Origin of the sequence: Luteimonas mephitis DSM 12574 (assembly GCF_000422305.1) — a bacterium.
GTDB classification, from domain to species: Bacteria; Pseudomonadota; Gammaproteobacteria; order Xanthomonadales; family Xanthomonadaceae; genus Luteimonas; species Luteimonas mephitis.
In genome coordinates, this window is sequence record NZ_AULN01000017.1 from 171,792 (window position 1) to 223,560 (window position 51,769).

At 69.7% G+C, this 51,769-nt stretch carries 55 protein-coding genes and 1 pseudogene (1 of these 56 running past the window's edge); 33 read left to right on the plus strand and 23 right to left on the minus strand.

Translation table 11 applies throughout. The annotated features are described in order from the left end of the window. Both H570_RS0107680 and H570_RS0107685 read left to right on the plus strand, forming a co-directional pair. Nucleotides 1–913, plus strand: the 3' portion of a protein-coding gene (locus H570_RS0107680) for an MFS transporter (protein WP_245559562.1). It extends 380 nt beyond the left edge of the window; the window shows 913 of its 1,293 coding nt (coding positions 381–1,293); the start codon falls outside the window, past its left edge; the stop codon is at nucleotides 911–913. A gap of 119 nt (nucleotides 914–1,032) precedes the next feature. Next, entirely contained in the window at nucleotides 1,033–1,503 is a 471-nt protein-coding gene (locus H570_RS0107685; RefSeq protein ID WP_027080228.1) for a YehS family protein, read from the plus strand. A gap of 27 nt (nucleotides 1,504–1,530) precedes the next feature. Here the strand turns inward: H570_RS0107685 and H570_RS0107690 are convergent, their stop codons facing one another. Both H570_RS0107690 and trmY read right to left on the minus strand, forming a co-directional pair. Next, nucleotides 1,531–2,253 (minus strand): rRNA pseudouridine synthase, encoded by a 723-nt coding sequence (locus tag H570_RS0107690; RefSeq protein ID WP_027080229.1) that lies wholly within the window; start codon nucleotides 2,251–2,253, stop codon nucleotides 1,531–1,533. A gap of 81 nt (nucleotides 2,254–2,334) precedes the next feature. Continuing rightward, nucleotides 2,335–2,928 (minus strand): tRNA (pseudouridine(54)-N(1))-methyltransferase TrmY, encoded by a 594-nt coding sequence (gene trmY, locus H570_RS0107695; protein ID WP_027080230.1) that lies wholly within the window; start codon nucleotides 2,926–2,928, stop codon nucleotides 2,335–2,337. Nucleotides 2,929–3,349: 421 nt separating this feature from the next. Here trmY and H570_RS0107700 point away from each other — a divergent pair, with 421 nt between their 5' ends. The 4 genes from H570_RS0107700 (at nucleotide 3,350) to H570_RS0107720 (ending at nucleotide 8,352) form a co-directional block, all read left to right on the plus strand. Further along, complete coding sequence (locus tag H570_RS0107700) at nucleotides 3,350–4,108, plus strand: outer membrane protein (RefSeq protein ID WP_051176218.1); 759 nt, start codon at nucleotides 3,350–3,352, stop codon at nucleotides 4,106–4,108. Nucleotides 4,109–4,408: 300 nt separating this feature from the next. Next, the gene (locus H570_RS0107705) at nucleotides 4,409–4,627 is read left to right on the plus strand and encodes a hypothetical protein (protein ID WP_027080232.1); all 219 of its coding nucleotides are present in this window, start codon (nucleotides 4,409–4,411) and stop codon (nucleotides 4,625–4,627) included. A gap of 29 nt (nucleotides 4,628–4,656) precedes the next feature. Beyond that, nucleotides 4,657–7,191 carry a diguanylate cyclase gene (locus tag H570_RS18545; protein WP_084499936.1) on the plus strand — a complete coding sequence of 845 codons (2,535 nt, stop codon included), beginning with the start codon at nucleotides 4,657–4,659 and terminating at the stop codon, nucleotides 7,189–7,191. 300 nt (nucleotides 7,192–7,491) lie between these two features. Further along, nucleotides 7,492–8,352 carry a PA4780 family RIO1-like protein kinase gene (locus H570_RS0107720; protein ID WP_027080233.1) on the plus strand — a complete coding sequence of 287 codons (861 nt, stop codon included), beginning with the start codon at nucleotides 7,492–7,494 and terminating at the stop codon, nucleotides 8,350–8,352. A gap of 41 nt (nucleotides 8,353–8,393) precedes the next feature. Here the strand turns inward: H570_RS0107720 and H570_RS19195 are convergent, their stop codons facing one another. Both H570_RS19195 and azu read right to left on the minus strand, forming a co-directional pair. Next, entirely contained in the window at nucleotides 8,394–8,696 is a 303-nt protein-coding gene (locus H570_RS19195) for a DUF6522 family protein (protein ID WP_211219089.1), read from the minus strand. A gap of 22 nt (nucleotides 8,697–8,718) precedes the next feature. Beyond that, the gene (gene azu, locus H570_RS19200; RefSeq protein WP_027080234.1) at nucleotides 8,719–9,339 is read right to left on the minus strand and encodes an azurin; all 621 of its coding nucleotides are present in this window, start codon (nucleotides 9,337–9,339) and stop codon (nucleotides 8,719–8,721) included. 181 nt (nucleotides 9,340–9,520) lie between these two features. On the opposite strand from azu, the gene H570_RS0107735 reads away from it, so the two are divergent. The 3 genes from H570_RS0107735 to H570_RS0107745 all read left to right on the plus strand — a co-directional run bounded on the left by H570_RS0107735 (nucleotide 9,521) and on the right by H570_RS0107745 (nucleotide 10,942). Then, nucleotides 9,521–9,760 (plus strand): hypothetical protein, encoded by a 240-nt coding sequence (locus H570_RS0107735; protein ID WP_027080235.1) that lies wholly within the window; start codon nucleotides 9,521–9,523, stop codon nucleotides 9,758–9,760. A 73-nt stretch (nucleotides 9,761–9,833) separates the two neighbouring features. Beyond that, nucleotides 9,834–10,166, plus strand: a complete 333-nt coding sequence (lplB, locus tag H570_RS0107740) for a lipoate-protein ligase small subunit (RefSeq protein WP_245559563.1) — start codon at nucleotides 9,834–9,836, stop codon at nucleotides 10,164–10,166. Beyond that, nucleotides 10,163–10,942, plus strand: a complete 780-nt coding sequence (locus H570_RS0107745) for a lipoate--protein ligase family protein (protein WP_027080237.1) — start codon at nucleotides 10,163–10,165, stop codon at nucleotides 10,940–10,942. Before lplB ends, H570_RS0107745 begins: the two co-directional genes overlap by 4 nt. A 214-nt stretch (nucleotides 10,943–11,156) precedes the next feature. Here H570_RS0107745 and H570_RS18175 read toward each other — a convergent pair whose 3' ends face one another. The 3 genes from H570_RS18175 to H570_RS16840 form a co-directional block, all read right to left on the minus strand. Then, nucleotides 11,157–12,857: an EAL domain-containing protein gene (locus H570_RS18175; protein WP_084499938.1), complete on the minus strand. Its 1,701-nt coding sequence runs from the start codon at nucleotides 12,855–12,857 to the stop codon at nucleotides 11,157–11,159. 265 nt (nucleotides 12,858–13,122) lie between these two features. Beyond that, the gene (locus H570_RS0107755) at nucleotides 13,123–14,427 is read right to left on the minus strand and encodes a vanadium-dependent haloperoxidase (RefSeq protein WP_156899893.1); all 1,305 of its coding nucleotides are present in this window, start codon (nucleotides 14,425–14,427) and stop codon (nucleotides 13,123–13,125) included. A gap of 147 nt (nucleotides 14,428–14,574) precedes the next feature. Beyond that, entirely contained in the window at nucleotides 14,575–15,714 is a 1,140-nt protein-coding gene (locus H570_RS16840; protein ID WP_036135535.1) for a DmpA family aminopeptidase, read from the minus strand. Between the two features lie 187 nt (nucleotides 15,715–15,901). On the opposite strand from H570_RS16840, the gene H570_RS0107765 reads away from it, so the two are divergent. From H570_RS0107765 to H570_RS0107775, 3 genes are read left to right on the plus strand one after another with little or no spacing between them, the layout of a single operon-like run. After that, complete coding sequence (locus H570_RS0107765) at nucleotides 15,902–16,288, plus strand: GntR family transcriptional regulator (RefSeq protein ID WP_027080239.1); 387 nt, start codon at nucleotides 15,902–15,904, stop codon at nucleotides 16,286–16,288. 55 nt (nucleotides 16,289–16,343) lie between these two features. Next, nucleotides 16,344–17,246, plus strand: coding sequence for an ABC transporter ATP-binding protein (locus H570_RS0107770; RefSeq protein ID WP_027080240.1), 903 nt, complete (start codon nucleotides 16,344–16,346; stop codon nucleotides 17,244–17,246). Next, nucleotides 17,243–18,751, plus strand: a complete 1,509-nt coding sequence (locus H570_RS0107775) for a hypothetical protein (protein WP_027080241.1) — start codon at nucleotides 17,243–17,245, stop codon at nucleotides 18,749–18,751. The genes H570_RS0107770 and H570_RS0107775 overlap by 4 nt, the downstream gene beginning before the upstream one ends. Before the next feature lie 21 nt (nucleotides 18,752–18,772). Here H570_RS0107775 and H570_RS0107780 read toward each other — a convergent pair whose 3' ends face one another. Further along, nucleotides 18,773–20,362, minus strand: coding sequence for a M20/M25/M40 family metallo-hydrolase (locus H570_RS0107780; RefSeq protein ID WP_027080242.1), 1,590 nt, complete (start codon nucleotides 20,360–20,362; stop codon nucleotides 18,773–18,775). Between the two features lie 306 nt (nucleotides 20,363–20,668). Between H570_RS0107780 and H570_RS0107785 the strand changes: the two genes are divergently transcribed. Continuing rightward, on the plus strand, nucleotides 20,669–21,616 hold the full coding sequence (locus H570_RS0107785; protein WP_027080243.1) for a M14 family metallopeptidase: 948 nt from the start codon (nucleotides 20,669–20,671) through the stop codon (nucleotides 21,614–21,616). 243 nt (nucleotides 21,617–21,859) lie between these two features. On the opposite strand, the gene H570_RS16850 is transcribed toward H570_RS0107785, so the two are convergent. Then, a complete protein-coding gene (locus tag H570_RS16850) occupies nucleotides 21,860–22,177 on the minus strand; it encodes a hypothetical protein (protein WP_036135539.1) in 318 nt (105 codons plus the stop codon). Between H570_RS16850 and H570_RS19090 the strand changes: the two genes are divergently transcribed. After that, entirely contained in the window at nucleotides 22,161–22,436 is a 276-nt protein-coding gene (locus tag H570_RS19090) for a hypothetical protein (RefSeq protein WP_211219090.1), read from the plus strand. The genes H570_RS16850 and H570_RS19090 overlap by 17 nt on opposite strands. A gap of 82 nt (nucleotides 22,437–22,518) precedes the next feature. On the opposite strand, the gene H570_RS0107795 is transcribed toward H570_RS19090, so the two are convergent. The 3 genes from H570_RS0107795 to H570_RS0107805 form a co-directional block, all read right to left on the minus strand. Next, complete coding sequence (locus tag H570_RS0107795) at nucleotides 22,519–23,064, minus strand: peroxiredoxin (protein ID WP_027080244.1); 546 nt, start codon at nucleotides 23,062–23,064, stop codon at nucleotides 22,519–22,521. 254 nt (nucleotides 23,065–23,318) lie between these two features. Beyond that, a complete protein-coding gene (locus H570_RS19095; protein WP_169447748.1) occupies nucleotides 23,319–23,471 on the minus strand; it encodes a hypothetical protein in 153 nt (50 codons plus the stop codon). Between the two features lie 221 nt (nucleotides 23,472–23,692). Then, entirely contained in the window at nucleotides 23,693–24,373 is a 681-nt protein-coding gene (locus tag H570_RS0107805; protein WP_245559564.1) for a glutathione S-transferase family protein, read from the minus strand. A 282-nt stretch (nucleotides 24,374–24,655) separates the two neighbouring features. On the opposite strand from H570_RS0107805, the gene H570_RS0107810 reads away from it, so the two are divergent. Continuing rightward, complete coding sequence (locus tag H570_RS0107810) at nucleotides 24,656–25,378, plus strand: glutathione S-transferase (RefSeq protein ID WP_027080246.1); 723 nt, start codon at nucleotides 24,656–24,658, stop codon at nucleotides 25,376–25,378. On the opposite strand, the gene H570_RS16855 is transcribed toward H570_RS0107810, so the two are convergent. Further along, entirely contained in the window at nucleotides 25,357–26,469 is a 1,113-nt protein-coding gene (locus H570_RS16855) for a sensor domain-containing diguanylate cyclase (RefSeq protein WP_084499940.1), read from the minus strand. The two genes, H570_RS0107810 and H570_RS16855, sit on opposite strands and share 22 nt — an antisense overlap. Before the next feature lie 288 nt (nucleotides 26,470–26,757). Here H570_RS16855 and H570_RS0107820 point away from each other — a divergent pair, with 288 nt between their 5' ends. Further along, nucleotides 26,758–26,997: a hypothetical protein gene (locus tag H570_RS0107820; protein WP_027080247.1), complete on the plus strand. Its 240-nt coding sequence runs from the start codon at nucleotides 26,758–26,760 to the stop codon at nucleotides 26,995–26,997. A gap of 34 nt (nucleotides 26,998–27,031) precedes the next feature. Here H570_RS0107820 and H570_RS0107825 read toward each other — a convergent pair whose 3' ends face one another. Then, complete coding sequence (locus tag H570_RS0107825) at nucleotides 27,032–28,921, minus strand: DUF7844 domain-containing protein (protein ID WP_051176221.1); 1,890 nt, start codon at nucleotides 28,919–28,921, stop codon at nucleotides 27,032–27,034. 36 nt (nucleotides 28,922–28,957) lie between these two features. Continuing rightward, nucleotides 28,958–29,260 (minus strand): DUF2388 domain-containing protein, encoded by a 303-nt coding sequence (locus H570_RS0107830; RefSeq protein ID WP_027080249.1) that lies wholly within the window; start codon nucleotides 29,258–29,260, stop codon nucleotides 28,958–28,960. Between the two features lie 167 nt (nucleotides 29,261–29,427). Here H570_RS0107830 and H570_RS0107835 point away from each other — a divergent pair, with 167 nt between their 5' ends. The 3 genes from H570_RS0107835 to H570_RS0107845 all read left to right on the plus strand — a co-directional run bounded on the left by H570_RS0107835 (nucleotide 29,428) and on the right by H570_RS0107845 (nucleotide 30,547). Further along, entirely contained in the window at nucleotides 29,428–29,697 is a 270-nt protein-coding gene (locus tag H570_RS0107835) for a DksA/TraR family C4-type zinc finger protein (protein WP_027080250.1), read from the plus strand. Between the two features lie 132 nt (nucleotides 29,698–29,829). After that, the gene (locus H570_RS16860; RefSeq protein ID WP_036135542.1) at nucleotides 29,830–30,030 is read left to right on the plus strand and encodes an oxidoreductase-like domain-containing protein; all 201 of its coding nucleotides are present in this window, start codon (nucleotides 29,830–29,832) and stop codon (nucleotides 30,028–30,030) included. A 172-nt stretch (nucleotides 30,031–30,202) separates the two neighbouring features. Then, nucleotides 30,203–30,547, plus strand: a complete 345-nt coding sequence (locus H570_RS0107845) for a zinc ribbon domain-containing protein YjdM (RefSeq protein WP_027080251.1) — start codon at nucleotides 30,203–30,205, stop codon at nucleotides 30,545–30,547. Nucleotides 30,548–30,579: 32 nt separating this feature from the next. On the opposite strand, the gene H570_RS16865 is transcribed toward H570_RS0107845, so the two are convergent. The 3 genes from H570_RS16865 to H570_RS0107860 all read right to left on the minus strand — a co-directional run bounded on the left by H570_RS16865 (nucleotide 30,580) and on the right by H570_RS0107860 (nucleotide 31,932). Continuing rightward, nucleotides 30,580–30,777, minus strand: a complete 198-nt coding sequence (locus H570_RS16865) for a hypothetical protein (protein ID WP_036135544.1) — start codon at nucleotides 30,775–30,777, stop codon at nucleotides 30,580–30,582. Nucleotides 30,778–30,901: 124 nt separating this feature from the next. Then, a complete protein-coding gene (locus H570_RS0107855) occupies nucleotides 30,902–31,249 on the minus strand; it encodes a YkgJ family cysteine cluster protein (protein ID WP_027080252.1) in 348 nt (115 codons plus the stop codon). Between the two features lie 2 nt (nucleotides 31,250–31,251). After that, complete coding sequence (locus tag H570_RS0107860; protein ID WP_027080253.1) at nucleotides 31,252–31,932, minus strand: class I SAM-dependent methyltransferase; 681 nt, start codon at nucleotides 31,930–31,932, stop codon at nucleotides 31,252–31,254. 574 nt (nucleotides 31,933–32,506) lie between these two features. On the opposite strand from H570_RS0107860, the gene H570_RS19375 reads away from it, so the two are divergent. From H570_RS19375 to H570_RS0107905, 9 genes are all read left to right on the plus strand, one after another. Continuing rightward, nucleotides 32,507–32,776, plus strand: a complete 270-nt coding sequence (locus tag H570_RS19375) for a 2'-5' RNA ligase family protein (protein WP_245559566.1) — start codon at nucleotides 32,507–32,509, stop codon at nucleotides 32,774–32,776. A 58-nt stretch (nucleotides 32,777–32,834) separates the two neighbouring features. Then, complete coding sequence (locus H570_RS0107870) at nucleotides 32,835–33,461, plus strand: HD domain-containing protein (protein WP_051176222.1); 627 nt, start codon at nucleotides 32,835–32,837, stop codon at nucleotides 33,459–33,461. Nucleotides 33,462–33,463: 2 nt separating this feature from the next. Continuing rightward, entirely contained in the window at nucleotides 33,464–34,030 is a 567-nt protein-coding gene (locus H570_RS0107875) for a GNAT family N-acetyltransferase (protein ID WP_027080255.1), read from the plus strand. A 36-nt stretch (nucleotides 34,031–34,066) separates the two neighbouring features. Beyond that, nucleotides 34,067–34,864 carry an SAM-dependent methyltransferase gene (locus H570_RS0107880; protein ID WP_245559567.1) on the plus strand — a complete coding sequence of 266 codons (798 nt, stop codon included), beginning with the start codon at nucleotides 34,067–34,069 and terminating at the stop codon, nucleotides 34,862–34,864. A gap of 46 nt (nucleotides 34,865–34,910) precedes the next feature. Next, nucleotides 34,911–35,204: a hypothetical protein gene (locus H570_RS0107885; protein ID WP_027080257.1), complete on the plus strand. Its 294-nt coding sequence runs from the start codon at nucleotides 34,911–34,913 to the stop codon at nucleotides 35,202–35,204. A 29-nt stretch (nucleotides 35,205–35,233) separates the two neighbouring features. Beyond that, nucleotides 35,234–37,075 (plus strand): tetratricopeptide repeat-containing diguanylate cyclase, encoded by a 1,842-nt coding sequence (locus H570_RS0107890; RefSeq protein WP_027080258.1) that lies wholly within the window; start codon nucleotides 35,234–35,236, stop codon nucleotides 37,073–37,075. A gap of 67 nt (nucleotides 37,076–37,142) precedes the next feature. Then, entirely contained in the window at nucleotides 37,143–37,508 is a 366-nt protein-coding gene (locus H570_RS0107895; RefSeq protein ID WP_027080259.1) for a DUF6164 family protein, read from the plus strand. Between the two features lie 235 nt (nucleotides 37,509–37,743). Continuing rightward, nucleotides 37,744–38,370, plus strand: a complete 627-nt coding sequence (locus H570_RS0107900) for a hypothetical protein (RefSeq protein ID WP_027080260.1) — start codon at nucleotides 37,744–37,746, stop codon at nucleotides 38,368–38,370. 37 nt (nucleotides 38,371–38,407) lie between these two features. Beyond that, nucleotides 38,408–39,295, plus strand: a complete 888-nt coding sequence (locus tag H570_RS0107905; protein ID WP_036135547.1) for a pseudouridine synthase — start codon at nucleotides 38,408–38,410, stop codon at nucleotides 39,293–39,295. Nucleotides 39,296–39,340: 45 nt separating this feature from the next. Here the strand turns inward: H570_RS0107905 and H570_RS0107910 are convergent, their stop codons facing one another. Genes H570_RS0107910 through H570_RS0107920 form a run of 3 tightly spaced genes read right to left on the minus strand, consistent with a single transcriptional unit; the run spans nucleotide 39,341 to nucleotide 42,337 of the window. Further along, nucleotides 39,341–40,594: a TIGR03862 family flavoprotein gene (locus H570_RS0107910; RefSeq protein ID WP_281167557.1), complete on the minus strand. Its 1,254-nt coding sequence runs from the start codon at nucleotides 40,592–40,594 to the stop codon at nucleotides 39,341–39,343. Continuing rightward, entirely contained in the window at nucleotides 40,591–41,775 is a 1,185-nt protein-coding gene (locus H570_RS0107915; protein ID WP_027080263.1) for a BaiN/RdsA family NAD(P)/FAD-dependent oxidoreductase, read from the minus strand. Before H570_RS0107915 ends, H570_RS0107910 begins: the two co-directional genes overlap by 4 nt. Nucleotides 41,776–41,779: 4 nt before the next feature. Further along, nucleotides 41,780–42,337 (minus strand): YaeQ family protein, encoded by a 558-nt coding sequence (locus H570_RS0107920; protein ID WP_027080264.1) that lies wholly within the window; start codon nucleotides 42,335–42,337, stop codon nucleotides 41,780–41,782. A gap of 137 nt (nucleotides 42,338–42,474) precedes the next feature. Here H570_RS0107920 and H570_RS0107925 point away from each other — a divergent pair, with 137 nt between their 5' ends. Together H570_RS0107925 and H570_RS0107930 are read left to right on the plus strand one after the other, a co-directional pair. Further along, the gene (locus H570_RS0107925) at nucleotides 42,475–43,227 is read left to right on the plus strand and encodes a sulfurtransferase (protein ID WP_027080265.1); all 753 of its coding nucleotides are present in this window, start codon (nucleotides 42,475–42,477) and stop codon (nucleotides 43,225–43,227) included. After that, complete coding sequence (locus H570_RS0107930) at nucleotides 43,224–43,628, plus strand: hypothetical protein (RefSeq protein WP_027080266.1); 405 nt, start codon at nucleotides 43,224–43,226, stop codon at nucleotides 43,626–43,628. The genes H570_RS0107925 and H570_RS0107930 overlap by 4 nt, the downstream gene beginning before the upstream one ends. Nucleotides 43,629–43,779: 151 nt before the next feature. Here the strand turns inward: H570_RS0107930 and H570_RS16875 are convergent, their stop codons facing one another. After that, nucleotides 43,780–45,846, minus strand: a complete 2,067-nt coding sequence (locus H570_RS16875; RefSeq protein WP_036135549.1) for a DEAD/DEAH box helicase — start codon at nucleotides 45,844–45,846, stop codon at nucleotides 43,780–43,782. A 247-nt stretch (nucleotides 45,847–46,093) separates the two neighbouring features. Here H570_RS16875 and H570_RS0107940 point away from each other — a divergent pair, with 247 nt between their 5' ends. The 3 genes from H570_RS0107940 (at nucleotide 46,094) to H570_RS0107955 (ending at nucleotide 51,523) form a co-directional block, all read left to right on the plus strand. Further along, nucleotides 46,094–47,698, plus strand: a complete 1,605-nt coding sequence (locus H570_RS0107940; protein ID WP_027080267.1) for a protein adenylyltransferase SelO — start codon at nucleotides 46,094–46,096, stop codon at nucleotides 47,696–47,698. Nucleotides 47,699–48,334: 636 nt separating this feature from the next. Continuing rightward, nucleotides 48,335–50,269 carry an ATP-binding cassette domain-containing protein gene (locus H570_RS0107950; protein ID WP_027080268.1) on the plus strand — a complete coding sequence of 645 codons (1,935 nt, stop codon included), beginning with the start codon at nucleotides 48,335–48,337 and terminating at the stop codon, nucleotides 50,267–50,269. 270 nt (nucleotides 50,270–50,539) lie between these two features. Continuing rightward, nucleotides 50,540–51,523, plus strand: a complete 984-nt coding sequence (locus tag H570_RS0107955; RefSeq protein WP_169447750.1) for a diguanylate cyclase — start codon at nucleotides 50,540–50,542, stop codon at nucleotides 51,521–51,523. Nucleotides 51,524–51,551: 28 nt separating this feature from the next. On the opposite strand, the pseudogene H570_RS0107960 reads toward H570_RS0107955, so the two are convergent. Further along, a pseudogene (locus H570_RS0107960) lies at nucleotides 51,552–51,769 on the minus strand (hypothetical protein); the annotation flags it as partial.

The following is a 51,769-nucleotide window of genomic DNA, read 5'->3' on the forward strand; positions in this document are numbered from 1 at the left end:
CGTGTCGGACCTGGTCGACGATGACGACCTGGCCAATGCGGTGGCGCTGAACTCGGCCTCCTTCAACGCCGCGCGGATGGTCGGCCCGGCGGTGGCGGGCGCGCTGATCGCGGCGATCGGCGAGGGCTGGCTGTTCGTGGTCAACGCCGGTTCCTATGGCGCGGTGCTGGTCTCGCTGTGGTTCCTGCGGGTGCACGAGCTGCATGTCGAGGCCCGGCCGGAACGCACGCGCGGCAGCCTGTTGGCCGGGTTCCGCTACGTGTGGCAGCGGCCGGACCTGGTCGCGGTGCTGGTGATGCTCGCGCTGCTGGGAACGTTCGGCTTCAACTTCGCCATCTTCATTTCCACCATGTCGGTCACCGTGTTCCACGGTGACGCCAGCCAGTACGGCCTGCTGACCTCGTCGATGGCAGCCGGCACCATGAGCGGGGCGCTGCTTTCGGCCCGCCGCCCGGCGCCGGGCATGGTGCTGATGGCAGTGTCGGCGGCGTGCTTCGGCATCAGCGTGGCGGTGGCCGCGGTGATGCCCGGCCCGATCCTGTTCGCGGTCGTGCTGTTCTTCGTCGGCCTGGCGGCGCTGACCTTCATGACTGCCAGCAACTCGATGATGCAGCTCACCACCGAGCGCACGATGCGCGGGCGGGTGCTGGCGCTGCGCATCGCCGTGGTCATGGGCGGTACGCCGCTTGGCGCGCCATTGGTGGGCTGGGTGGTCGACCGGTTCGGCGCACGCTTGGCGCTGGGCATCGGCGCGCTGTCCGGGATTGCTGCCGCCGCGGTGGCGGTCGCCTATCTGGTCAGGCATCGCGAGCTGCGCCTGTCGCGGGATGCCGGGCGTCTGCGCCTGCTCATCGAGGCTGCGCCGGCCGACGGGACGGATGTGCGCGTGGCGGCAGGGGAGCGCGTGACGTGACGGGTGATCGGGCGGCTGGACCGTGCCGTGGATCGTTCTCGACACGCATGGGCGACATGACGGGCGCATTCGTCCGGCGCCGGTAGACTTGCAACCCCTCCAGGCCGCATGACCCAGCGATGATCAACAACGATGTCCTGCGCAGCGTCCGCTACATGCTCGACCTGGGCGACGGCAAGGTGGTCGAGATCGCTCGCTTGGCGGATCCCGCGTTCGCCGTCGACAAGGACCAGGTGCGAGCCTTCCTGCTGAAGGAAGACGACCCCGGTTACCTGGCCTGCAGCGATGGCGTGCTTGCGCATTTCCTCGACGGGTTGATCATCCATCGTCGCGGCATGGACGAAGGCGTGCCGCCGCGGCCGGTGGAGAAGCGCATCAGCAACAACGTGGTGCTGAAGAAGCTGCGGGTGGCGTTCGAGCTCAAGGACGTGGACATGCACCAGGTGTTCGCGGATGCGGGGTTCCCCGTGTCCAAGCCGGAGCTGTCGGCATTGTTCCGCCAGCCCGGGCACAAGAACTTCCGCCCGTGCGGCGACCAGCTGCTGCGCAACTTCCTCAAGGGGCTGACGCTGCGCGTGCGCGGCGCCTAGGCCGGGCGTGCGCCGGTCGCGTGCGCCTCAGAAGCGTTCGCCAGCGGGTAGGTAGCGCCACATCCCGACGGGCATCCTGGCCAGCGGCACCCTGCCGATGCGGATGCGCCGGATCGCCACCACGTCCAGGCCGACCTGCGCGCACATGTCGCGCAGTTGCCCGCTTCGCACGCCCTTGATCGCGAAGCGCAGGCGGATCTCGTTCTGCCAGCTGACCTTGCACGGCGGCAACTCGCGGCCGCCGTAATGCAGGCCGTGGTTGAGCTTGCGCAGGCCATAGGGCGCAATCTCGCCGCTGACCTCGACCACGAATTCCTGTTCGATCTCATCGCGGTCTTCGGTCAGCCGGCGCCACACGCGACCGTCCTGGGTCAGCACCATCAGGCCGCTGGCATCGGCATCGAGCGGTACCAGCGGGGTCAGGCGATGGAAGTGGCGCTCGAGCAGGCGCACGCCCGAAGGATCGTCGGGCCAGTGCGTCCCGGGCTGCACCAGTCCCGCCGCGGCCTTGCGGCCGGTGATCGCATCAAAGCCAACGGGCTTGTGCAGCAGCACCGTGGCCGGTTCGACGGCTTCGAGCTGCGCGGCGGGATCCAGCGCGACGACCTCGGCGGACACCGGGCGCGCCGGATCTTCGACCACGCATCCATCGACCGACACCCAGCCGCCCTTGATGTACTGCTCGGCCTCGACGCGCGAGCACCGGGCCAGGTCGGCAACACGTTTCGCCAGTCGAACCGGATCAGGCATGGATCGGCGCCGCGGGAACCAGATTGCGCATTGTACCGGGCAGGGACGCTGCCGCCCGCTGCAACGAGGTCGACGTGGGTGTTACCGCTGGTCGAGTTCGTGATGGATCAGCACTACGCATTGCGATGCAAACAGCATCCTGGATCCCAGCGTGATCTTCTTCGCGCCCAGGCGCTCGAGGCTGTGGAACGTCTTCTTCGGCATCGGGATGTGGTCGGTCAGCAGGAAGCAGGGGTTGCCGTCGAACACCTGCTCGCGCATCGGCGTGCCTTTCGGGTCCATCACGAACAGCTGGTGATCCCCCGCCAGTTCCTGCACCAGTCGCTCGAAGCTCACCGTGCGCACGGTGACGCCTGGTTCCACCGCTCGCGACTCGTCCTTGCCCATTCCCCGCGATGCATCCAGCGCCTTGGCGATCTTGCCCAGCAGCGTGCGCTCGTCGAAGCCGCCGATATCGTGCATGGCGTTGGCGTCGAAGCGGATCGTGCGGGAGAAATCCCGCGTGCTTTCCAGGACCAGGTAGATCACGACATCCGCGCGGTGCGACTGGGCCACGAACACCGCATTCATCAGCGCATGCGCGAGGATTTCGGGATGCGCCTCCTTGCCGACGGATGCCAGCAGCGCCTCGCTGTCCGTGGGCGCTGCGCGCGCCCTGAGTACGAAGGTTCTCATGCGTGTTCCGGGAAAAGATGCCAGTGGAAATCGTGATGCCGGTGCGGGCTTCGGTGGTGGAGACTATGCACCATGCGCCTGCCGCTGGAAGCACCGCGGGGTGCGAGCCAGGGATCGGATGCGATCGGTCCGGTGGTCGACCAGGTCGATTGCGCCAACCCCTCTGATTGCCGCTTGTGATCGCAGCCCTGATCGGAATCCTGCTGCGAAAGCCTCCGATCGATGCAGCTCCGCACTTGCCGGGCGAGATTTTTTCCTAGTCGTGCCGCGTGGGACAGGCTCGAGCGGAGACTAGAATCGTCGTGCGGGAATTCCGCATGGCGATGGCACCGGAAAGAAGCCTCACGCTCTTCGCATCGCCCCGGGCATCCGCGCAGCCGCGGGCTGCGACGCGATCCATCGATTCGAGACAGGGGACAACATGAACAAGACCATCCCGGGGGCCGCCATGGCCGTCGTCATCGCGGGCGCGCTGCTGGCGTCTGCAAGCGCCCACGCGCAGAGCAAGCCGATCCAGGGTTGGCAGCCAGGGCAGCACGAGGAGCCGGATCCCGCCAAGCGCGTGCCGCAGGCGCCGCAGCAGGCGCCGCAGCAGGCGCCGGCCAGCCAGCAGGCACAGCCGGCACCAAGGCCGCCATCGGTTGTCGTACGGGAGCAGCCGTACGCCGCGGCGCAGCCCGAGCCGGCGCAGCGCGAAGAAGATCGCGGTGGCTTTTTCGTGGGCGTGCAGGGCGGCAAGGGCTGGGTGTATGAAGACGTCGACCAGTCCGCGCTCGCGGTCAATGCCGGCTATCGCTGGCAGGCGGGGCCGGTGTCACTGATCGGCATCGAGGTGGCGAGTGGTCGGCTGGACAGCACCCGGGAAGGCCCGTGGCGCTACGGCAAGGTCGAGTACGACAGCATCGGTGCAAACGCGCGCTTCAACTTCGGCCGCAACAGCCCGGTGTACGGACTGGTCCGCGCCGGCTACTGGACAGCCGATGACAGCGAATCGGGCATGGACGTGGATGGTGGCTACTTCGGCGTCGGCCTCGGCGTCGATGTCAATCGCCACTTCAACCTGAGCCTGGTCTACACCAACTACGTGTACTTCGAGGATTACTACTGGGAAGGCAACGACTTCCACTACGACATCAATCGCGCCGACACGCTGATGCTTGGTGCCGAAGTGCGGTTCTGACCGGCATGGCAGGCGCTGGCATGCCGACCCCATGCCATGCGCCGGCCCCGCGTCGTTCCCGTTCAGGTCGGTGATCCGTTCCTCGCCGCATGTCGCCGGGCATGGGCGCGGTCGCGGGCTTGTCCAGATGAGCTGCGTGCAACGGAAGCGGATATTCCTGTGGTAGTGTCCCACTGCCCCGAGGGCCGGTGGAGGGCTTGCACGCCGCCCGGGGCAACTGCCGCATGAAAGCTGCGTCGCCGCCGGATCGCGGGCGCGCGATGACCGATGCCTGATGATGGGTTCCCAGGGGGAAATGACATGTCGAAACTGCTCGATCTGATGAGGAAGCTTGGCAGCGATGCCGCGCTGGCGGAGGAGTACGGGAAGGATCCGGAGGCGGTCTTGCGTCGTGCCGGCGTGACCGACGAGGAGCGCAGGGCGATGCTGGAGAGTGATTACGCGGCGGTCGGGAAACTCACCGGGCTCGCGGAAGGGCAGTACGCCACCAACCACACCATCAAGGCGTACGACAAGTAGCGCCGGCCTCCGTCGCCAGGTACCTGCGCATGTTCCGGCTGGTCGCGATCGCGTTGCTGTGGCTCGCGTTCGCCTGCGCTCCCGCGTTCGCGGTCGATTCGTCGCCTGCGAACGCGGCGCTGGAGGCGAAGGTCCAGGAGATCGAGCAGCTCGCGGTCACCGAGCACTGGAGCAAGTCGGATGCCGCGATTGCCGCGCTGGCGCAGCAACGCAGTGCGCTGACGCCGCTGCAGCGGCAGCGCATCGAGTTCATCAGCCTGCGCAATCGCGCCCTTGCCGGCGACCAGCCAGCGGCGCTGAAGGGCCTGGCCGAGCTGTTGAAGCAGGACATGCCGGTGCCTCTGCGCGTGCGCATCTACGCCACGGCCACCGGCGTCGCCGCCAACCTCGAGGATTGGCCGCTGGCGTTCGCGTGGCTCAACGAGGGCCTGAAGTACCTGCACGACAGCCCCGCGGAATCGGCCAGGCTGCTCGGGGCCGCCAGCTACCTGCACACGCTGGTCGGAGAAACCGGGCGCGCACGGGAGCTGGCGCTGCAGGCGCTGCACATCGTCGAAACCGGGGACGATCCGCGCGCGCTGTGCCTGGCGCTGAGCGACGTGGCGCTGGCCGAGGATCACGCCAGCCATTTCCGCGAGGCGGAGAAATGGCGCCACCGCCAGATCGAAGCCTGCGTCCGCGCCGGGGATCCGGTCTTCGTCGCCAACGGCAAGTACGGCGTGGGCAAGATGGCTGCGGCCCAGGGGCACCACGCCGAAGCGCTGAAGTGGGGGCGCGAGGCGCTCGCCGAGTTCGAGGCGGTGGGCTATGCGGTCGGTGCGCACAGCGCGAAGCTCGTGATCGCCGAAAGCCTGATTGCCTCGAACCGGCAGCTCGACCAGGCCCAGGCGATGCTGGTCGACACGCTCCGGTACTACAAGGAGCAGAAGTCCGACCTGGCCGTCGCCGAGACCGAGCGGTTGCTTGCCAGGCTCGCCGAAAAGCGCGGCGACATCGCTGCGGCGCTGCTGCACACCAAGCGGGCGATGGAAGTGTCCGGAGCCGTCGAGGTCGTCGCGCGCGAGCGTCGACTGGCTTACCTGCAGGTGCAGTTCGACACGAAGTTGAAGGAACAGCAGATCGCGTTGCTGGAGTCGGAGAAGCAGGTCGCCGCCCTGCAGGTCACCGCGAACAAGCGCCGGCAATGGCTGCTGGCCATCGGCATGGCCGGGTTGCTGGTCACCGCCATCCTGCTGCTGGTGCTGCTGCGGCGATCGTTCCGCCAGCGCCGCCGCTACCGCTGGCTGTCCGAGCACGACAGCCTGACCCGCCTGCTCAACTACCAGCAGGTGCGCAAGCTTGGCGAGCAGGCATTCGCGCGCGCGCGCGGTACCGGGCGGCCGTTCACCGCGATCGTCGCCGACATCGATCTGTTCAAGCAGGTCAACGACCGCCATGGCCACGCGGCCGGCGACGAGGCATTGCGCAGCCTTGCCGGCTGGATCAGCGAAACGGTGGGCGCGAGCGGCGTCGCCGGGCGCAGCGGTGGCGACGAGTTCACGATCCTGCTCGAAGCCGATGCGGCGGAAGCCGAGGCGATGCTGCAGCGCCTGCGCGGCCGGATCGAGCCGATCACGGTGTTCGGGCAGACCTTCCGGTTCAACATCAGCTCCGGGGTCTGCCAGGCCAACGGGCACGCCGACACGCTGGAGCAGCTGATCCACGAGGCCGACCAGGCCCTGTACCGGGCCAAGAGCGAAGGGCGCGACCGCATCGTCCGCGCCGGCGACGCGCCCGCCGAACCGGCGCCGGCCGCCGGACTGGTGGTCGTCGGCAGCGGCATCCAGTTCGGCCGCCATGCCAGCGAGCGCTGCCTGTCGGAGATCCGCGAGGCCGAGGTGGTGTTCTGCCTGGCCGACGCGTTTGCGCTGGCGATGATCCACGACTTCCGGCCCGACGTGATCAACCTCGGCGTGCATTACGCGCCGGGCAAGGACCGGCGCCAGACCTATCGCGAGATCGACGAGGCGATCATGGCGCAGGTCCGCGCTGGCAAGCGGGTCTGCGCGGTGTTCTACGGCCATCCGGGCGTGTTTGCCGACGTGCCGCACGCGGTGGTGCGCAAGGCGCGCGCGGAAGGCATCCCGGCGCGCATGGAACCGGGTATTTCCGCCGAGGCGTGCCTGTATGCCGACCTGGGCATCGATCCGGGCCATCGCGGCGTGCAGTCGATGGAGGCGACCCATTTCATGGTCTACGACCGCCAGCCCGACCCCGCCGGCCTGGTGCTGCTGTGGCAGGTGGCGCTGTCCGGCGACCTGGCCTGCAGCCGCCTGCACGCCGAGCGCGAAGGGCTGCAGGCGCTGGTCGACAAGCTGCTGCGCTGGTACCCGCCCGACCACGAGGTCATCCTCTACGAGGCCGCGCGGCTGCCGATCGAAACCCCGCGCGCGGAGCGTCTCGCGCTGCGCGACCTGCCCTCGGCGCACTACGAGGAATACACCACCCTCGTGATCCCGGCGTTGGGCGAACTGCGCGACGATCCGGATTGCGCGCGCGAAGCGGCGAGTCCCGGGAAGGCCTGAACAATCCTGCTTCCGCCGCCGTTCCCGTGAAGGCGGGGGCCGCGAACGCGGCCTCGAGTCCCGTACGCCGGGGCTGCGCTCCCCGACACAGGATGCGGGATGACCGATCCGCGCCGGCAACTGGATGCGTCGTTCCTGCGCGGATTCGACGGCGAAAACCCCGGCTGGCAGGGCAGGGTGGGGATCGCGCCGTGCTTCGACTGACGCGATCCCGCGCAAGGTGAACGCCGCGCGTGTCGTCACAATGCGAGAATGCCGTCCCGACCGGCGCCTGCCGCCGTGTTGTTCCCCTAGGATTCCATGAAAGCTCCCGCCGCCCTGCAGGCGCTCATCGACGATGGCGTCATCGACGAGGTCATGCGCCCCCTCAAGAGCGGCAAGGAAGCGGCCGTGTACGTGGTGCGCGGCGGCGGCGAGGTGCGCTGCGCGAAGGTCTACAAGGACATGGCGCAGCGCAGCTTCCAGCAGCGCGTGCAGTACCAGGAAGGCCGCAAGGTGCGCGGCAGCCGCGAAGCGCGCGCGATGGGCAAGGCCACGCGCTACGGCCGCAGGCAGCAGGAAGAGGCCTGGAAGAACACCGAAGTAGACGCGCTGTACAAGCTGCGCGACGCGGGCGTGCGCGTGCCCGAGCCGCACGGTTTCTTCCACGGCGTGCTGGTGATGGAGATGGTGACGGATGCGGAGGGATTCGCCGCGCCGCGGCTGGGCGAGTACGAGCCAACGCAGGAGCAGGCGCGCGCCTTCCACGCGGTGCTGGTGCGACAGGTGGTGCGGATGCTGTGCTGCGGGCTGATCCACGGCGACCTGTCGCCGTACAACGTGCTGGTCGATGCCGAAGGCCCGGTGCTGATCGATTTCCCGCAGGTGGTCAGCGCCGCCGGCAACAATGCCGCGCGGCAGATGCTGCTGCGCGACGTCAACAACCTCACCGCATACCTGGGGCGCTGGGCGCCGGAGCTGCTCGACACCTGGTACGGCGAGGAGATGTGGGCGCTGTTCGAGGCCGGCGCGCTGCAGGCCGACACGCCGCTCACCGGTACCTTCGAGCACGACGAGCGCCTTGCCGACATCGGCAGCGTGCGCGAGGCGATCGAGGAAGCGCGCCAGGAAGCGCTGATCCGCCAGCAGGGACGCGAGGCGGCGGAGGCCGATCACACGTAAGGCGGCGCCGCCAGGCGCTGGCCGGCGAACCAGCCTGGCGGTCAGCGACCCTGCCGGGCCACAGGCGCGGCGGACACTTCGTCGCCGGTGCCGCCCCGGGCGGGCCGGACCGGATTCCCGTCGCCATCCACCACCAGCCGGACGCGCCGGCCTTCGTGATAGAAGCTTGCGCGATACAGGCCCGCGTCTTCGCCGGTGCCGAGTTCGCAAAGCACCGTGATCTTCCGCTGTTCCATCAGCTGCCTGAAGTCGGCAAGCGCGAGTCCGAGGCCGTGAGCCACGAGCGCGCCGTCGATCTCGACGGCGCGCGACGGGTTCAGATCGATGGCGATGGGCTTGCCCACGCCCGGCGGCCGCGGTTGCCGCTTACTCGACGGCGATCGTGCCCTTCATCAGCGCGGAGTGGCCGGGGAAGCTGCAGAAGAACTCGTACGGACCGCCATCCTTGATCTTGCTGACGGCGAAGCTGACCGAAGTGGTCTCGCCGCCGCCGATCAGGCTGGTGTGCGCGATGACGCGCGGGTCGTCCGCCTTGACGTAGGCGGCGGCTGCGCCGGCACCCATGCCCTCGGCCGCGACCGCCTGCATGTCGGCGGCCTTGGTGATCACGACGTTGTGGCCCATCGCGGCCACCGGCATCGTCCCGGTGTGCTTCAGGGTGATCTTGAACTCGGTGCACGAAGCGGGGACGACGATCGACCCGACGTTGAACTGCATCGCGTCGGTGCCTTCGATCTCGGTGGCGCAGTCGGCGACGACGGCAGCGGGCTTGTCGCTGCCCAACGCGGTCGCGGCGGGTGCCGGGGCGGCCGCGTCGACGGCTGCCGGCGCTTCGGCAGGCGCGGCGGTATCGGCCGGCGCGGTCTCGACGGCTTCGGTTGGCGCGGTGGCCGCAGCCGTGGTGTCGGGGGTGGCTGGCGACTTGTCGCCACAGGCCGCGAGGGCGAGCGTGCAGGCGGCGGCGAGGAGGGCGATGCGGGTATTCATGGTGGGAGCTCCTTGTGGAAATTCGCCGCGCATTATTCTCCATCGAACCGGAGGTTGTCGTGAAATCCGCGGCCATGGCGGGTGAAAGACGCGGCCGCTTGACCGGCGTCAAGAGAACGGCGGGAGGCGCCTTGCATCATGGCCCGGCCGGCGGATGCCGATATTCCAGAAGGAAACCGCAATGCAGTTCGAATTGTCCACGCGTGATCTCGACGCGACCCTGCTCGCCGCCGCCCTGCGCCCGCTCGACCCCGACGCACGCATCGCGCTGGACGCCGCGCGCGGCCGCCTGGAAGTGATTTCGACCGCCACCGCCGCGCAGGTGCAGGGCGCGCTGCAGGAACTGGGCTGCGTGGCCAGCCCGCTGGAACAGGAGGTGCACATCAGCGGCGGCAGCACCTGCTGCGGGCATTGCGCCTAGGAAGGAGCAGCGACCCCGCTTGTATGATCGACCTTGCCGCCGCGGCAACGGCCACGGCGCCCGGACTGCGTGGATGGACACAGTGAACGACACCGTGCACGGCGAGTACAAGGTTCCCGGCGGCAAGCTGGTGGTGGTGGACCTGGCCGTCGTCGACGGCCGGATGACGGCCGTGCAGGTCAGCGGGGATTTCTTCCTGGAACCGGCCAGCGCGCTGGACAGCATCGATGCGGCGATCGAGGGCCTGCCCGTCGAGACCGGCGAAGCCGCGCTCGCCGCCGCGGTGACCGCCGCGCTGGGGCCGGCGCCGCAGCTGTTCGGCATCACGCCCGAGGGCGTTGCGATCGCCGTGCGCCGCGCGCTGGGCGTGGCGGACGCCGTCGACGATGCAGGCGGTGCGGCTTGAGCCGCAGCGGTTGGCACGACCACGCCTGGCATCTGGTCCATGCCGGCCCGCAGGCGCCCGCGCTGCACATGGCGCTGGACGACGTGATGCTCGACGACGTATCCGCCGGGCGGCGTCCGCCCACGCTGCGGATCTGGGAATGGGCGGCATCCGCAGTGGTGATGGGCCGCTTCCAGTCCCTGCGCAACGAAGTGGACATGCAGGCCGCGCAGCGCCACGGCATCGAGGTGGTGCGCCGGATCAGCGGCGGCGGCGCGATGTTCATCGAGCCGGGCAACACCATCACGTATTCGATCGTCGCGCCGGTGACGCTGGTGGACGGCATGACGTTCGAACAGGCGTATGCGTTCATGGACCAGTGGGTGATCGAAGCGCTGGCCACGCTCGGCATCAAGGCTTGGTACCAGCCACTGAACGACATCACGTCCAGCGTCGGCAAGATCGCGGGCGCCGCCCAGGCCAGGCGCGGTGGCGCGATGCTGCACCACGTCACCATGGCCTACGACATCGATGCGGTGCGGATGCTTGAAGTGCTGCGCGTGGGCCGCGAGAAGCTGTCCGACAAGGGCACAACCAGCGCCCAGAAGCGCGTCGACCCGCTGCGCCGCCAGACCGGGCTGCCGCGCGACGTGGTGATCGAACGCATGATCGAGATCTTCCGCAGCCGCCATGGCGGGCTGGTCTCCGATCGCTTGCGCGCAGACGAACTGGCGCGCGCACAGGCGCTGGCGCGCGACAGGTTCGGCACGCCCGAATGGACCGCCCTGCTGCCGTAGGCCGGCGGGCAGAACGGCCTCGCGCGGGACGCTTCCATCGGCCATTGCAGGTTGCCGTTCGCCGTTTCCGCACCAGCGCGCTTGCAGCAGGCGAATGCATGGTCGTCGATGGACGTTGCACCGCATGCGCCGCCATCGTCGCTGTGCCGCGACCCCATGATCGAACGCGCTGCCTGCGCTGTGATTGCGCGTGTGCGATCTGCGCGACGCCCGCCTAGGCTGGCGTGGACCGCAGCAGTGCCACGAACTCGTCGGCGGTCATCGGCCGGGCAATCCCGAAGCCCTGGCCCGCGTCGCAGCCGGCGTCGGCCAGCCAGCGCTGGGTGGCTTCGTCCTCGATGCCTTCGGCGGCGACGGTGGCGCCCAGTTCGTGGGCAAGCCCGATCGTCGCGGTGACGATGGCCTGGTCGGAGTGCGAGGTGAGCAGCGTGGCCACGAATGAACGGTCGATCTTCAACTCGTCCGGGGCGAGGCGGCGCAGGTTGAGCAGCGACGAGTGCCCGGCGCCGAAGTCGTCGACGGAGATCCGGATGTCATGCGCGCGCAGGCGCGGCAGCGCGGCGGCGACCAGCTCGGGTTCGCGCATGACGTCGGTCTCGGTGATCTCCAGCATCAGCGCGGCGCCGTCCTGACCGGCGGCATCGATGATGGCGTCGACCAGCCGCACGTCCGCCAGGTCGTTGGCGGAGACGTTCACCGACAGGTGCAACGGCGGTTCGGATGGCGGCCAGTGCCTGCGCTGCGCAAGGCCGCAGCGCAGCAGGTGCAGGTTCATCGCGGCGGCGACGTGCGCCTGTTCGGCCATCGGCACGAACGCATCGGGCTCGATCGGCCCGCGCTGCGGGTGGTTCCAGCGCACCAGCAGTTCGGCGCCTCGCCAGCGGCCGCTGCGCAGGTCTATCTGCGGCTGGAGCATGAAGCCGAGGCGGCCAGCCTCGATGGCGTCGCGCAGGTCGGCCATCAGCGCGGGATCGTTGGCGTCGTTGACAGCTGCGATGCTGCCGGCGCGGGACTGCCTGCGCCACGCGTAACCGGCAGGGCCGAGCAGGAGCAGCGCTGCCAGCCCGGCCGCGTACAGCAGCCACGGGCGCGGACGGCGCGGGTCGAGGTTGCCGATCCATTCGACGTACAGGTCGTTCTGCACGCCCGAGGCGCGCAGGCGTTCAAGGGACGAGTCGATCCGCGCCACCAGGTCGGACCGGCCGCGCTGCACCGCGAACACGTACTTGCGTTCCAGCAGCGGCGGACTCAGTGCGATCACGTCGTCGAGGTCGTGCTGGTGGATTGCGTAGTAGCCGATGCCGGTGGGGGCGAGGGCGTAGTCGGCCTCGCCGCGCGCCACCGCGACCAGCGCGCCGGATTCGGTATCCAGTTCCAGCAGGGCGATGCCATGGCCGGCCAGTGCATGCATGGCCTCGGCGGCCAGTCCGGCGCGCTGCACGGCCACGCGCACGCCGGGCAGCTTGGCCAGCGCGTCGAGCGACTCCAGTTTTGCCTGTCCACGCCGGCCGAACAATGCGTGATGGCGGATCAGGATCGGCTGGGTGAACAGGAAACGGCGCTCGCGTTCGGCCGACCAGAACATCGGCACGATGTCGAGTTCGCCGCGTGACAGGCGTTCGAGCGCGGTGTCCCACTGGCCGAGTTCGAAACGCGGCTGGAGGCCGATGTCGCCGGCCACCGCACGCGCCAGCGCGACATCGAAGCCGTCGGCGCGACCGCTCTGGTCGATGAACTGGTAGGGCGGGTAGCTCGCATCGCCGCCCATCCTCAGCGTGTCGCGCCCGCCTTCGCCGGCGATGGCGGGCATGGCCAGCGCCAGCAACGCGAACACCAGCGACGCGGGCCACCATCGCAGGCAGTAGTACGCGGCCACGCCGCGATGATGATCAAGCACCGTCCCCAATGCTTTCATTGCCTGTCATCCGGTTGGACGAACCCGCCATCTTTAGCATGTTGGTGCCATGGATGCCTGCGCCGCGCGCGAACCGGATGGTTCGCCGCGCTTGCACCTGCCGCCGGCGGGCATGACTCCAGCCGCGGACTCGTTGCCGGTATCGCGTGGATCGCCGCGGCGATGCAGAGCGGAAGCAAGCGGCTGCAATTCCTTCCATGCCAGGCGCATCCCCCGTCCGCCGGCCAGCGTTGGCCGGCGGACAGTCGATGCGTGTTGTTGCGTTTCACCAGTGCGGTAGCGGCCTCAACTGGGTGTGGTAGACCCACTTGCCGACCTTGCGGCTCTGCACCACGCCTGCTTCGCAGCCGAAGCGGAAATGGATGCCGGCGTAGACGCGTGCGTCGACCGAGTCCGATTCGGCATCGGACAGGCGCGTGTAGCTGCGGGTGATGCCGCCGGCCGTCAGCGTGTACGGCAGGTGGTTGGTGCCGAAGTACGAGCGCATCACCTGCGCGCCGGCGCCCATCGTCGTAGGCAGGCCGCAGGGATAGTCCGGGTATGGCGGGGTGGTGAGGTAGCTGGTCCAGGCGGGATCGGGCCGGGTCCGCGGGTTGCCGTCGTCGCTCCAGTGGATCGCGGTGTACGGGCGCCAGAAGGTGTAGGTGTACTTGGCGTGGAAGGTGGTGATCAGCGCATCGGTGACCGCCATGTTGACCAGCGCGAACAGGCGCGCGTGCTGCCAGCGATCGAGCGACTTGCCGGCGACGACCGCGCGCGCGATCGCGTTGAGGTTGGCGCCACCGGCGGGGAAATAGCGGGCCACGCGGCTTTCCTCGGAGTCGGGCGCGGCGTTGCGCACCGCGAACGACCCGACCGCCTTGACCTCGTTGTATTCGTCGGCGTACGCACGGCTCTTGAGCCTGAGCTCCGGTGCGCGCGGGGCCATGAACTGGCGCCGGCTGATGACCGCGAACGGCACGAGGTTGGCCCAGCCGGCGAACTGCGGGTATGGCGCTGGCGGCGGAGGCGTCGGCGGCGTGGGCTGGTAGATGCCGGGGCCCGGCGCAAGGGTGTACGGCAGGTGTGGGGTTGCCGAACCGTCGCCCTGGCGCTCCTGAAGGATCGCCGCGGCCGACGCCGCACCGGCTGCGATGCCCTGGTCGATGCAGCCCGGGGCGGCGACCGGGCATCCCGGCAGCGCGGCGATGGCGGCGGCGTAATGGGCGTTGATCGTGGCCGCCTGGCTGGGCATCGTGGCGCGCAGCACGTCGGCCGCGGCGCGCGCGACGGCGGCATCCGGCGAGGCATTCGGGTTCACCGGGCCGACGACGCTGTAGGTGCGGTAGCGCCGGTCGATGCTGTTCAGGGCGTCATGCACGGCGATCTGGGTCATGGCCAGCACGCGGAACTGCTGCGGGGGCCCGCCGGCACTGCCGATGACCTCGTCGGCGAAGGCGCTCCAGTCGGTCACCGAATCGGCGAAGGCCGGCAGCGGCAGCGACAGCAACAGGGCGCAGGCCAGTGGCCAGCGACGGGGGAGGTCATGGAGGGCGGCACGGCGGCCCTTCGCTTGTGGAGATGCGTTCATGGGAGTGTCCGGGAGCAGGGGGAAGCGCGAGCCGGGGCTCGCGGCCTTGTCAGGCTTTCATCCAACGCCCCGGTGCGGACCCGCCGGACAGGCGCCGGGCACGGCATCCGGGGTTTGCCGACGGACGGTCGTTTCGTGTCGTGGCGGTCAGCGCGACACGTCGTAGCGGTGCTGCTCCATGATCCCGAGCACTTCGTCGACCGGGAGCGCGGCGGCCTCATGCCCGTCGCGGCCGACCATGGCCTCGGCGTGGAACAGCGAATTGAGGATGGCCTCTTCCGTCGCCTCGATGGCGGCCATGAACAGCGGCGACATCGCGTCGTTGCGCAGCACCGTGGCCTGGCGCAGTGGGCTGTCCGATTCGTGCACGATGCGCACCGAATCGTTGGCCGAAAACGCGATCACGTAATCGCCGCTGCCGTTGGATGCGATGCCGCCGGTGCGCGCCAGTCCCAGCATCGCGCGCTTTGCCAGGCGCTCGAGGTTGCGCGCATCCAGCGGCGCGTCGGTGGCGACCACGATCATGCACGAGCCGTCCGGCGAGTCATTGAGTTCGTCGCTCAGGTAATGCTTGCGCAGCGCCTTGCCGACCTGCACGCCGTCGACGCTCAGTACGCCGCCGAAGTTGGTCTGCACCAGCACGCCCACGACATGGCCGCCGAGGTTTTCGGGCAGCTTGCGCGATGAAGTGCCGATGCCGCCCTTGAAACCGAATGCCATCGTCCCGGTACCGGCGCCGACGTTGCCTTGCGCGACCTTGCCGCCGGCGGCCGACGCGATGGCATCGAGCACGTCGCGCCTCGTGACGTGGCGGCCGCGGATGTCGTTCAAGTAGCCATCGTTGGTCTCGCCGACGACGGGATTGACCGAACCCACGCCGTCGTTGCCGGGCAGGGCGAGGGTGAATCCGATCAGCGCGTCCGCCGCGACCGGGACGCCGAGGGTGTTGGTCAGGACGATCGGCGTTTCGATGTTGCCCAGCTCGGCGACCTGCGTCGTCCCGACCAGCTTGCCGAAGCCGTTGCCCACGTAGACCGCGGCCGGCACCTTGTCCTGGAAGATGTTGCCGGCGTGCGGGAGGATCGCGGTGACGCCGGTGCGGATGTCGTTGCCGCTGACCAGCGTCTTCTGGCCGACCTTGACGCCCGGCACGTCGGTGATCGCATTCAACGGACCGGGCTGCAGCACGCCGGGGGCGATGCCGTACTCGCGCAGGTTCTTCTGCCGCGCATCCGCGGACGACCAGCACAGCAGCGCAAAGGCGACGACAAGCAGGCGAAGGGGCATGGCGGGTTGTCCGTGGGTGGCGTGCGTCGGTCGACCATAGCCGAGGCAACGCGGCGGCGGGGAAGCGCCTTCGCGACGCGGAGGGCCCGCAGCGCGAAGAAGCAAAGGGCGGCGGGGCGCGCGCATGGTCGATTCTCCCGGTTCGAAGTGCTTGACAAACATCAAGTGTATTGTTGTAGTAATACACATGGACGCAACCCTGCTGCACATCCAGCCCGCGGCGCCGCAGCCGATCTACCGGCAGATCGCCGAGCAGATCCGCCGCCTGGTGGCCGGCGGGCAACTGGCGGTCGGCGACACCCTGCCGTCGGTGCGCGACGTGGCGGCCGCCCACGCGATCAACCCGATGACCGTCTCCAAGGCCTACAGCCAGCTGGAAGCCGAGGGCGTGCTGGAGCGGCAGCGCGGCAAAGGCATGGCGGTGGCCGCGCAGCCCGCGGGCCGCGACACCCCGGCCCAGCGCTGGACCCTCATCGAACCGAGCCTGGACGCGGTGGCGCGGCAGGCGCGCGAACTTGAACTCTCGCCGGACGAGGTCATCGCCCGGCTCAGCCAACGCATGCGGCAGCAATGAACCGGAGAACGCGATGAACGCACTGATCGAAAGGATGGCGGCGCAGCAGATGGCGATGGACCAGGCCCGCCCGCACACGGACATCGACACCCTGCCGCTGGCGGCCAGCCGGCTGGAACTGCGCTACGAGGGCCACGCGGCGCTGGACCGCGTCTCGCTGCGGCTCGAACCGGGCACCGTGCTCGGCCTGATCGGCCGCAACGGCGCCGGCAAGACCACCCTGATCCGGGCGCTGCTGGGCCTGGTCGAACCCGATGCCGGCAGCGCCACCGTCTGGGGCCGGCCGGCGCTGCAGATGGGCGACGCGGCCAAGGCGCGGCTGGCCTACGTGCCGCAGCAGCCCGAGGCGCTGGCCTGGCTCAAGGTCGGCGACATGCTCGACTTCGTCGGCCGCTTCTATCCGAACTGGGACGCGGCGTTCGTCGACGACACGCTGGATCGCTGGGAGCTGCCGCGCGACCGGATGCTGGCCAAGCTGTCTCCGGGTGAACGCCAGCGGGTGGCGATCGTGCGCGCGCTGGCGCCGCGGCCGGAACTGCTGGTGCTGGACGAGCCGGCCGCGTCGCTCGACCCGGTCGCGCGTCGCGAGCTGCTGCGCGAGATCGCACTGCGTGCCGGGGAGTCCGGTACCACGGTGCTGTTCTCCACCCACATCGTGTCGGACCTGGAGCGGGTCGCCTCGCACGTGGCGTTCATGCACCAGGGCCGGCTGTTGCTGCACGGCGAACTCGACGGCCTGAAGGAGCGCAACCTGCGCCTGCACGTGCCGGCCTCCGCCGCCGACCAGCTGGTCGGCCCGGTGCCGGGCGAGGTCGCGCGCCGGCCGCATCTGTATGGCGGCCACAGCATCGTGATCGTGCGCGAAGAGGGCGCGGCCTGGCCGGCGCTGGCAAGCGCGCCGGGCGTGCAGCGCGAGGTGCTGTCGCTGGAAGACCTGTTCGTGGAGGTGGCCGGATGAACACCGCGATGCCGCGAACCGCGCCGGCTGCCGCTGCGCGCGAGACAACCGTGCAGCGCGCACGGGCGCTGCTGCTGGCCTGCGTGCCGCGCAGGACGCGCGTGCTGTGCGTGGCGGCGACCGTGCTGCTGCTCGGCATTGCCATTGCGCTGGCGATGCTGGCGCCACGATCGGAACGCGGCGCGATCGCGGCCGTGGCGTTCGCGGCCTTCGCGGTTGCGGTGCCGTGGGGGTTCTGGTTCCCGCGGCTGTTGCTGCTGCAGGTGGAAGCGCATGCGTCACGCCTGCCCGCGCTGGCGGCGTCGATCCCGGCGGCGCTGGCGCTGCTGCTGCTTGCAACGGTGGTGCTGCCTGCCGCCGCGCTGGTGGTGCTGGCCGGCGCGGAACCCGTGTTCGCGCTGTCCGCGCTGATGGCCGCCGCCACGGCCGGCCTGCTGATGGCGATGCTGCCAGGCTGGTGCTACCTGGCCCTGTGCTTCGCGCCGCTGCTGTGCGCCGCGCTGCTGCTGCTTGCGCAGCGGCTGCTGGGACTGGAGGCGCTGCGACTGGATCTTGCCGCGGTGTTCGATCTGCAGCGACTGCCGGCGCTCGCGGCGGTGCTGGCATTGCTCGCGGCCTGGCGCTGGCGCGCGATTGCCCGCGGCGCCGGGATCGTGCCGGACTCGCCGTGGCGTCGCCCGGTTGTCCTGCAAGCGCATGGCACGCAGCTGTGGGGTGGATCCGGCCTGCTTGACGCCAACCAGTGGCAGGCCGCCATGCCGGACTGGCTGTGGCCGGCAGGCCAGACCGGCCGGGCGGGGCGCACGCGGCCGGTGGAGGCGATGCGGGTGCTGCTCGGCACGCCGTTCGTGCCGCTGCGCCGCGGCCAGGTCCTGCTCCAGTTCGGATTCGCCGCCATCGCGCTGCTGGTGTTCGTCGCCGCACTGACCGCTGACCCAACCAGCGAGCAGGTTCGCAACCTGATCAACGGTGGCCTGGGGGGCGGCCTCGCCGGCGGCGGCATCACGCTGGTCGGCATGTACGGCTGGCGCCTGGACGTGCTGCGCCGGCGCGCGGCCGGCGAGATGGTCGAACTGGCGCTGTTGCCCGGGTTCGGCGATCCCGCACAGGCACGCCGCTTGCTGTGGAGGGCGGTGGCAAGGCCGCTGGTGCAGACGGGCCTTTTCGGAGCCGCGATCCTGATCGCGCTGGGCGTGGTCGCCGGCGTCGACGCCGCGGGCCTGGCGTGGCTGCTGGTGGCGGTGATCGGGCTGGGCCTGCTGGCTGCGCTCGCATGCCTCCGCCCGCTGGCCGGCCAGCCCATGCTGTCGATCTGGATGGCGGGACTCGCCCTCGCCACGCTGGTGATGCTGATGTCCACGACCGCGGTGGTGACGCGGCCGGAATGGGGCAGCGGCAGCGCGTGGCTGGTCGGCGGATGGTCGCTGGTCTGCGCGGCCTGCGGCATTGGCCTTGCGCAGTCGTGGCGACGCTTCCGCGCGCGGCCGCACCCGTTCGTGCAGTGAGGGGCGCGGCCGCGGCTGGGGTCAGTCTTCCAGCAGCGGCTTGCGCGGCAGCCGCTCCTCGCGCATGGCCGCGTGGTAGGCGAACGACGCAACAATCGCCGCCGCCTGCTTCAGGTCTTCGGGTTCGACGTGGTCCCAGGTGTCCAGGTTGCTGTGGTGGACGTTGCTGAAGTAGTCCAGCCGGTCCTGGATGAACTGGAAGCCCGGGAGGCCGACGCGATCGAACGCGATGTGGTCGGTGCTGCCGGTGTTGCGGGTGGCCACGGTGGTGGCGCCCACGTCGTGGAACGGTTCCAGCCACGCCTTGAAGATCGGCATTGCCGCGAGGTTTTCCTGCGCATGGATGCCGCGGAAGCGGCCCGAGCCGTTGTCCATGTTGAAGTAGGCCGAGAGGCGGTCGTAGTCACGCTTCTTCTGCAGCGCGCCGGTGGGTTCGCGCAGCGATGCCGGCAGCGCCTTCTGCGCCGGGTCGGAGGGCTCGGGATAGGCGGCGAAGTGCTGCGCCACGTAGGCCTGCGACCCGATCAGCCCTTGCTCCTCGCCGCTCCACAGCGCCACGCGGATCGTGCGATGCGGCCTGGCGCCCACCGCCTTGAGGATGCGCATGGCTTCCATCATCACCGCCACGCCCGCGGCGTTGTCGGCCGCGCCGGTGCCGGCGTGCCACGAATCCATGTGCGCGCCCAGCATCACGATCTCGCCGGCCTTGCCGCCGCGTCCCGGGATCTCGGCCAGCGTGTTGTAACCGGGCTGGTTGGCCTCGTCGGTGAAGCGTGCCTGCACGTTGATCCGCAGCTTCACCGGCTGCTTGCGCTCGATCGCGCGCACCAGCGGGTTGTAGTGCTCCGCGGCCATCGCCAGCTCCGGCACGCCGACAGATTCACCGGCCTTGCGCGAACCGCCGCCGCCGACGCGGATGATGCCGTTGTCCCAGCCGCTGATGCCGATGGCAGCCAGCGCGCCTTCTGCGACCAGGAACTTGTTGGTGGCCTCGGCCAGCTCGCGGCGTTCGCGGAATTCCTTGGTCCGCTTGGCGCGGTCATCGGATTTGTCCTTGGGAATGGCGAACGCCTGCAGCTCGGCCAGGCCGGCGTCGTCGTGGCGGTGCGAGTCGGGCGTGGCGCCGCGCTTGTACGCACGCGCTTCGTCCAGCAGCACGATCTTGCCCGCCAGCTTGCCCTTGTACTTGTCGAGATCGGCCAGGGTCTTGATGGAAACCTGGATCGCCTCGCCTTCGACCGGGCCGTTGGTGCCGGGCGTCCACGCCTTGGGCAGCGCGTGCAGCGGCATCGCGCGCGGGCCGAGCATTTCCACGCTGGCGCTGCTGAACTCCCAGCCGCGGCCGAAATCCTCGAAGGCCTCGTCATGGACGTTGGCCAAGCCCCACTGCGTGAACTTGCCGCGGGTCCAGGCGTTGGCCTCGGCCATCTGCGGGGAATTGGTCAGGCGCGGGCCGATGGCCTCGGTCAGGTGGCTGAAGGTGTCCATGACCTGCGAACGATGGAATGCCTCCTGGCGGATGCGATTGACCATGTCCAGGTCCACCGGCTCCTGCGCTGCGGCGACGCCGCCGATTCCGAGGCACACCAACAACAGGCAGCGCTTGATCACCTTGTTCCCCCTGGGCAGTTCGATGCGAAGCGGCCGAGTGTAACCGCAGCGGCGCGGCACGATTCGTAGGCCAGTGCCGGTCCAGCGAAGCTTCGTACACTCCCGATTCTCGCCGCCGTCTCGGCCGATCGGCTGTCCCGTTGAACTGCGGTGCCGCTTCGGCAACGGTTTCGCTCCATCGCGCAGCCCCTCGGCCGGGGCGGCGGAACTGATCTCGCCGGCGGGCGTGTTCCCGCCCGCACGACGCCGCGTGGCCATGAAGCGATAATGCGTCTCCAGCCCTGCACAACCGCGGAGAACGAAGCGATGAACATGTCCGTCCACGAACCGATCGGTACTCCCGGCAAGCCGTGGGGCGACGCGGAAAAGGCGCAGTGGCGTTCGCGCCAGGTCCGCAGCCGCAGCTATGCGGAGGATGTGCTTGGCTCGATCGATGGACTGCGCGGACGCTTCGACGTCGAGCAGTACGGTGAACTGGACTACGCGCCCGACGGCCGCTATCCGCTGTTCGCGATCCGCAGCCGCGACTGGAGCGACGCGCTGCCGTGCGTGCTGGTGACCGGTGGCGTGCACGGTTACGAAACCAGCGGCGTGCGCGGGGCGCTGCAGTTCGTTGACGAGCATGCCGCCGACTACGCGGGCCGGGTGAACCTGCTGGTCGCGCCGTGCGTGAGTCCGTGGGGCTACGAGCGCGTCCAGCGCTGGAACCGCGATGCGCTCGATCCCAACCGTTCTTTCCGCCCGGGCAGCCCGGCAGGCGAGTCGGCGGCGCTGATGCAGCTTGTTGCACCGCTGCGTGGCCGCTTCCTGGTGCACGTCGACCTGCACGAGACCACCGACAGCGACGAGTCCGAGTTCCGCCCGGCGCTGGCCGCGCGCGACGGCAAGGCGTTCGAGCCGGGCGAAATTCCCGATGGCTTCTATCTCGTCGACGATACCGACAATCCGCAGCGTGCGTTCCAGCAGGCGATCATCGAGGCAGTGGCGAAGGTGACGCATATCGCACCGGCCGATGCCAAGGGCGAGATCATCGGTTCGCCGGTGATTTCACCGGGCGTGATCGAGTACGCGCTCGGGCCGCTGGGCCTGTGCGCCGGCATCACCGGCGCCCGCTACACGACCACCACCGAGGTCTATCCGGACAGCCCGCGCGCGACGCCCGATCAGTGCAACGCCGCGCAGGTGGCTGCGGTCCGCGCGGCGATCGACTTCGCACTTGCGCAGGCGGCATCGGCGCCCACCGGGCGCGTTTGAGCGGGGAAGGAATGGGCGAATGGCGCGGGCGCGCCGAGCCGGGCGCTGCGGGCCCGCGGATGGTCCGGGGAAGGGTGCTGCGGGACTGTTCGCTTCATGGCCCGGCGCACGCCCTGGATCGTGTTCCTGGCAAGCCGCCCGACCCTGCGGCATGGAAAGGGCGGCGACCGTTTGCGCTCGACTGACGCGCGCAGGCCGGGTTGACCGGTTGGCCGATGCGGCCTGCGCGGGGCGATCAGGCGATCAGCGCCTTGCCGCGGCAACCTTCCCGGTCGTGGCGGCGGATGCGGTCTTGCGCGAAGGCCTGGCCGTGGGGACAGCGCCGGTCTTGGACTTGGACGTGCTGCTCCTGGAGCGCGACGTGCTGACGTTGACCTGCATGCGCAGCGGCGTGACGCCCAGTACTTCGACGCGGCCGCCCTGCTTGCGGAAGGCAGCCAGGTCGTTGGCGATCGTTTCGCTGGTCATGCTGCGGCTCAGGTCCTTCGCCTTGCTCTGGCGGGCGAACAGGTGCGAAGTGCTGGTGGGAGGGATGGCAGCCTTGGTGGACTTCTGGGACATGGTGTCTCCTTCAATGGTTCGCCATGGCGAGCGCGGACGCTGGCAGGCGGTGCGCGGCAACGGCCCGGAGGGCAGGGTTGTCGCGGCCAGGATCCCGTCCGGCTGGCGCCAGACGCGCGCAATGACGCCCCGCAACGGCGCGGCAGCGTTCGGGTGGACGGGAGTGCGCGTATCCTACGCAAACACCAATGAACAGGATGTTATTTGCGCCGAATTCCTGCAAACGCGCAGGCAAATACGGCGCAAAGCCAGCAATTGAAACGCCGCCGCGACCGGCCGGGCGAACCGGCTGCCGGATCCGGGCAGGCGCGTGATCGCCCGGAGAGCACCTCCTGCAGAGGCTATTTTTCGAGCGCGTCCAGCGCCTCCAGCGACTCGGCCACGTGACGGTTGGGGTTGAGCTCGGAGTAGGCGTGCACGACCTTGCCCGAGGGCGCGATCACGTACGAGGTCCGGTTCGACCAGCCCGGCTTCATCTGCAGCACCGCGTCGTACTGCGCCGCGATCTTCGCGCCCTGGTCGGCAGCGACCGGGAACTTGCCGCCGCAGTGCTCGGTTTCCTTCGAGAAGTCGGCCAATTCGTCGATGTTGCCGGCGGTCACCCCGATCACGGTGGCGTGGCGTGCCTTGAACTTGTCGATTGCCTGCGAGAACAGGGCGGCTTCGAGGTTGCAGCCGGGGGTATGGGCGGCGGGGAAGAAATAGACCACGACCGGGCCCTTCTTCAGCGCATCGGCGAGCTTGAAGGTGAAGGGTTCGCCGGCAAGGTAGGCCGGCGCGCTGAAGTCGGGCGCCTGCGTGCCGGGCTTGAGCGCGGCGAGCGACGGCGAGGCCAGCATGACGGTCCCGGCGATGGCGGCAGCCGCGAGTTTCAGGAGGTGTTTCATGGCAGCCACTCCAGTGGGGATCATAGACTTATACACCCGCTGCCGCGGCGCAGCGGTCGCAATGTTTGAAAGGCATGCGGACCGTCGCGTCGTCCGGTCGTGGCGGTGAGACGGGGCAGGGAACCCGGTGTGGCGCGGATCCCGCTGCCAGGAAGGCCGCGCCACGGCGCTGCGAACGGCGCTGCGGCGGGAGCCCGATGCGAGGCGGCATCCGGACGCGAAACCGGGAAAGGCGCCAAGGCCGGCGCCGACATTCATTCCGGGGTTGACGGCTCGTGCGCTGCACCGGACTTCGCGGCCTGGGCCGCTTCGCGGGCCTCGCGCTTGCGCGCGTCCTTCTCGTCCTGCTTCTTCTTCTTGGCGATCTCGCGCTGTCGCTTCTCGAACGAATAGTTGGGCTTGGCCAATGGATTGCCTCGTTGCGGGGTGCGTCCATTGTACGGCCAGCCGGGAAACCGCCCGCCGGCGCCCGCGGCCACGCAGGTTTCGCTGGCTGCGCGCCCGCCGGGTGTCACGGCGGCGAACGGGTTGGCGAGGGCATGCCCGCCCCGCGCTTCGAGGCGGCGGTTGTCCAGCGGTCCGCTCGCCCGGCCGTGCGGGTCGACGGGCCTTCGTGGCCGGCGACCGGTCAGTCGCGATCCGGTGCGCCAAGCGGGAAGAAGCTGCGATAGGGGCGCGCCTCGTCGACCGCGCGCGCGAACGACGGACGCGCCAGCAGGCGCTTGCGATAGGCGACCACGTTGCCGAACGCCGGGTCGATGCGATGCGTCCAGTCGGCGTAGAACAGGAACGGCGCCGCCCCGCAGTCGGCCAGGCTGAAGGCATCGCCAGCCGCCCATTCGCGATCCGCCATCACGCCGTCGAGCCAGCGATAGGCGGTGTCCAGCATCGCCCGTGCCTCGGTGACGCCACGCCCGTCGCGCTCGGCTTCCGGCCGCAGGCTGTCGAACACGATCTTCTGCTGCGGGGTGGAAATGTAGTTGTCGAAGAAGCGGTCCATGCCACGCACCTCAAGCGCGCTGCGCGGGTCGGCGGGCAGCAGGGTCACCGGACCCGGATGCTGCAGCTGCAGGTGCTCGATGATGATGCTGGCCTCGGGGATCGTGCGGCCCGCATCGACCAGCACCGGGAAACGCTTAAGCGGCCACAGCGCCGCGAACTCGTCCACCAGCTGCGGGTGTTCCTGCGACAGCAGGCGCCATTCGAATGGCGTGTCGTTCTCGTACAGCGCCACCAGGACCTTCTGGCAGTAGGAGGAGAACGGATGGGCATAGAGGACAGGCATGGCGGTGTCGTGCTGGGCGGGCATGGTGGCTCCTGGTGGATGGGATGATCGTTCCCGGCTTCCTGTTGGCGACGAACGGCTGGCCCCGGGATCGACATTGCCAGAAGGCCCGGCACGGAAATCGCCTCGTGGCAGCGGGCGATCGCCATGCCGCAAGCGGTCAAGGTGGCCCGCCGTGGACCTGGCGCTTCGACGGGCGAGAACGATGGCCGGTTGTCGTGCCGTTCCCCGGTTCCACTGTCGGGCAACGTCACGCCGCGTAATGTCACGCCACGCAGCATCGACATCGCATCACAGAGGCACGGGATGACCTATCGGCTCTACTACTGGCCCGGGATCCAGGGGCGCGGCGAGTTCGTCCGCCTGCTGCTGGAGGAAGCGGGCGCGGCCTATGTCGACGTAGGCAACAACGAGGCGGAAGGCGGCCTGGAGGCCGTGCAGGCGCTGCTGGCCTCGCCCGAGGCCGTGCATCCCGCGTTCGCGCCGCCGGTGCTGGTCAACGGCAAGGTGGTGGTCGCGCAGGTGGCGGCGATCCTGCAGTATCTCGGCCCGCGCCTCGGGCTGGTGGCCTGCGACGCCAACATGGCCTTGTGGACGCATCAGCTGCAGCTGACCATCGCCGACGCGGTGGCCGAGGCGCACGACACCCACCATCCGCTCGACGTCGGCGACTGGTACCGCAACCAGAAACCCGAGGCGCTGCGCCGTGCACGCGCCTTCCGCGAGTCGCGGATGCCGAAGTTCATCGGCTGGTTCGAGCAGGTGCTGGCGCGCAACCCGAAGGGGCCGGAGCACCTGGTCGGCGCGCGGCTGTCATACGCGGACCTGTCGCTGTTCCAGCTGGTGCAGGGGCTGCGCTACGCGTTTCCGAAGGCGATGGGCGCGCTCGAACGCGACACGCCACGGGTCCACGCGCTGGCGCGGCGCGTCGGCGCGCGGCCGAACGTGTCCGCGTACCTTGCCTCGCCGCGGCGGCTGCCGTTCAGCGAGGACGGGATCTTCCGCCATTACCCGGAGCTGGATGGCTGAGCACGGCCTGGGTGCGCTGTTTCGTGCGCGTCGTTGCTGGCGGCAGCGGCAGGCAGGGTGTCGGGGTGCCGGGTTGGCGTGGCGACGCAGTTCCGGCCTTGGTCCTTGGCGTGGTACAGCGCGGTGTCGGCCGCCACCATCCAGCGCCGCAGCGACATGCCCGGGCTGGCGGTGGCAACGCCCAGGCTGACCGTGCAGCGCAGGCCGGGCGCGGCGACGAATGACAGTTCGCACACCTGCCGACGGATCGATTCGGCAATCGACAGCGCCCGGGGCTCGTCGACGTCCAGCGCCAGCGCGAACTCGTCGCCGCCGTAACGCACGGCATGTCCGTTGCCGCCGATGTTCTCGCGCAGCACCGCCGCGACACCGCGCAGGACATCGTCGCCCACCGCGTGCCCGCGCGCGTCATTGGTGGTCTTGAAGTTGTCGATGTCGACCATGACCAGGGTGGCCGGGCCCAGCCCCGTGCGTCGCCGCTCCAGCACCTGCTGCGCGTGTTCTTCCCACTGGCGGCGGTTGTCGAGGCCGGTCAGCGGGTCGGTGCGGCTGAGTTCGTCCAGGCGCAGGTTCTGGAAGTGCACGCGGCGCACCAGGCGATAGCCGTTGAGGCTGACCGCGACGGTGTGGATCAGCAGGATCGGCATGCAGGCGATGATCACCGGCATGCTGGTCGTGGGCGCAAACGCGAATCCGGTCAGCAGGCTGCCCAGCATGATTGCACCCAGCATGCCCGGCAGCGAGCGCAGCCACAGGCCGCGGATGCCGGTGTTGATCTTGTCGACCAGCGCCAGGGTGGCGATCAGCGCGCTGGGCAGCAGGTTGAAGTGCATCAGTGGCACCCACAGCCCGGCGAATGTGGAGTCGATCAGCAGGTTCTGGCGTTCGGTGCGCTCCGGGTCACGGCTGCGCCTGGAGCGCCACAGCGCCAGGTGCGGCCACAGCAGCATGACGAATGCCAGGGCTCCCCAAGACAGCGCGCTGGCGTGCTGCTGCGCCAGCACCACGCCGACCGGCAGCGCGGACAGCGCCATTCCCAGGATGCGGAAGGGATAGACCGTCCGGTACAGCGGTTGGCGGGGCCGGCGCATGCTGCGCGGCGCCGCACTGTCGTCGTGAGGTGGATTGTTGCCGGCCCGCGTCATTGCAGGTCACGCCCCCTGTTGCGTTCCGGCCATCATAGCGATGCCGCGCGGGTGTGCGGTGGGGAAGACCGGGAATTGTTCCCGGTGAATGCACCGCCGCGTGGGCCGGGGGAGCGCAAGTGGGTCGCATTCCCGGACGGTGCGGTGGCGTGGATCGATGCAACGCTTGACCGGGATCAGGGTCGCCGTAGCCCGCGCCGGGCACCATGACGCGGTGTTCCGGGAGGTGTTTCCATGGAATTCCATGTCCAGCTGGATGGCGCGCGACCCGACCTCGACGTGCTCGGTGACGTGATCCGCGAGGCGGACCCGTCCGCGCTGCTCGATATCGACGCGAGCGGCAATGTGATGCGCGTGGCCGCTGCGCTGCAGGCACAGGAACTGGTGGCGCTGCTGGGCCGGGCCGGGCATCCGGTGACCCGCGAGCAGGTCAGGCAACTGCCTTCGATCTGCTGCGGAGGCTGCAGCGGCTGACGGCGGCAACCACGTCGCCCACCGTCGGCTGCCGTCAGTCCGGGGCGCGTGGCTCCGGGAGGCCGGGCGCCGCGGGGATGCGATCGAGGTCGAGGCCGCCGCTGTCGCGATGCAAATGCCGTAGCCGCCGGCCGAGCAGGTCGATGTTTCCCTCGATGGCCGCCAGCCTTGCCCGCTGCTGCTGCGGCAGCAGCGCGCGCGCATCGCTGCGCAGATGCTGGTCCTGCTCGCGCAGGCGCGTGGCCTGCCGGGTGGCTTCCGCAGCCAGTGCCTCGCGCTCGGCGCGCTGCGGAAGCCCGTAGCCCGTGGGCAGCAGCATCGCCGGATGGCTGAACAGGCCTTCCAGCGCCAGCATCGCCTGCAGGCGCGCGCGAGCATCGACGCCGCCGTGTCCAGCGCTTGCCCGGTGACCCAGCAGGAGTCGCTTGAGCGCATCGCGCGCGCGCAGTTCCTCGCGACGCTGCGCGGCCTGTTCCAGCAGCAGCAGCGCGGCACTCGCGCGCAGGTCGCCGCGCTCGAGCCACGGCGCACGATCTTCCGGCGGGAGATCGAGCCAGTCTTCGACGCTGGCTGGCGGCAGCTGCAATGCGCTGCGCGCCACGTCGAACATCTCCTGGTAGTGCGCGTTCGCCGGGGCGAAGCGGTAGCCGAGGCGCAGGGCTTCCTGGCGGTTGTCGAGCACGGTTGCGTCAGCGATGCCGGCGCGTTCGAGCCGTTGCAGCAGGCCGTTCGGGGTGATGCTGGAAAGGCGCTCTTCGGCCAGCCGCGGAATGCCATCGTGCAGCAGCTTGTACGTCTCCACCGCGCAGTTGTTGGACAGGAAGTAGTAGCGGCCGTCGTAGCTCCAGTGCACGCGCGCGGCACGTTCGAGCAGCATCGCGATCTCGTCGTCGCGCAGCCGCAGCGGGATCGACTGCAGCCCGCGCAGTTGCACCTTGGTGTACTCGTCCACCACCTGTTGCAGCGGCAGCACGAACAGGCGCGACGGGTACGAGCCGGTCAGGCCGCGCCAGCTCGACACCTGCACGTCGTCGACGAAGGCGCGGAACGACAGCACGCGGTGGTACTGCAGGTCGAGCCGGCAATCCGGGCCGCGCGGCCGCCCCGGTGCGCACACCACCAGCCGCAGCATGCCGTGGCCCCAGCGGCTCATGGCCTGGTCGTTGCCTTCGGCCAGCAGGTAGTCGACGGCGTAGACGCGGGCGGGATCGAGCTCGAGCAGCGGCGCCTGGCCGGCTTCCGCATCCGGTTGCAGGTAGGGCAGGCCGGGCGCGCAGTCGGCCGGCGGGGACGGCATGCCGAAGCGTTCGACAAAGTAGCGATGCAGGGCCGGCCGGCGGCAGGCATAGGCCGGATCGAGCACGAAATACTCGAGGTTCACCGCGACGAATTCGGCCGGGCTGTCGAGTTCGTACCGGTCCGGGCTGCGATCGGTGAACGCGTTGCGTGACGTCCGCAGGCCCAGCCGCAGTGGCGAGACCTGCCAGCCGGCCAGGTCGAGCAGGCGCGGATCGTGCGACAGCCGCCCATGCGGCGAGCGGTCGAGGACGTGTGCGAGTTCATGCACGACGGCGGCCAGCGCCGCGCGCGTCGCGGGATCGTTGTCGCCGGCACCGGCAGGGCGCGCCATCCAGTCGTCGAGGAGGGTGCGCCGGAAGAACAGCTTGCTGCCGCGCGCGCGGCCGTGGACGCCCGCGGGAAGATCATCGCGCCACTCCACCCGGATGCGGCGATCGACCGCCGCGACCCAGACAGGTGGTAGGCGCCGTAAGGCATCATCGAGGATCTGCTGCGCGGCCTCGGCCCGTGCCGGCGACGATGCGTCGTCCTGCACGTACAGCCGGAGCGCGGCCTGCGACGGCAATGCGCAGCCGAACAGGCACGCTGCCCACCAGTGCAGCGCTCGTTGCCGGATCCGGGGCATGCGTGCGCGCCCAGCGGGCACCGCAGGCGCCACGGCTTACCGGGCCAGGATGGCCTGGGCAAGCTCCATGTCGCTGGCTTGGCGTGCCGCGATGCTGCCTTCGCGCAGGTGCCGCAGCGCGGCTTCCAGCATCGCGCCGCGGATGCGCCCATTGCTGGCCACGAAGCCGGCCGCGTCGTCGCGCGCCTGCAGCACGACCTTGTCGTCGCCGGACGAACTACCCGACGACGCCGAAGAGCCGGCGGATGAAGCGCCCGCCGAGCTTCCCGCGAAGCTGCCGGCCACGGCGGGAGCGATGGAGAACGCCGCCAGGGCGCAGAACAGGAGCAATCGGGTCATTGGTCGCAATCCAGGGGCTGGGGCGCAAGAATAGTACCGGGCCTCCCGGGGGCATGCACGATAACGGGGTGGCTTGGTGGCAGTCGGCTTGAAATCATTCATCGCCGCTTCGATATGGTGGAACACATCACTTGAATCGCAACGCCCGCGGCGTTGGAGGAAACGACATGGCAACCGGTTGGGCAGGCGACGGCGCCGTGCAGGACCAGATCGATGCGACCGTGAAGGATGCGATCAAGCGCGTGCGCAGCCAGTTGCCGCAGGGGCCGGGGCTGAGCCGCTGCGAGGAATGCGATGCCGCGATCCCGGAGGCGAGGCGCAAGGCCGTGCCCGGCGTCCGGCTGTGCGTGGACTGCCAGGAGGCGCGCGATGCGGAGAACAGTGCCGCTGCCAGCGGTTACAACCGGCGCGGCAGCAAGGACAGCCAGCTGCGTTGATACGCCGCGTTCCGGCGGGCGGACGCTATCGGTCGAGCCCACTGCTGTAGCGCCACACTCGCTGGGGCGGGCTTCCCGCCGTCTCCGCAACGACATCCCGTTGAAGGCTTCCAGACTGGAGCAGTCACCCGCATGCTTGCTGCCGTGAACCCGGACCTGCCGCCAACCCCGCCGGAAAGACCGTTGCCTTCGGACTGCTGCGACAGCGGCTGCGACCGCTGCGTGTCCGACATCTACGCCGAGGAACTGGCGTACTACGAACAGCAGCTCGCGGAGTGGCGCAAGCGCAATCCTGGTCGCGATCCTGACGAGGTGCGGCGACAGGGTGGGTGATCGCCGCGTCGCGAGCGAGGCGCAGGCAGCCCGGTGCATCGCATTGCGTCCGCGAATCGCATCAGGATCGGGCAGCCGATGCAATGCAACGGAGGGACAGTCCCGTGAACCGGCACGGTGTTTCGCGCGTGCGGCCTATAATCGCCGGCCATTTCCTGCGAGCGCCGTTCCCATGGCCAGCATGCCAACCTGCCCGCACTGCAGCGGCGAGATCACCTATCCGGATGGCGACAACCTTGTCTGCGCCGAGTGCGGCCACGAATGGCCGGCCGCCGGTGATGCCGGTGCCGGCAAGGCCGGTACGCCAACCCGCGACAGCAACGGCAATGCGCTCGTCGACGGCGACAACGTGGTGGTCATCAAGGACCTGAAGGTCAAGGGGTCTTCGATTCCACTCAAGCAGGGCACGCTGATCCGCGGCATCCGCCTGGTCGAGGACGACCCGGAGCACATCGAAGGCAATTCCGAAAAGATCAAGGGGCTGGTGCTGAAGACCTGCTTCCTGCGCAAGGCTTGAAAGCCGCGCGGTACGACGCAGCCCGCATCGCATCAGCCCGCGGCGGGCTCGTCCACTTTCTTGAGTACGCGGGTCACGCCAAGCACTTCGACCCGGCCGCCGGCCTTCTCGAAATCCGCCAGGTCGGCGGAGATCCGGTCGCTGGTCAGGCGTCGTTGCGTGTTGCCGTCGGCGACGTCGCGGGTGGTCCTGCGGATGCGCGCCTTGGGATTGTGCTTGGGATTGGCCATGCCGAATGACTGCTCCGGTGAGGATGCGCGCGAACCGCACGCCATGTGGAAACGCGCCGTGGTTCCGGCGGCTCGAAGGGGAGTGGGGTTGCCTGATCGTGCGCGCGCCGGCGTTAGTGGCGCGTTATTCGTCGCGAAGCACCAACGGGATCCCGCGCAGCATCTGCTCGCGGTAGGTCGCGCGTTCGTCGCGGCAGTACGGGCTGCCCATCGCGAACTTGCGGCAGATGGCGGGGCGCTGTTCGTAGATCGAGCAGCACATGCGCGCGTGGTCGACCGCCACGCACCAGCCTTCCTCGTCGCGCGCCATCACTTCCAGCCCTTGCGCGGTGTCGGTGGTGAGGTGGCGCGGGATCCGGTCTTCCGGCATCACCACCACGGTCAGGCGGCAGCAGACTGCGTCGCAGCTGCTGCACGAGACCGACGGGTCGACGCTTTCGGCGAACGCGTCGTCGGCCGTGACCGGGGCTATGTTCACGTCGCAATTCCTGCACCGGCCGCGTCGGTGCGCGCATAGCTGAGCAGGCGGCCGCGGAACGGCGGCGTGTCATCGGCATTCATCCGGCAGCGCAGTTCGGCGACGACGTAACCCTGTTTCCTGAGTGCGCGGGTGAACGGCGCGCTGTTGCCGCGGCCCGGATCGGTGATCAGCACTTCGGACGCAGCCTGCGCGTGCCGCGGCAGCAGCGCGGAAAGGCGCTCGGCGTGGTCGCGCTCGTAGAGGATGTCGCTGCCGATGATCAGGTCGAAGCGGCCGAGGGATTCATTCGGGGTGTCCCAGCGCAGCGTGCGGTAGGGCACGGCGGGCAGCTCGTTGAGCGCCGCGTTGTAGGACAGGAAGGCTTCGGCAAGCGGGTGGTAATCGCTGGCGACCACGTCGGCGCCGCGACGCCGCAGCACCAGGCTGGCAAGGCCGAGCCCGCAGCCCAGTTCGAGGATGCGCTTGCCGGCGACGTCGTGCGTGGCCATCGCTTCGGCGAGGAGCCGGCCTGCCGGCCAGACGTGCCCGAACAGGCTCCACTGTGCAGAGGAGATTCCCAGGCGCCGTGCATGGTGGTCGGGATCGGCAAACTGCTGCAGGTCGACGAGCGAGCGGATTCGGTAGTCGTGGTCGCCCAGGCGCAGCGTGCGGATACTGGTGTCGTAGCCCGGCATGGGCGCTCCCGTAGAGCGTCACCCCGTTACCGGGATGCAGACGCGGAGAAAGGGAGCGAGGCGGCGACCGGAGTCGGTCGGGCGCAGCGCGCGAAGGAACGATAGCCATGCTACCGCATCGGGCCGGAACCACCTTCACCGCTGCGTGCAGGCAGCATGCGTGCACGCAGCGATTGCGGCCTGGAAGCGATGTTCGGCAACATGGCGGCCATGCAAACGCTGCGACCGGAGCCCCCACGATGACCGACGGCCCTGCACAGCTTTCGCGGGATCGCATGGCGCCAGCGCAAGCGACGGACGGCCTGTTCTTCGCGATCTTTCCTGACGCATCGGCGGCGGCGCGGATCGCCTCGATCGCGCAATCCCTGCGCGCCGGCGAAGGCCTCCTTGGAAGGCCGCAGCCCGCCGATCGCCTCCACGCCACCCTGCATCACATTGGCGGCCACATCGGCCTGCGAACCGACCTGGTCGCCGCGGAGGAGACGGCGACGGCGCGGGTTGCGATGGCGCCGTTCGAGGTCGCCTTCGACAGCGCGTCCAGCTTCGGCGGCGCGCAGGCAACCTGCCGCTGGTATTGCGCGCCGGCAGCGGGGCCGGGACGCTGGAGGCGCTGCATGCCGCGCTCGGCGCGCAGATGGCAGCAGCAGGGCTGGGGCGCTGGGTCAAGCCGGCCTTCGTCGCGCATGTCACCCTGCTGTACGACGGTCGCAGCGTCGCGCCTCGGGCGATCGAGCCGGTTGCGTGGACCGTGCGCGAGTTCGTGCTCGTGCACAGCCTGCTCGGCCGGTCCAAGTACCGCATGCTCGGCCGCTGGCCGCTGCGCGGACAGGCAGGTGCCGGGTAACCGCAACCGAGCCGCGTCGCCGTAAGATGTAGCACTTGGCATCCATCGACCCGAACGCATGCCGGACGCAGCACTCGCGATGCTTTCCGAAGGCCAGCTCGCCGAGCTGGCGGCGGCGTATGCAACGCCGCCGCGTGCGTACCACAACTTCGACCATGTGCGCGAAGTGCTGCGCCAGCATGTCGACGTTGCCGCCGGGCCCGGCTGGGCCCAACCGCAGGAAGCGCGGCTTGCCGTGCTCTACCACGACGCCGTTTACGAAGCCGGGCGCAGCGACAACGAGGTGCGTTCGGCGGAGATGGCGGTTGCGGCGATCGCGCGCTGGCTGCCCGCTGGCAGTGTCGATGCCGCGCGCGTCGCGGAGCTGATCGAGCTGACCGCGCGCCACGGCCAGTTCACGCCCGATGACTTCGGCGAAGGACCGGTGGCCGACGATACCCGCCACTTCCTCGATTGCGACATGGCGATCCTCGGCGCCGAGCCTGGGGTGTTCGACGCCTACGATCGCGGCATCGCCGCCGAGTACCGCGGCAAGGTCCCGGCCTGGGTCTTCAGGCTCAACCGCCGCCGGTTCCTCAAGGCATTGCTCGGCACGCCGCGGATCTACCTCAGCGCGTTCTTCCACGAACGCTACGACGCGCAGGCGCGCGCCAACCTGCGGCGCGCGGTCAACGAGAAGCGCTGACGGTGCTCGCAGACCTGTACACGCCGCGCCTGCACCTGCGGCCGCTGGCGCCTTCCGACGAACGGTTGTACTGCAGCCTTTACACCGACCCGGCGGTGATGCGCGACGTCGCCGAGCCACTCACGGCCGATGCTGCGGCGCGCGCATTCAGGACGGTGCTGGGGCAGCTTGCCGCGCGCCCGCCGCGATCGCGCTACTGGGTCCTGGGCCTGCGCGGGGATCGTGGTGACGTCGGCCTGATGGCTTGGATGCCGGACCGCGGCGATCCCGGCTCGGCCGAGGTTGGCGTGATGCTGGCCGGTGGCGCAGGGTGCCGCGGCTACGCCAGCGAGTCGATTGCGGCGCTGGCGGATGCCGTCTTTGCCCGCCCCGGGGAGCGACGGCTGTGGGCGCGCCATGCCCGCGGCAACGGCCCCGCGCTTGGCCTGATGCGCAGGCTGGGGTTCGTGCCTCTGCCCGACGCCAACGCCGCCGCCACGATCCCGGCTTCGCAGCGGTGGCAGCTGGACCGGCAGGCCTGGGTCGATCGACGGGAGCCGGCTTTTGCGCCGGTCGCGGCCAGCTGGTAGATTCCAGCGGTTGTCCGGGGGGATGGCATGGCAGCGATGAAGGGAAGTTTGTCCTGCGTGGGCCTCGGCATGATGCTCGGCGCCCACGTCGGGCCGCGCGCGCGCGCCACCATCGAGCAGGCGGACGTCGTGTTCGGCGCCGTCTCCGATCCGCTGGTCGAGCTGTGGCTGCAACAGATGCACGCCGACGTCCGCAGCCTGCAGCCCTGTTACGCCGAGGGCAAATCCCGGCACGAGACCTATCGTGAAATGGTCGACTCAATGCTGGCCGAGGTTCGCGCCGGCCGCCAGGTCTGCGGTGCGTTCTACGGCCATCCCGGCGTGTTCGCGGGCGTGCCGCACAAGGCCATCGCGCAAGCGCGCGCCGAAGGCTTCGATGCGCACATGGAACCCGGCGTTTCCGCGGAAGACTGCCTCTACGCCGACCTGGGGATCGATCCGGGCGAGTTCGGCTGCCAGCACTACGAGGCCAGCCAGTTCATGTTCTACCGCCGCCGGATTGATCCGTCGGCATGCCTGGTGCTCTGGCAGGTAGGCGTGGCCGGCGATCGCACGGCCCGGCGTTTCAGTACGGAACCGGCCTACCGTCGGCTGCTGGTCGAACGCCTCGTCGAGGACTACCCGGCCGATCATGTCGTGACCCTCTACGAAGCCGCCACGCTGCCGATCGGCGCGCCGCGGATGGAGTCGTTGCCGCTGGCGCGATTGATGGATGCGGAGCTGCGGATGCAGACCACGCTGGTGGTGCCGCCCGCCATCCCCATGCAGCGCGACCACCGGATGATGGAAAGGATCCGTGGGCTGGATGAGCAAACTGCGGCGGCTGCGGCCTGACCCGGACCAGCAAGATGTCCAACCATTCCAGGCAAACGGGTGAACCATGACGAACGTGATCGGATTTCTCGAGGCATTGGGCCGGACCCCCGCGTTCCCGCAGGCTGCGAGCGCGGCCTGGGCCGCACTCGACGGGCTCGCGGTTGGCGAGGACCAGCGCAAGGCGCTGGCCGATGCAGACGCCGGCGCGCTGAACACCCTGCTGGGCGGGCGTGCATTCATGGCGCTGCACATCCTGGCGCCCGATGGCGATGAAGGGCCTGCCAGGGACGCGCCCGATGATGGGGAACCGGAACAGCCGGGGACCGAAGAGCCGGGTGAGATGGAGAAGCCCGGCTGATTGCAGGCCATGCGTCCTGCGGGAGGCGGATGATGTTCATGCGTGCGTGCTGGATCGTGATGCTGTGGGTGGCCGTGGCTGCGGCCGCGATGGCCGCGTCCGACTTCGGCAAGGCGCTGCACGACGCGGACCTGATCCGGACCTCGGACCCGGCGAAGTTCAGGCGCGCCGTGGAAGACCTCGACAAGCGGGCAGGAACGGCCACGCGCGAGGAGCGGCAGTATCTTCGGCTGCTGGACGCCTACAGCATGATCCTGGCGGGAGAGTTCGACGGCAGCATCCGCGAACTGACGGTGTTGCTCGCGCAGGGTCCGGATGCGGACCTCAAGGTGCGCGCAGGCGCCCTGCTGGTCAACGTGTATGCCATGACACGCGACTTTGCCGAGGGGTTGCGAACCCTGGATGACCTGCTTTCAGTGGTCGACTCGGCGAAGGACAAGGATGCGCGGCAACAGGGCCTGCTCGCGGCGACATTGATCTACAACCAGGTGGGGCAGTACCACCTGGGCCAGCAGTACGCCGACCGCGTGCTGGCCGACGCTCCCGGCGAGCGCTACCTGTGCATGGCATCCAACATGCGGCTGGAATCGCTGCAGGGACAGGGCAAGGCCCTGGCGGACGAGGCGTACGTCGAGGCGGCCACCAGGTGCCAGGAAATCGGCGAGCCGATCGCAGCCAACCTGGTCCGCAGCTACCTGGCGCGCAAGTGGTTCGACGAGGGCAAGGTCGATGCCGCCATCGGGCTGCTTGCCGGGCACCTGGATGAAGTCCACGCCACCGGCTACCGGTACCTGATCAGCGAGTTCAACGCGCTGCTGGCGAAGTTCCGCCTTTCCAGGGGAGACGTCGCGCTGGCCGAGTACAACGCCAAGGTGGCGATCGAGCACCAGGACGGTTTCCAGACCAGCCTGCCGCTTTCCGTTGCATACATGGTGCTCTACTCGATCGCCCAGAAGCGCGGAGATGCCGCCGCCGCGCTGGTGTACTACAGGCGCTATGCCGAGGCCGACAAGGCCTATCTCAACGAAACCAAGGCGCGCGAAATCGCCTACCAGATCGTCCAGAGCGAAACCAAGGCACAGGCGCAGCAGATTGAACTGCTCAACCGCGAAAACCAGCTCCTGCAGCTGCAACATGGCATCAGCGTGCAGAAGGCGCAGACCTCGCGCCTGCTGATCCTGCTGCTGGTGGTGCTGGTCGGCACGGTCAGCTATTGGGCCTTGAAGACCAAGCGCATGCAGATGTCACTGCGGCGGATGGCGGAAACCGACGCACTGACCAGTGTCTGCAATCGCCACTACTTCAACCAGCAGTCAGTGCAGACGCTGGCGCATGCCGCGCGGGCCGGCGAGGACGTGGCGCTGGTGATGTTCGACCTCGACCACTTCAAGTCGATCAACGATCGCTTCGGGCACGACACCGGCGACTGGGTGCTGAAAAGGGTTTCCGATCACTGCCGGACGTTCTGCCGCCGGGTCGACCACTTCGGCCGCATCGGCGGCGAGGAGTTCGCGATCCTGCTTTCGGGCTGCGACCTGCGCGGGGCCAGGCGCGTCGCCGAGGACTGCCGCGTGCGCATCGCCAGCATCGACAGCCAGGCCAGCGGCCACAAGTTCCTCATCACCGCCAGCTTCGGCGTGACGGCCTCGTCGCTGTCGGGCTACGACCTGGCCAAGCTGCTCTCGCATGCGGACAAGGCGCTGTACCGCTCCAAGCGCCAGGGTCGCAACCGGGTGTCGACGTTCGATGGCGACGTGCAGCCGTGGACGCAGCTGCAGGTAGTGGCGATCGAAAGCCTGTCGACGCCAGGGGGGCCGCCGGCGCCGGAGGAGGCGCCGGACCACCGTCCCTTTCAGAACCTGATCTCCTGATCGCAGGTGGTGCGCGCTGGTCCGTGGCGCGCGCGTCGGGGGCTGCCGCGACGCTATAGAATGGCGCATGGCCAAATTGCTCCTGAACCTTCGCCACGTATCCGACGACGAGGCGGCGGACGTGCGCGCATTCCTCGAGGCGAATGCGATCGCCTTCTACGAAACGCAGCCCAGCCGCTGGGGGATCTCCAACGGCGGGATCTGGGTGGAGAACAACACCGACGTCGCCGAAGCCAAGCGGCTGATGGCGGACTACCAGAAGCAGCGCCAGGCGCGGGTTCGCGCGGAACGCGAGCAGGCCGTGCGCGACGGTACCGCGGAAACCTTCATCGACATCGCCCGCGAGCAGCCGCTGCGGGTGCTGCTGACGCTGCTGGCCATCGTGTTCCTGCTCGGCCTGGTCGTGCTGCCGGTGTGGCTGTTGCATCATTGAGCGGCGGGCGGCAAGCCCGGGTTGTCCCGGGTAGGCGCGAGCGGCTTGCGCTGACATAGTCCACGGCCGCGCTCGATGGCGGCCGCCGCGGCTCGGCGCGATGCAAGTCACGAAGGGTCCGACTGCGACCTCCGGCGTCCAGCAGGCGCGCCGACACGAACCGGCTAACGCCGGATGAACATTCCATGATTAAGATGGTGGGTCTTCCGCCGTCGTGTACCGGGGATCGAGATCCATGCCTTGTTCCAGCTCCGCCCGCCGCCTGGCGGCGTCATTTTTCGCACTGCTCATCCTCCTGGCCGCCGGCTGTTCGCCCGCCGGCCAGGCGGTGCCCGACGCCCAGCCGGAGGCCAATACCGCGCCGGCGCCGCCGGCCATCCCGCAGCACGACCCGGCCAGCGCGCCGGTCGAGCGCGCCGCGCCGCCCACGTTGCAGGCGGTCGTGCTCGGCGAATTCTCGGCGAGCAACCCGGTCGCCGAATCGGCCACCGGCGCACTGACGATCGAAGACGGCGAGATCGTCGGCGCGAACGGCGCGAAGTTCACCACCGAGCGCGTGGCGCTGGTCAACGGCGACGACCAGTACACCGCCGGCGCGCGCTTTGCCGACGTCATGATGATTGAGCCGCGCCAGCAGGTGGAGCTGCGCCACGTGGTCGAGGAAACGCCGCCGACCGACGCCCCCGGCAACGCCTTCTGCGGGACGCTCAAGACCGGCCACCTGGCCATCGCCAGGGTCATGGATGGCGATGTTGAACAGGTGAAGGTGCTTGCGCTGAGCGGGCAGGGACTTCCGGCGGCATCGGCAACCGACGTGTCGGCATGCGGGATGGCGGAATACCGTTCGACCCCGAAGAAATGACCGGGCGCGCCGGCGCGTGCGCCCGGCGCTTCGTGCCATGAGCGACAGTGATCCGGAAGACGGCGTGGCGGCCAGCCGCCTGCAGCTTCCTCCCGGCCAGTGGCCGACGTTGATAGACGGCCTGTGCGAGCGATTTCCGGCGATCCCGCGCGAGCAGTGGCGCACGCGGTTCGCGCGCGGCCGGGTGCAGGACCATGACGGCCACCCGCTGCAGGCAACGCACCCGTATCGCGCGGGCATGGAGGTGCGCTACTTCCGCGAAGTGCCGGACGAGGTACCGATCCCGCTGCATGAAGTGGTGCTGCACGCCGACAACGACCTGTGGGTGGTCGACAAGCCGCATTTCCTGCCGGTGGTGCCCGCCGGGCGCCATGTCGCCGAAACGCTGCTGGCGCGCCTGCGCCGCAAGTCGGGCAACGCCGACCTGGTGCCGCTGCATCGCATCGACCGCGCCACTGCCGGATTGGTGCTGTTCTCGGCGCGCCGCGAAACCCGCGCGCGCTACCAGGCGCTGTTCCGCGAACGCGCCATCGGCAAGACCTACGAAGCGCTTGCTCCGGCGCTGCCTGGCCTCGACTTCCCCCGCGTCCACCGTTCGCGGCTCGTGCGCGGCGAGCCCTTCTTCCGCATGCGTGAAGCCGACGGCGAGGCGAACAGCGAGACGCGCATCGACGTCATTGCGCGCGGCGGCGCTGCCTGGCACTACCGCCTGCAGCCGGTGACCGGCAGGAAGCACCAGCTGCGCGTGCACATGGCCGCGCTGGGTGCGCCGATCGTCAATGACGAGGTGTATCCGGAACTGGCGGCGAATCCGGCGGACCGCAGCGATTTCTCGCGGCCGCTGAAGCTGCTGGCGCGGCGCCTGTCGTTCGTCGATCCGCTGACCGGGCTGCGGCGCGAGTTCACGAGTTCGCGCGAGCTTTGAGCATCGGCATGGTGCTTGCCAGCCGATGCCGGTGCAGGCGTGGCGTCAGGCCCCGGCAGCCGGCACCGACGACATCCACGCCACGGCCCCTTCGCCCGCGCGCTTGCCGCTGGCGAAGCATGCGGTGAGCAGGTAGCCGCCGGTCGGTGCTTCCCAGTCGAGCATTTCGCCGGCGCAGAACGTGCCGGCCGGGACGGCGTGCGTGCCCGGTGCCAGCATCAGTGCGTCGTCGAGCGCCTCGAGCCGCACGCCACCGGCGCTGCTGATCGACTCGTCGATCGGCCGCGGCGCGGTGAGAACCAGCGGCAGGCGCTTGATGGTGGCCGCGAGCGTCGATGGTTCCTCCAGCGCGTCGCGTTCCAGCACTTCGCGCAGCAGGCCCGACTTCACGCCGGACAGTCCGGTCTGGCGGCGGATGTGCTCGCCAAGGCTGCGGCCAAGCCGGGGCCTGGACAGCGCATCGCGCAGTCGCGCCTGCCCGCGACCGGGCGCGAGGTCGAGGTGGAGCAGGGCGCTGCCGTCGCGCGCGATGGCGTCGCGCAGGTCGGCCGAGAGCGCATAGACCAGGCTGCCTTCGATGCCGGTTTGCGTCACCACGCATTCGCCCTGCTGCGCGTGCTCGTGGCCGGCGGCGTCGCGCCAGTGCGCGATCACCGGCTTGAGCGGCGCGCCTGCGTGGCGCTGGGCGAAGTGGTCGCTCCAGCCGATGTCGAAGCCGCAGTTCGCCGGGCGCAGCGGGGCGACATCCACGCCGCGCGCGCGCAGCACCTCCTGCCACGCGCCGTCCGATCCGAGCCGCGGCCAGCTGCCGCCGCCGAGCGCGAGCACGCTGGCATCGGCGCGCAGCGTGCGTTCGCCATCGGGCGTGGCGAAACGAAGCGCGCCGTCGTCGTCCCAGCCCAGCCAGCGGTGCTGGACGTGGAAGCGCACGCCCTGGTCGCGCAGCCGCCGCACCCAGCCGCGCAGCAGCGGCGCGGCCTTGAGGTCGCTGGGGAACACGCGCCCGGAACTGCCGACGAAGGTGTCCACGCCCAGCCCGCGTGCCCATGCCCGCAGCGCATCGGCATCGAAGTCCTGCAGCCAGCCGGCGATCTCGCGTTCGCGTTCGCGGTAGCGGTGCGCGAACATCGGCATCGGCTCGGAATGGGTGAGGTTGAGCCCGCCCTTGCCGGCGATCAGGAACTTGCGGCCGACCGAGCCCTTGGCATCGAACAGCTCGACCTCCACGCCCGCGGCGCGCGCGACTTCGGTGGCCATCAGCCCGGCAGGCCCGCCGCCGATCACCGCAAGCGTGCTCACGCGACTTCTCCCGCGGCATGGCCCGAGGCCCAGGCCCACTGGAAGTTGTAGCCGCCGAGCCAGCCGGTGACGTCGACCACCTCGCCGATGAAATACAGGCCGGGCACGCGTCGCGATTCCATGGTGCTCGACGACAGCTCGCGCGTATCGACGCCGCCCAGGGTGACTTCGGCGGTGCGGTAGCCCTCGGTGCCGCTGGCGGTGATCGGCCAGTGGTGCAGCTGCGCGGCGATGTCGCGCAGTTCACGTTCGTTGTACTGGCGCATCGGGCGGTTCGGCAGCCAGGCCTCGCACAGGCGCTGCGCGAAACGCTTGGGCACCAGTTCGGACAGCACGGTCTTGAGTTCGGCCGCCGGCCGCGCCTGGCGCTGCTCGCGCAGATGGGCCTCGGCGTCGATCGTTGGCAACAGGTCCAGCCGCAGTGCATCGCCGGGCTGCCAGTACGACGAGACCTGCAGGATCGACGGCCCGCTCAGGCCGCGATGGGTGATCAGCATGAAGTTGCGGAACGACGCGCCGTTGCAGCTGGCCTCGACCGGCAGCGATACGCCGCTCAGGTCCTGCAGCCGTTCGGAATGCGTGCCGCTGAGCGTCAGCGGCACCAGCCCGGCGCGGGTCGGCAGCAGCGCGTGGCCGAACTGGCGCGCAAGCTGGTAGCCGTAGCCACTGGCTCCCATGCTCGGGATCGACAGGCCGCCGCTGGCGACCACCAGCGACGTCGTCGCGAACGGCCCGCGCGTGGTGCGCAGTGCGAATCCGCCCTCGCTCCGTGCGCGCACGTCCTCGACGCTGCAGCCGATCTCGATGCGCACGCCGGCCGCTTCGCATTCGTCGAGCAGCATGCGCACGACCTGCTTCGAGGACTCGTCGCAGAACAGCTGGCCGAGTTCCTTTTCGTGGTACGCGATGCCGTGGCGTTCGACCATGGCGATGAAATCCGCCGGCGTGTAGCGCGCCAGCGCCGACTTGCAGTAGTGCGGATTGGCCGAAAGGAAGTTGCCGGGCCCGGTGCCGGTGTTGGTGAAATTGCAGCGCCCGCCGCCGGACATCAGGATCTTCTTGCCGGGCTTGTTGGCGTGTTCGACCACCAGCACCCGCCGCCCGCGCCGGCCGGCGGTGATCGCGCACATCAGCCCGGCCGCGCCGGCGCCGATCACGACGACATCGAACGCTTCCGCCATTGCCTCAGTGCGCCGTGGACGCAGGCGCCATGCGCACGCTGGATTCGATCGTCAGCGACGTGCCCTCGCCATAGAGTTCGAGCTGGCCGTCCTGCACCATGCCCTGCAGGCGCATCGTGCGATTGGCGAGCGCGCCCAGCGCGGCGACGGTGGCGCTGCCGATGTCGAGCACGGTGAGGTTGCCGATGCGCGCCAGCGCGGCGCCGTGCTTGTCCCACCAGACGTCCGAGCCGCGACCGCCGTAGTTGACCACCACCACCTCGCGCGCGCGGCCGCAGGCCTTGCGGATGCGCGCCTCGTCGGGCTGGCCGAGGTCGATCCACAGCTCGATCTCGCCGCTGAGCGACTTGCGCCACAGGTCCGGTTCGTCGTCGCTGGACAGGCCGCGGCCGAACTCCAGCGCCTCGTCGGCGTGCAGCGCGAACGCCAGCAGCCGCACCATCAGGCGCTCCTCGGTTTCGGACGGATGCTGGGCCAGCGTCAGCGCATGGGTGGCGTAGTAGTGCCGGTCCATGTCGCTGATCTGCAGCTCGGCCTTGTAGATGGTGGATTTGAGTGCCATGCGATCCGTGGGGGGCGATTGCCGGCGCATAGTGTAGGCGTCCACCGGCGCAGGCGTTGCCGGTGCGCGCTGCGCGGGCGCTGCCGGAGCGTTCAGGTGCCGCGGGCCGTGCGGCGCGCATTCCGTAGAATGCGGCCATGGTCACCAACATCGCCGCCTACCATTTCGTTGCCATCGACGCCCCGGGCGTGCTGGCCACGCGCCTGCGCGGCTGGGCGGAAGCCGGCGCCTTGCTCGGCACCGTGCTGGTGGCCGGGGAGGGGATCAACCTGTTCCTGGCCGGCGCGGGCGCCGCCGTCGAGGAATTCCTTGCGCAGCTGCGCGACGATCCGCGCTTCGCCGGCCTGCAGGTGAAATACAGCCACAGCACCGCACAACCGTTCGCGCGGCTCAAGGTGAAGGTGAAGCCGGAGATCATCAGCTTCCGCCGCGACGGCGCCTCGCCGCTGCGCGGGCGCGCGCCGGCGGTGGTGCCGGCGGACCTCGCGCGCTGGATCGCGCAGGGCCACGACGATGCCGGCAAGCCGGTCGTGCTGCTCGACACGCGCAACCGCGAGGAAGTCGGCTACGGCACGTTCGCCGGGGCGCTGGCGCTGCCGATCGACAATTTCACCGAGCTGCCGGCCGCGCTGGAACCGCACCGCGACGCGCTGCGCGACGCGACCGTGGTGAGTTTCTGCACCGGCGGCATCCGCTGCGAGAAGGCCGCGCTGTGGATGCGCGCGGACGGCATGGACAACGTGCTGCAGCTCGACGGCGGCATCCTGGGTTACTTCGAACAGGTGGGCGGGCAGGGCTATGACGGCCGCTGCTTCGTGTTCGACGGACGCGTCGCACTCGATCCGGCGCTGGCGCCGCTGGTCGACGCCGGCGTGGGCGAGGCCGCATGAGCTGGCTCGCGCTGCTGCTGGTGCCGCTGGCGCTGTACCTCGCCTACAAGCTGGTCGGCGTGGCGCTGAAGCTGGTGCTGGCCGTGGTGGTGGTGGTGGCCGTTTACTGGTGGGCGGCGCCGCACATGGGCTGGCCGACGGTGTCCGAGCTGTTCTACGTCCTGGGGCCGGACTTCGACGGCCGCCGCATCGAGGACGTTGCCGATCCCTCGCGATTGGCGAAGGAGGCGGCGGGCAGGGTCGTTGATGGCGTGGTGGACGAAGTCGTCCAGCGCAGCGGTATCGCTTTGCCAGCGCCCGACGCCGGGACCGAAGCATTGCCGACGGAAGCGGGGATGCCCGATACACCGGACATGCAGGCGGAGGCGCCTGCGCCGGATCGCGCGCGCACCGGGGGGTAGCGCAGGTCGGGGCTGCGTCCCCGACGCCGGCGTCGACGTTGCATTCGCTCACGCCGGATTCCGAACACCACGCGTCGGGGGCGTAGCCCCGACCTGCGGTTCCGCGGGCGGCGCTTGATTCGTTGCTGGAGCCGTTCCTGCAGGAAAACGGTCAGCGCGGCGGGCGCTTCGGCCCCGGCCTGCGCGCGGGCTGCGGCTTGGCCCGCGGCTTGCCGGCGAACGGACGCTTGCCGCGCGGCGGCGGGGCGCCGGTGTCGGCGGCGTCGGCGCGGCGCATCTTCAGCGACTGGCCGGCGACGTAGACGCGCTTGAGGTGTTCGAGCAGTTCGCGCGGCATGCCCTCGGGCAGGTCGACCAGGCTGTAGTCGTCGCGGATGTCGATGCGGCCGATGTAGCGGCTTTCCAGGTCGGCCTCGTTGGCGATCGCGCCGACGATGTTGCCCGGCTGCACGCCGTGGACGTGGCCGACTTCGATGCGGAACGTCTCCATCGGGAATTCTTCGCTGCCGCGCGGCGGACGCGGCGCGTGCTCGCGGCGCGGGGCGTCGTCGTCGAAGAACATCGCTTCGGCGGCGTTGGCGGGCGTGCGGTGGGAGGCGGATCCAGGCTGCTGCGGTTCCCGCGCCTGCTCCGCGCCATGCCCATGCCGTGGCCCGTGCGAGTCGTTGCCACGATCTTCCACGGGCGACGGCGCGGCCGGGTGGATGCCGTGCGGCTGGGCAAAGGGTGCTGCGTCCGCGCCTGCGCGGGAATGGCGATGCCCGGGCGCGCGGTCTTCGCGATGGCGCGGGTGTCCGGCAGGGTCGCGCGCCTGCGCCGGGCGGCGGTCCTCGCGTTCGTGACCGCGCTGCCCGGGCGCGTCCCAGCGCGGTCGCTCCGGCGGCGCCTGCAGCAGCAGCGGCGTCTTGCCCTGGACCAGCTGCGCCAGCGCCGCGGCGATTTCCACCATCGGCACGTTGTGCTCGTTCTCGTAGCGCTCGACCAGTTCGCGGAACAGCGGCAGGTCGCTACTCTCCAGCGCGGTGTCGATCCGGTCGAGGAACTTGGCCACGCGCTGCTCGTTGACCGCCTCCACGCTCGGCAGCGCCATCTGCTCGATCGGCTGCCGCGTGGCGCGCTCGATCGCGCGAAGCATGCCGCGCTCGCGCGGCGCGACGAACAGGATCGCCTCGCCGCTGCGTCCGGCGCGGCCGGTGCGGCCGATGCGGTGGACGTAGCTCTCGGTGTCGTAGGGGATGTCGTAGTTGAGCACGTGGCTGACGCGATCCACGTCCAGCCCGCGCGCGGCCACGTCGGTCGCCACCAGGATGTCGAGCTGGCCGTCCTTGAGCCGCTGGATGGTGCGCTCGCGGGTCTTCTGCTCGACGTCGCCGTTGATCGCCGCCGCCGACAACCCGCGCGCCGCGAGCTTCTCCGCAAGCTCCTCGGTGCCGAGCTTGGTGCGGGCGAACACGATCATCGCGTCGAACGGTTCGGCCTCGAGGATGCGGGTGAGCGCATCGAGCTTGTTGACCCCGCTGACCATCCAGTAGCGCTGGCGGATGTTGCGCGCGGTGGAGGTCGCCGACTTGATCGCGATCTCCACCGGGTCCTTGAGGTACGTCTGGGCGATGCGCCGGATCTGCACCGGCATCGTCGCCGAGAACAGCGCCACCTGGCGGGTCTCGGGGGTCTTCTTCAGCACAGTTTCGACGTCGTCGATGAAGCCCATGCGCAGCATCTCGTCGGCCTCGTCGAGCACCAGGCAGCGCAGCTGCGACAGGTCCAGCGAACCGCGGGCGAGATGGTCGATCACCCGGCCGGGGGTGCCGACCACGACGTGCACGCCGCGGCGCAGCGAATGCAGCTGCGGGCCGTAGCCCTGGCCGCCGTAGATCGGCAGCACCGAGAAACCCGGCATCTGCACGGCGTATTTCTGGAACGCCTCGGCCACCTGGATCGCCAGCTCGCGGGTCGGCGCCAGCACCAGCGCCTGCGGCTTGCCGGGCTGCGGATCGACCTGCGCCAGGATCGGCAGCGCGAAGGCGGCCGTCTTGCCGGTACCGGTCTGGGCCTGGCCGAGCACGTCGCGGCCTGCCAGCAGCGGCGGGATGGTGGCAGCCTGGATCGGCGAGGGCGACTCGTAGCCGACCGCCGCCAGCGCCTTGAGCAGGGGTTCGGGCAGGCCCAGGTCGGTGAATCTGGGGCCCGGGGCAGGGCTGGCGTCGGCGCTGGTCATGGAAGTCTCGGGTGGTTCTTGGGCGTGGAAACGCGCTTGCGGGCCTGGCTCCGGACGGAGCAGGCGGCGGATTGCGGTCGAAGGAGGACGCGAGGCGTTCGCGGTCGACGGTGTCGGCGGGCACGGCGCGAGTGTGCAGTTTAACCGGACAAGGGCCTGTCAACGCGCCCATCGTGCGTTGCAGCAGGCCTGCGGGCGCACGCTGCGGCGTTTCCGGCGCGCGAGCGAATAAGCTGGCGGCATGACACTGCCTGCGCTGCACTTCGACAATGCCTTCCTGCGCGAGCTGCCGGGTGATCCGGACACCGCGCCGGGGGTGCGCCAGGTCCACGGCGCGCTGTGGTCACGGGTGGAACCGGCGCCGGTTGCGGCGCCGCGGCTGCTGGCGCATTCGCGCGAAGTGGCGCAGCGGCTGGGGTTCGACGCCGCAGCCGTGGCTTCGCCGGAGTTCGCGGCGGTGTTCGGCGGCAACGCGCTGCTGCCGGGCATGGCGCCGTTCGCGGCCAACTACGGCGGCCACCAGTTCGGGCACTGGGCCGGGCAGTTGGGCGACGGCCGCGCGATCACGCTGGGCGAAGCGGTCGCGGCCGACGGCAGTCGCCACGAGCTGCAGCTCAAGGGCGCCGGCCCGACCCCTTACTCGCGCCACGCCGACGGTCGCGCGGTGCTGCGCTCGTCGATCCGCGAGTTCCTGTGCAGCGAGGCGATGCGCCACCTCGGCGTGCCGACGACGCGCGCGCTGTCGCTGGTGGCCACCGGCGACCAGGTGGTGCGCGACATGTTCTACGACGGCCATCCGCGCGCCGAACCGGGCGCGGTGGTGTGCCGGGTCGCGCCGTCGTTCCTGCGCTTCGGCAGCTTCGAGCTGCCGGCCTCGCGCGGCGAGGCGGAGCTGCTGCGGCAGCTTGCGGAGTTCTGCATCTGGCGCGATTTCCCGGAACTGCTGCCAGGACCGGCCGGCAAGTCGCCCGATGCGCTGCGCGCGGCCGGGGCGTTCACCGAAGCGGTGTTCGGCGACTGGTTCGCACGGGTCTGCGAGCGCACCGCGGTGACCGTGGCGCACTGGATGCGCGTGGGCTTCGTCCACGGCGTGCTCAACACCGACAACATGTCGATCCTCGGGCTGACCATCGACTACGGCCCCTACGGATGGATCGACGATTACGACCCGGACTGGACGCCCAACACCACCGACGCCCAGGGCCGCCGCTACCGCTTCGGCTGGCAGCCCAAGGTGGCGCACTGGAACCTGGTGCGGCTGGCGCACGCGCTGTCACCGCTGTTCGCCGGCGCGCAGCCGCTGCAGGACGGACTGGACCGCTTCGCGGCCGCCTACGAGCGCGCCGAGCGCGAGAACACCGCCCGCAAGCTGGGCCTGGCCGAGTGCCGCGACGGGGACGTCGAACTCGTCCAGGACCTGCACGGGTTGATGAAAACCGCGGAGATCGACATGACGCTGTGGTTCCGCGGGCTGGCCGATCTCGACGCCCGCGCGCCGGCGCTGGCGCCGATGGACGCCGCGTTCTACGACGACGCCAGGCGCCGCGACGCCGAGCCCGCACTGCTTGCCTGGCTGGGCCGCTACGCCACGCGGCTGCGCGACGACCCGCTGTCGCCACGGGCGCGCCGCGAACGCATGCACGCCGCCAACCCGCGCTTCGTGCTGCGCAACTACCTCGCCCAGCAGGCCATCGACCGCGCGGAGCAGGGCGACGAAAGCGGCGTCGTCGAACTGCTCGACGTCATGCGCCGCCCGTACGACGAGCAGCCGGGCCGGGAGGCGTTAGCGCAGAAGCGCCCGGACTGGGCGCGCGAGCGCGCAGGGTGCTCGATGCTGTCCTGCAGCTCGTAGGCCGACTCACGAACCCCGAGTCCCGACCTCCAGGCCTCAAGTTCCGAGCCCTGAACCCCAAGCGCCGAGCCCGGAGCCTCAAGTTCCGGGCTCCGAAGCCAAAATTCCGAGCTCCGAGCCTGAAGTTCCGGGTCCACAACCCCAAGCGCCGAGCTCCGAGCCTCAAGTTCCGGGCTCCGAAGCCAAAGTTCCGAGCTCCGAGCCTGAAGTTCCGAGTCCTGAACCCCAAGCGCCGAGCTCCGAGCCTCAAGTTCCGGGCTCCGAAGCCAAAGTTCCGAGCTCCGAGCCTGAAGTTCCGAGTCCTGAACCCCAAGCGCCGAGTTCAGAGGCCCAAGTTCCGGGCTCCGAACCCCAAGTCCCAATCCCTAATCTCCAGTCCCCAGTCCCCAATCCCCAATCCCCAATCCCCAATCCCCAATCCCCAAAAGAAAACCGGCTCAATGGCCGGCTTTCTTTTCCTTCTTCGCAGCGCGCTTTTCCTTCAGCGTCTTTTCCGGTTTCTTCTTCTCTTCCTTCTTCTTGTCCATGCCCTTGGCCATGGTGGTCTCCGCTTCTTGGTGGTCGATGCGGGGCAAATGTACGCCGGCGCGCGTCCGGCGCATAGGGCCTCGCGGTCGCGCCGCTTACACTATGCGCATGCCCCTGATTTCCCTGAATGCCGTCGACTACAGCGTCGGCGGCCCATTGCTGCTCGAGCGCGTCGACCTGGCCATCGAGGCCGGCGAGCGCATCGCCCTGATCGGCCGCAACGGCGCCGGCAAGTCCACCCTGCTGCGCCTGCTGGACGGCGAAATCCGCCCCGACGACGGCGAGATCCGCCGCGAGGGCGGGGTACGCGTGGCGCGGCTGGAGCAGGAGGTGCCGGCCGGCGCCGAAGGCAGCGTGTTCGACGTGGTGGCCGCGGGCCTGGGCGGGCTCGGCGCCGACCTGGCCGAGTTCCACCGGCTTGCCCATGCCGGCGACATCGACATGGCCGCGCTGGCGGCGGTGCAGGGCCGGATCGAGGCCGCCGACGGCTGGCGACTGGACCAGCGCGTGGTGGAGACCCTCGAACGGCTGGAGCTCGACGGCGAGGCCGTCTTCGCGCGCCTGTCCGGCGGCATGAAGCGGCGCGTGCTGCTGGCGCGCGCGCTGGTGTCGGCGCCCGACGTGCTGCTGCTGGACGAGCCGACCAACCACCTCGACATCGCCGCGATCGACTGGCTGGAAGGCTTCCTCAAGGCCTGGACCGGCGCGCTGGTGTTCATCACCCACGACCGCCGGTTCCTGCGCGCGCTGGCCACGCGGATCGTCGAGATCGACCGCGGCCAGGTGACGAGCTGGCCCGGCGACTGGGACAACTACCTGCGGCGCAAGGAAGAGCGGCTCAACGCCGAGGCGCAGGAGAACGCGCGCTTCGACAAGATGCTGGCGCAGGAGGAAGTCTGGATCCGCCAGGGCATCAAGGCGCGCCGCACCCGCGACGAGGGCCGCGTGCGCCGGCTCAAGGCGATGCGGGTCGAGCGCGCGCAGCGGCGCGAGCAGGTCGGCAGCGTGCGCATGGACACCGCGCAGGCCGGCGCCTCGGGCAAGAAGGTGGTCGAGGCGAAGGACGTCTCGTTCTCCTTCGGCGACCGCGCGCTGGTGCGCGATTTTTCCACCACGATCCTGCGCGGCGACCGCATCGGCCTGATCGGCCCCAACGGCAGCGGCAAGACCACCCTGCTCAAGCTGCTGCTGGGCGAGCTGCAGCCGCAGGCCGGCGAGATCCGCATCGGCACCCAGCTGCAGGTGGCGTACTTCGACCAGTACCGCGCGACGCTGCGCGAGGACTGGAACGCGCTGGAAAACGTGGCCGAGGGCCTGGAGTTCGTCGAGGTCGGCGGCAGGCGCAAGCACGTGATCGGCTACCTGCAGGACTTCCTGTTCACGCCCGAACGCGCGCGCGCGCCGATCACCCGGCTGTCCGGCGGCGAGCGCAACCGCCTGCTGCTGGCGAAACTGTTCGCGCAGCCGTCCAACCTGCTGGTGATGGACGAACCGACCAACGACCTCGACGTCGAGACGCTGGAACTGCTGGAGGAACTGCTGGCCGACTACCCGGGCACGCTGCTGCTGGTCAGCCACGACCGCGACTTCCTCGACAACGTGGTGACATCCACGCTGGTGATGCAGGACGGCGGGGAAGGGCGCATTGGCGAATACGTCGGCGGATACAGTGACTGGCTTCGTCAAAGCCAGTCGTGGCTTCGCCAAGGCCAGTCGAGGCTTCGCCAGAACCCGGCGCCGCCAGCGCACGAACCGGCCGGGACGGCACGGCCCGAAGCCACGGCGGAGCGCGCGGCTGCAACCGCCGCCGCGCCCGCGAAGGACAAGCGCAAGCTCGGCTTCAGGGAAACGCGCGAGCTCGAACAGCTTCCCGCGCGGATCGAGGCGCTGGAAACCCGGATCGCCGAACTGACCGCGGCGATGAACGAGCCGGCGTTCTACCAGCGCGACGGCGCGGCGATCAACGCGCACAACGCGGCCGTGGCCGAGGCGCAGGCCGAACTCGACGCGGCCTATGCGCGCTGGGAAGCGCTCGAAAGTTGAACAACCCGGCGGTGCGTCGCGCGCGATAACCCACGCGCGTGCGCGCATCGGCAGCCCGGGCAGGCGCGCAGGCGGGAGGTTCGGCGAGAGGCTGAATGCCAGTCGATGGCGCCGACGCAGCGTGACGAAGCGCAGGTTCGCGTGCACCGCGGCACGGGTATGCTGGCGAGTCAGACGGCCGGCTGACAGGGGCGACGACCGCGAATGGGTTTCCTCGAATCCCAGTTCACAGAATCCCGCGATGGAAAGTTCGTCGATCGCATGCATCGCATGCGCGCGCTCGGGCTCGGTGTCGGCGCGCTGCCGATCGCGTCGGTGCTGTACGAGAACGACGCATCCGCGTGGGCCTGGGCGCTGCTGCTGTTCAATGCGTTCGCGTGGCCGCAGCTGGCCTGGTGGCTGGCGCGGCGCAGCCGCGATCCGCGCGGCGCCGAGCTGCGCAACCTGGTGTTCGATTCGGCGGCGGGCGGGGCCTGGGTGGCGATCATGCAGTTCAACCTGCTGCCCAGCGCGCTGCTGCTTACGATGCTCACGATCGACAAGATCGGCGTGGCCGGCTGGCGCTTCCTCGCGCGCACGGTGCCGCCGCAGCTGGCCGCCTGCGTGCTGGTGTCGGCCGTGCTGGGCTTCCCGGTGCGGCTGGAGAGCAGCATGCTCAACATCGTGGCGTCGCTGCCGCTCATGTTCATCTATCCGCTTGCGTTGAGCACGGTGGCCTATGCGCTCAGCCATCGCGTGACCCGGCAGAACCGGCAGCTCGAACGGCTCAACCGCATCGACGTGCTGACCGGGCTGCCGAACCGCCGCCACTGGGACGAAACGGCCGGCAATGAACTCGCGCGCTTCCTGCGTTCGCGCCGCCCGGCGGTGGTGATGCTGATCGACGTCGACAACTTCAAGGAAGTCAACGACGCCCACGGCCATGCCACCGGCGACGAGGTGCTGCGCCGGGTGGCGCGCGTGCTGCGGGCATCGGTGCGCGAGATCGACACGCCGGCGCGCTACGGCGGAGACGAGTTCGCGGTGCTGCTCACCGAAACCGACATCAGGGGCGCGCGCGAGGTGGCCGAACGCGTGCGGACCAGCTTTCTCGACGAACGTGGCGATGCTGCTGCCGCCGAGCACTGCACGCTGAGCATCGGCCTGGCCGAAGCGGACCGGCTGCTGATCGACGCCGACGATTGGGTGCGACGCGCCGATGCGGCCATGTATGGCGCGAAGGCCGCCGGCCGCGACCGGGTCAACGTGGCCTGAGCAAGGCTGCGCTGGAGGCGTGGCCGGGCTACCGTGCCGCAGGTTCCGCGAACCGGAATTCCACCAGCACGCCGTAGTGGTCCGACGCCCAGGTGCCCGCTGCGTCGGGCCGGTCGAGGATCACCTGCGCCCGCGTCGGGACGAACGCATCGCGCTGCAGCAACACCTGGTCGATGTGCTTCGGCGGGTACTGGTCGAGGTTGAGCGTGCTGTGCGCGCGATCGCCTGGCGCCATCCGCGGATGCA

Excerpts from the sequence above, each read along its gene's own strand:
- H570_RS0107685 (WP_027080228.1), top strand. The coding sequence starts at position 1,033 with ATGATCAACAACGATGTCCTGCGCAGCGTCCGCTACATGCTCGACCTG.
- H570_RS0107690 (WP_027080229.1), bottom strand. The coding sequence starts at position 2,253 with ATGCCTGATCCGGTTCGACTGGCGAAACGTGTTGCCGACCTGGCCCGG.
- trmY (WP_027080230.1), bottom strand. The coding sequence starts at position 2,928 with ATGAGAACCTTCGTACTCAGGGCGCGCGCAGCGCCCACGGACAGCGAG.
- H570_RS0107700 (WP_051176218.1), top strand. The coding sequence starts at position 3,350 with ATGAACAAGACCATCCCGGGGGCCGCCATGGCCGTCGTCATCGCGGGC.
- H570_RS0107705 (WP_027080232.1), top strand. The coding sequence starts at position 4,409 with ATGTCGAAACTGCTCGATCTGATGAGGAAGCTTGGCAGCGATGCCGCG.
- H570_RS18545 (WP_084499936.1), top strand. The coding sequence starts at position 4,657 with ATGTTCCGGCTGGTCGCGATCGCGTTGCTGTGGCTCGCGTTCGCCTGC.
- H570_RS0107720 (WP_027080233.1), top strand. The coding sequence starts at position 7,492 with ATGAAAGCTCCCGCCGCCCTGCAGGCGCTCATCGACGATGGCGTCATC.
- azu (WP_027080234.1), bottom strand. The coding sequence starts at position 9,339 with ATGAATACCCGCATCGCCCTCCTCGCCGCCGCCTGCACGCTCGCCCTC.
- H570_RS0107735 (WP_027080235.1), top strand. The coding sequence starts at position 9,521 with ATGCAGTTCGAATTGTCCACGCGTGATCTCGACGCGACCCTGCTCGCC.
- lplB (WP_245559563.1), top strand. The coding sequence starts at position 9,834 with ATGGACACAGTGAACGACACCGTGCACGGCGAGTACAAGGTTCCCGGC.
- H570_RS18175 (WP_084499938.1), bottom strand. The coding sequence starts at position 12,857 with ATGAAAGCATTGGGGACGGTGCTTGATCATCATCGCGGCGTGGCCGCG.
- H570_RS0107755 (WP_156899893.1), bottom strand. The coding sequence starts at position 14,427 with ATGAACGCATCTCCACAAGCGAAGGGCCGCCGTGCCGCCCTCCATGAC.
- H570_RS16840 (WP_036135535.1), bottom strand. The coding sequence starts at position 15,714 with ATGCCCCTTCGCCTGCTTGTCGTCGCCTTTGCGCTGCTGTGCTGGTCG.
- H570_RS0107765 (WP_027080239.1), top strand. The coding sequence starts at position 15,902 with ATGGACGCAACCCTGCTGCACATCCAGCCCGCGGCGCCGCAGCCGATC.
- H570_RS0107770 (WP_027080240.1), top strand. The coding sequence starts at position 16,344 with ATGGACCAGGCCCGCCCGCACACGGACATCGACACCCTGCCGCTGGCG.
- H570_RS0107775 (WP_027080241.1), top strand. The coding sequence starts at position 17,243 with ATGAACACCGCGATGCCGCGAACCGCGCCGGCTGCCGCTGCGCGCGAG.
- H570_RS0107785 (WP_027080243.1), top strand. The coding sequence starts at position 20,669 with ATGAACATGTCCGTCCACGAACCGATCGGTACTCCCGGCAAGCCGTGG.
- H570_RS16850 (WP_036135539.1), bottom strand. The coding sequence starts at position 22,177 with ATGTCCCAGAAGTCCACCAAGGCTGCCATCCCTCCCACCAGCACTTCG.
- H570_RS0107795 (WP_027080244.1), bottom strand. The coding sequence starts at position 23,064 with ATGAAACACCTCCTGAAACTCGCGGCTGCCGCCATCGCCGGGACCGTC.
- H570_RS0107805 (WP_245559564.1), bottom strand. The coding sequence starts at position 24,373 with ATGCCCGCCCAGCACGACACCGCCATGCCTGTCCTCTATGCCCATCCG.
- H570_RS0107810 (WP_027080246.1), top strand. The coding sequence starts at position 24,656 with ATGACCTATCGGCTCTACTACTGGCCCGGGATCCAGGGGCGCGGCGAG.
- H570_RS16855 (WP_084499940.1), bottom strand. The coding sequence starts at position 26,469 with ATGCGCCGGCCCCGCCAACCGCTGTACCGGACGGTCTATCCCTTCCGC.
- H570_RS0107820 (WP_027080247.1), top strand. The coding sequence starts at position 26,758 with ATGGAATTCCATGTCCAGCTGGATGGCGCGCGACCCGACCTCGACGTG.
- H570_RS0107825 (WP_051176221.1), bottom strand. The coding sequence starts at position 28,921 with ATGCCCCGGATCCGGCAACGAGCGCTGCACTGGTGGGCAGCGTGCCTG.
- H570_RS0107830 (WP_027080249.1), bottom strand. The coding sequence starts at position 29,260 with ATGACCCGATTGCTCCTGTTCTGCGCCCTGGCGGCGTTCTCCATCGCT.
- H570_RS0107835 (WP_027080250.1), top strand. The coding sequence starts at position 29,428 with ATGGCAACCGGTTGGGCAGGCGACGGCGCCGTGCAGGACCAGATCGAT.
- H570_RS16860 (WP_036135542.1), top strand. The coding sequence starts at position 29,830 with ATGCTTGCTGCCGTGAACCCGGACCTGCCGCCAACCCCGCCGGAAAGA.
- H570_RS0107845 (WP_027080251.1), top strand. The coding sequence starts at position 30,203 with ATGGCCAGCATGCCAACCTGCCCGCACTGCAGCGGCGAGATCACCTAT.
- H570_RS16865 (WP_036135544.1), bottom strand. The coding sequence starts at position 30,777 with ATGGCCAATCCCAAGCACAATCCCAAGGCGCGCATCCGCAGGACCACC.
- H570_RS0107860 (WP_027080253.1), bottom strand. The coding sequence starts at position 31,932 with ATGCCGGGCTACGACACCAGTATCCGCACGCTGCGCCTGGGCGACCAC.
- H570_RS0107870 (WP_051176222.1), top strand. The coding sequence starts at position 32,835 with ATGCCGGACGCAGCACTCGCGATGCTTTCCGAAGGCCAGCTCGCCGAG.
- H570_RS0107880 (WP_245559567.1), top strand. The coding sequence starts at position 34,067 with ATGAAGGGAAGTTTGTCCTGCGTGGGCCTCGGCATGATGCTCGGCGCC.
- H570_RS0107885 (WP_027080257.1), top strand. The coding sequence starts at position 34,911 with ATGACGAACGTGATCGGATTTCTCGAGGCATTGGGCCGGACCCCCGCG.
- H570_RS0107890 (WP_027080258.1), top strand. The coding sequence starts at position 35,234 with ATGATGTTCATGCGTGCGTGCTGGATCGTGATGCTGTGGGTGGCCGTG.
- H570_RS0107895 (WP_027080259.1), top strand. The coding sequence starts at position 37,143 with ATGGCCAAATTGCTCCTGAACCTTCGCCACGTATCCGACGACGAGGCG.
- H570_RS0107900 (WP_027080260.1), top strand. The coding sequence starts at position 37,744 with ATGCCTTGTTCCAGCTCCGCCCGCCGCCTGGCGGCGTCATTTTTCGCA.
- H570_RS0107905 (WP_036135547.1), top strand. The coding sequence starts at position 38,408 with ATGAGCGACAGTGATCCGGAAGACGGCGTGGCGGCCAGCCGCCTGCAG.
- H570_RS0107915 (WP_027080263.1), bottom strand. The coding sequence starts at position 41,775 with ATGGCGGAAGCGTTCGATGTCGTCGTGATCGGCGCCGGCGCGGCCGGG.
- H570_RS0107920 (WP_027080264.1), bottom strand. The coding sequence starts at position 42,337 with ATGGCACTCAAATCCACCATCTACAAGGCCGAGCTGCAGATCAGCGAC.
- H570_RS0107925 (WP_027080265.1), top strand. The coding sequence starts at position 42,475 with ATGGTCACCAACATCGCCGCCTACCATTTCGTTGCCATCGACGCCCCG.
- H570_RS0107930 (WP_027080266.1), top strand. The coding sequence starts at position 43,224 with ATGAGCTGGCTCGCGCTGCTGCTGGTGCCGCTGGCGCTGTACCTCGCC.
- H570_RS16875 (WP_036135549.1), bottom strand. The coding sequence starts at position 45,846 with ATGACCAGCGCCGACGCCAGCCCTGCCCCGGGCCCCAGATTCACCGAC.
- H570_RS0107950 (WP_027080268.1), top strand. The coding sequence starts at position 48,335 with ATGCCCCTGATTTCCCTGAATGCCGTCGACTACAGCGTCGGCGGCCCA.
- H570_RS0107955 (WP_169447750.1), top strand. The coding sequence starts at position 50,540 with ATGCGCGCGCTCGGGCTCGGTGTCGGCGCGCTGCCGATCGCGTCGGTG.